Raw genomic sequence first — 57,671 nt, forward strand, 5'->3', positions numbered from 1 at the left:
CATTGCCATATTCTCCAATTAGTAATCCTTAGTTTTAAGCTGTTTTTTTCAACATTAAGCATAGTTTTTTGGCTTGTTGTGCTTAATATTGCATCCATTTTCACGAACACCTTTCATATATAACGTATTTCGATCAATGGATGCTAGTTTTATCTTTGAATGAACAGTCTATTTGCTTTTTGATATCCACGTGGTAAGAGTTGCCCCTTCGACGCACGCTTGCCGATGTACTTCTGTAAATCTTCACCTTTTATTTTTAATTGCTTCTGCCCCGCAAGCAATTGAATTGTATCATCTAAATTAAAAGTAAGTAGACTTTGAATCTGATCATCAGCTTCAAGTTGTATCAACTTATTTCCTTTACCTTTGTTTAAAATTGGCAATTCTGACAAATCAATAAGAAGTACACGCCCAGCTGAGCTGAGTATAGCTAAATGCGTATGATTTTCAATCACTATCAACGGCATTGCGTGAGCATTTTCAGCAACATTTAGGAAGGATTTACCTGCTTTAGCATTGGTATCTAATTGTTTTGCTTGTGTTTTAAAACCATAACCATTTGAACTTATAGCAATAATTTCTTTTTCATCTTCCTCAACTAAAATTTGAATAAAACCAACACCATTAGCAGGTGCAAGTTTTGAACTCAAAGGTTCACCAAAACCACGTGCCGAAGGTAAGCTATTAATTGCTAAGGCATAGCTGCGCCCCGTTTCATCTAAAATATAGGCTTTTTGATTAGATTTACCTTGCGCTGAACTTAAGTACTGATCCCCTGCACGGAAATTCAACTTTTCTACATCGATGTCGTGCCCTTTAGCTGAACGAATCCAACCTGCTTCTGACAAAATAACGGTTACAGGTTCTGCTGGCATTAAATCTTGTTCACTAATGGCATGGGCATCTGAGCGTTGTACCACTGGAGAACGGCGATCATCACCAAACTTTTTCGCATCGTCTTTGAGTTCAGAAATGATTAGAGATTTTAAAGATTCTGGATTTGCCAATTGCTCACGAATCACCGCTGCTTTCGCTTCAAGTTCTTCTTGCTCACGACGCATTTCCATTTCTTCAAGTTTTGCCAAATGACGTAACTTGAGTTCTAAAATCGCTTCTGCTTGGATTTCATCAATATTAAAACGTGACATCAACTCAGGTTTAGGCTGATCTTCTTCACGAATAATTTGAATCACTTCATCAATATTAAGGAAAGCAATGATCAAACCGCTAAGGATGTGCAAACGCTTTTCAATTTTGTTGAGATGATATTGCAGACGGCGTGTGACCGTTTGTTTACGAATTTCAATCCATTCCAATAAAATTTTACGAATAGATTTGACTTGCGGACGAGCATCTGCACCGATCATGTTCATATTGACACGATAACTTGACTCTAAATCTGTCGTCGCAAATAGATGACTCATCACCGCTTCAGCATCAATTCGATTAGAGCGTAATACAATCACTAAACGGGTTGGATTTCTATGATCTGACTCATCACGTAAATCACTAACAAAAGGCAATTTCTTCGCCTGCATTTGATCTGCAATCTGGGTAATAACTTTTGAACCTGAGACCTGATAAGGTAACTCGGTGATTACAATTTCATTTTTTTCTACCGTATAAATGGCACGCATACGGTAACTGCCACGCCCTGTGGTTTGTATTTTCAACAATTCTTCAGGTGGGGTAATAATTTCTGCTTTGGTTGGTAAATCAGGTGCAGGAATGTATTCTGCAACTTTTTCATCGGTTAAGTTTGGATTACGAATTAAGGCAATCGTGCCTTTAACCACTTCACGCAGATTATGCGGTGGAATATCCGTTGCCATTCCCACCGCAATACCTGTCGTACCATTCAACAAAATATTCGGCACACGTGCAGGCAAAGTGACAGGTTCTTTCATCGAACCATCAAAGTTATCTTGCCAGTCACACGTGCCTTGACCCAATTCAGACAGCAATAAATCACTATAAGATGACAGTTTTGCTTCGGTATAACGCATTGCTGCGAATGACTTAGGATCATCAGGTGAACCCCAGTTGCCCTGACCTTCAATAAATGGGTAGCGATAACTGAAGGGTTGCGCCATCAACACCATCGCTTCATAACAAGCAGAGTCACCATGTGGATGGTATTTACCTAATACATCGCCGACGGTACGTGCCGATTTTTTCGGCTTACCACTTGGTTTTAAGCCCAATTCACTCATCGCATAGACAATACGACGCTGTACGGGTTTTAGACCATCACTGATATGTGGCAATGCACGATCCATAATCACGTACATGGCATAGTTAAGGTAAGCTTGTTCGGTAAATTCTGCTACGGAACGGTTTTCTGTCGCATGATGCGCAAGGCTTGTCATAACAACCTTTAATCCTAAATAAATGCGTTCTAAAAATTTATAACTCTATGTTCTTATGCTAAGTCGCATACTGAGACGACACAAGGGGCAGTCTTGTAACTCTGCGACAATTTGCGTCTTCTTATAATTCCAGCGTTGTAAAATTATCCATTTTTAAGCAAATGAGCAACTGATTATTTTTATTTCATTCAGTTATCTACTGACTACAATGATCTCTTTAGTCAACCTGACAAATAATATTAAAATCACAATAGCGACAAAAAAAGAATTTAAGCTCATATGACATGACTCAAATAATGTTAGGAGTAATCATGTTCACGATTTTCATTTTATTAAAAACAACAACCGAATGGCTAAAACTAGAAAGGAAACAACGCAATCAAATTGCAGATGACGCATTTTCAAAAATATTTAAAGACGAAAGCGTTTCACTGAAAATGTTTGATGCAGAAGCCTTTTCTGCGAAATGTACTGATGTTGCCATGTTTCAAACAGAAAATTTGAAAAACTATTATTTTGTGATCGAAAGATTACGAGATTCTGTGTTAATTACACATCCTTATTTTGAAATAATTGATATTATTCCCACGATTGAAGATGGTTTTAAACTTTTTGAAGCACAACAATAAGTTAAATTGGCATAATAAAAAGGGGCAACAAAACAGTGCCCCTAAAACTATATACTCACAGTAACTACAATCCCATCTCTTCCAAAGTCTTGCCTTTGGTTTCTTCACCCAAAACCAAAATCACCGCAGCCACACCTAAAAGCACGGCGGTAAACATCATAAAGACAGCGCTAAAACCATTCGTTGCTACCATCATATGCGTAACGACTAAAGGTGCAACGATCCCACCCATACGTCCAATCGCAGATGCCCAACCCGAACCGAAAGCACGAATATTGGTTGGGTACTGTTCAGGTGTATAAGTATAGAGAACGCCCCATGCACCTAAGTTAAAGAATGACATTAGACAGCCCCATAACATGATCATACTGACTGAAGTGGCTTGCCCAAAGAAATAAGCCGACACTGCACACATGCCGATAAAGCCTGCTAACGTTGCTTTACGTCCTAACTTTTCCACCAACCAAGCAGCAGCCACATAACCCGGCAGTTGTGCCAAAATCATGCCCAACACATATTCAAATGATTGAACGATGCTATAGCCTTGTTTAACCAATAAACTTGGTAGCCATGTAAAAATGCCATAGTAGGAAAATACAATACCAAACCAAATCAGCCACAACATTAGAGTGCGTTTAGCAAAAGGGTTTGACCAAAGTTGTGAAAATGAAATGTTTTGTTTTTCTGCAACAGGTTTTACTTCAATGGTTTCAATCACTTCAACGCCACATTGACGTTCAAGCTTTTGTACTAAAGCATGTGCTTCTTCGATTCGTCCACGATTGATCAAATACGGCACAGATTCAGGCACTTTGTTCAAAATCATAAACACATAAATTGCAGGCAAACCACCAATCAAAAAAGCAATGTGCCAACCATAATCAGGAATCACAAAATAGGAAATCAGTGCAGCAACGAGCCAACCCAAGCCCCAAAAACTTTCGAGTAAAACAATGAAACGACCACGCACCTGTGCAGGAATGTATTCACTGACCAAAGTCACAGCCACAGGCAACTGCCCACCCAAACCAAGCCCAACAATAAAGCGAAACACCAATAACCATGTCAGGTTTGGCGCAACCGCACATAATGCCGTAGCAATGCTATAGGTCACTAAAGTAATCGCAAATACGGTACGACGCCCAATCCGATCCGCTAAGCCACCTGAAAATACAGCCCCAATCGCCATACCGACAAAACCAATCGACACCACCCAGCCTTTTTCAGACGGTGTCATTTGCCACTCTTCTGCCATTTTGGTCAGGATAAAAGAAATCAATCCCGTATCCATAGCATCGAACATCCAACCAAGCCCGATGACCCACAGCAAGGTATAGTGAAATTTTCCAATCGGTAGGCGTTGTACGCGTGAAACTAAATCCATAAGAGTGCTCTACATGAATGATCTGTGTCGGTGAACGTTGGAGGTACTGCTTTCACAACAGGATTTATAATTGTATTCATTGGAAATCTTTTATTCATTGACCATTTTAGAACAATATTTATTTTGAAAAAAGGAATTCCTTGTCCCTTTAGGGTGATGAGTATGCTCCGCAAGAGGATGAGGGGAATCATTCAAAAGAACCTCTCCCTAGCCCTCTCCTTTAAAAAGAGAGGGAACTTCCAAAACAAATCAAACATTGTCTGGAAATCTCAACCCAAAAACATCTGATTCAAAAACTTATTTAAAAATGAAAGCTTTTAAACAGTTTCATCTTTGGAAGAGGCAGATTGTTCATCATCATCTTTATAGATAAATTTCGGCATTTCCAAACCAAAATAAATCGCAATACAGCGTAGTGAAAAACCAAAAACCAAAGTCGAAATCACAGTCACTTCCAATGACAAACCGACATCCATACAAAACCAATAGAAGATCACCGCAACAAAAGAAATCGAGGCATAGAGTTCACGGCGGAACACTAACGGTACGTCATTACACAGAATATCACGCAAAATACCGCCCGAAACTCCTGTCAACACGCCTGCAACCGCAGACACCACAAAGCCATGTCCCATATCTAAAGCGATTTGACAGCCAATAATGGTAAAGCCAATCAATCCCAATGCATCTAATAACAGGAAAATAGAATGTAAATGTTTCATCCATTTGGCGATCAGAATCGTGACAAAGGCTGCACAACAGGTGAGCACCAAATATTCAGGATGCTTGACCCATGTCAATGGATAATGCCCTAACAGTACATCTCGCACTGAACCCCCACCCAAAGCGGTTACGCAGGCGATCAGCACCACACCAAACCAGTCCATACTACGTCGACCTGCCGACAGTGCACCTGTCATAGCTTCAGCCGTGATTGCAATAATATAGATGACTAACAGCAACATTGCCCTTCTTCCACTGAGGGTTATCGATGCGCGCTATTCTAAGGTAAATTGCATGAAAAGTTATAAAAATTCAGCGCAACATTGCTTAAATTTTTTAGCTGAACCACAAATACAGGGTTGTTTCATGGTGATCTGCTGATCTGTGGTTGGATCAAGGAAATACCAAGCACCATCATGTTTTACAAAATGTGAAACTTCATGGTGAATTTGCTCTTTGTGAGCTTGATCATTGGCATCTGCATAATGTGCTTTAAACTCAACTTGGGCATGGTTTTTACCCAATTTTTCTTTAGCTTGCACCACGTCCAGTTTTAACCACAGATTGGCTTTGCTCCAGTCTGCAATAGCGTTGATATCTAAAGATTGTTGTTGCCCCAATGCAGTGGTTTTGACGATGTAATCAGTCTCTTGCATTGCAAATGCACTATAGCGTGAACGCATGAGTTGTTCGGCACTTTCGGCTTTTTTCTGTCCTAGATGTAAAGGCTGACAGCATTCGCTATATAGAGGTGAACCGCAGGGGCATGGGAGGTTGGTCATAGAAAATCCAAAATAATTTTCGATGATTTTATCAAAACCTAATACCTTTTTAGATGATTTATCCAAATCTTCATATAAATTATTACGCCCTACTTGGCGGGAATAACAGCCACCATTAGAAATGTATTTATGTGATGTATGTTGTTATTATTTTTAGGTACTTAAGCATCCATCAAATATTTGACCAATAATGACGACTTAAGCACCTGATGATTGTCATTTCCAAGCCAATGCTTTTAAGACATTTTAAAAATCACATCAATTTTTCTGAAATAAATACACCTGAAAACTCGCAGTCAGACTGATCTTTTCAAGCTGCTCAAGCGCTTGGCGTTTTTCAGGCTTGGCTTTATAGGCATATGGGGTCATTGCAATTAAATTTTTTAATTGTGTCTGATCCAACTCAAATGTAGATTCTACAATCGGTTGCTCAACCAAAGTGAAATGTGCTTGTAACTGTTCCACAAATTTATGCGGATCATGGGCATTCACTTCATCAAACAACGCTTCACGCATCGCATATAAATGATTTGGTGCAGGTGTGACCACCATTAAATAGCCTTCAGGTTTTAATACACGCAAAATTTCTTCTTGTGGAATTGGGCTAAACAAACTGGTACATAGGTCGATTGAATGATCTAATACAGGTAAAGTTGCGCCAGTACCGACGACCCAATCCACTTCTTTATTGAGTTTAGCTGCGACTTGAACTGCATTTTTGGCAATATCCACACCCACACATTGCATGACTTCCTGTTGCATCGCATCGGTGTAATAGCCTTCACCACAACCGATATCGAGTAAGTTTTCAATACGTAAAGCACGGATCTTATTGACGACACTTTGTTGTAGCGGTGCATAAAAACCACCACTTAAAAATGCACGGCGGGCTTGAACAGACTCAGGTGTATCGCCCGGATTTTTGCTGTGTTTATGCTGAACCACATGCAAATTGACATAGCCTTGTTTAGCAACATCATAGCTATGATTATTTATACAGCGCCATGTGCGTTCAGTTAAGCTGAGTGCTTCACGGCATACGGGGCACATCAACACATTCCTGATTTGTTTCAAAACCTTCTCCAAACTCATTTTAAAGCCATAAAAAAAGTCGGCAGATGCCGACTCTCTTCAACAACTTTTGCTTAACGCAATTTTAAAGTCATTAGACCTAAAACTACCAGCATAATTGTAATAATCCAGAAACGGATCACGACTTGGGTTTCACGCCAGCCTTTTTTCTCATAATGGTGATGCAAAGGTGCCATTAAAAACACACGTTTATTACGCATACGCAATGAACCGATTTGTAGGAATACCGAAATTGCTTCTACGACAAATACACCGCCCATGATCGCAAATACGATTTCTTGGCGAACCATGACCGCAATTGTACCGAGCATCGCACCGAGTGATAATGCGCCAACATCGCCCATAAACACCTGTGCAGGATGTGCGTTATACCAAAGGAAAGCCAAACCTGCACCAATCATTGCCGCACAGATAATCACAAGTTCTGAGGTATATTTTACATAAGGAATATGTAAATAATTGGCAAAACGAATATCACCTGCCAAGTAAGCAAATACGCCCAGACCTGCTGCAACCAGTACGATCGGCATGATTGCTAACCCATCTAAACCATCGGTTAGGTTGACTGCATTTGATCCACCATTAATCACTAAATAAGTGAAAATAATGAAGCCAATACCTAGTGGAATTGATGATAAAGGAATGCTGAGGTTTTTAAAGAATGGAATCAGTAAATCCAACATATTCGCTGCATGTACAGGATTTTCCTGTTGCGTTGAAATGATATATAAAGCAATACCTGCACCTAATGAACCTACCGATGTCCAGAAAAACTTTTTCTTTGCAGGTAGACCAGCATTGTCTTTATAACGCACTTTGATCCAGTCATCTGCCCAACCCACAGCACCAAAAATCACCATCACGCCCAAGACAATCCAGACATAAGGATTGGATAAATCTGCCCAAAGTAAAGTACTAATCCCAATGGACAATAGGATTAAAATCCCACCCATGGTTGGTGTACCCATTTTCTTCGCATGATTTTCTGGTGCAAAAGAACTGACTGCTTGACCATATTTTAAAGCTTGTAGTTTACGGATCATCACAGGACCTAAAGCCCAACCAATTGCAAGTGCAGTTAAGACACTGAGCAAGGCACGTAATGACAAATACCGAACCACTTGAAAGGCATTCTCATAGCCTGCCAAATGTTGAAACAACCAAAACAGCATTAAACTTTCTCCATCAAGTCAGTCATCAACGTTTCCATGTGGGTAAAACGAGAACCTTTAAACAGGAAACTCATGGACTGCGGTTGATGTGTCTCAATTAAACTCATTAAAAGGGGTAATGCTTGCGCTTGCGTTAAAAACGCCTGCAATTTTTTACCATATTGCGTGCTACGTGCACCCTCTTGGATTGCAGGTGAAAACTCACCCACTGCAACCACAAAGTTAATTCCTTTAACCGAAACAAGGTCACGACCCAACATATAATGTTGTTGTGCAGCCGTAGCCCCTAATTCTCCAATATCTCCAATCACCATGACTTTGATGCCATCTTGCTGTGCCAAGACCTCAGCCGCAGCACGCATTGAAGTCGGGTTAGCATTATAAGTGTCATCAATAAACAAGTAATTGTCTTTCTGAATGAAATTTAGTCGACCTTTTGCACCTTGTGCTTGCTCAAGTCCGATAACAATATCATCCAAAGCCACACCAATTGCCAAAGCAAAAGCAGTCGCAGCCTCGGCATTGTGTACATTATGCTCACCTGCAAACGGTAGGTTCACTGTTCGTGTGCCTTGAGGTGTATTGAGTGTAAATGTGGCTGCTTGAGCATGTAATTGCACATCAGTTGCAAAAACATCACCGCCCTGACCAAAGCTAAGCACCTGTTCAGTTTTTACAGCTTGGCGAATGATATCGGTAAAATCATCCTGAGCAGGAACAATTGAAGTGCCTGCTAAATCTATATGCGCATAAATTTCAGACTTGGCACGGCAAATACCATCACGACCGCCAAACTCGCCCAAATGGGCAGTACCAATATTTAAAATACCTGCAACATGTGGTTGCACAAGCTTCGAGGTGTAATCAATTTCACCTTGATGGCTTGCACCGAGTTCCATCACAGCATACTGATGCTCAGCACGAAGCTCTAAAAGCATCATTGGCACACCCAGATCATTATTCAAATTACCACGGGTAATTAAGGTCGGTGCCAGACGTGAAAAAATACTGCCCAACATTTCTTTGGTGGTGGTTTTACCACTACTGCCCGTTAATGCAATCACTTTCAACTGTGTGTGCTGAGCACGACGGAATGCCCCTAAATGCCCCAAAGCCAAGCGTGTATCTGCAACCACAAGTTGACAAATATTGGCTTCGACAGGTTGGCTGACAATGGCAACCTGACAACCATTTTGTGCTACTTGTGCCACAAAGTTGTGTGCATCAAAACGCTCACCTTTAAGCGCAAGAAATGCATCACCTGATTCGGCATCACGCGAATCTGTCAAAATACGTTTTATTTCACCTTGGGGTGCTTTGTCTAAATACCAATAACCTTGAGTCGCTTCAGCAAGCTCAGCTGCTGACCATGGCTCTAAAGGCACAGTACTGGTGGTCGAGGTGTGCATCTCTATTCCTACTGAGCTGGAGAATTTGTTTTATGACGATGCATATCTACTGCAGACTGCACTTCAATGACATCATCAAACCAATGACGTACGCCATCAATTTCCTGATAATCTTCATGCCCTTTTCCTGCAATCACAACAATGTCGCCTGATTGGGCATGTTTTACCGCATATTTAATCGCTTCACGACGATCACGGATTTCATGAACATCATGCTGACTAAAGTCAACATCACGTTTCATATCTGCAAAAATTTGTTCAGGATCTTCAGTACGCGGATTATCTGATGTGATGATGATCGGATTGGCTTGTTCCAAAGCGGCTTTAGTCATCAATGGACGCTTGCCACGATCACGATCACCGCCACAACCAAACACCGCCCATAACTGATTTTCAACATGACGTTTCAGTGTCTTTAACACCTGTGTCAGTGCATCAGGCGTATGTGCATAATCCACCACAAACAAACGATCTGCATCACGAATCACCTGCATACGTCCAGGCGCACCTTTGAGCTTGGGTACATCTGCAATCAACTGTTTCAGATCAAAACCTGCCTGCTCTGCCACAATTAGACTGGCAACTAGATTTTCAATATTAAAATGTCCAAGCAAAGGACTATTCACCGTAAATTCACCTTTGCTTGTCTTTAAATGAAAAGATGCCCCTTCCAGACTGTACTTAATACCAAAAACCTGATAATCGGCAGCTTTAGAAGTAGAATAAGTCAATACTTTAGGATGTGATAAATTACTGCTTGCTGCATTGAGCATCACATCTGCATGCGCATCATCCATATTGATGACAGCCACTTTTAAAGTAGCAAACTTAAACAATAATGACTTGGCTTCAGCATAAGCCTCAAGCGTTCCATGATAATCAAGATGATCTCGACTCAAATTGCTATATGCAGCGATTTCAATCTCACAGCCATTTAAACGCCCTTGCTCCAAACCATGTGAACTGGCTTCCAAAGACACAAATTCTGCACCATTTTTTGCAAATTGATGCAACGAATTTTGCATTTGCAATGCATCGAGTGTGGTGTGTGAAGATGCCTCAAGATTCGGTAAAATGCCGTTGCCTGTCGTTCCCATCACAGCACACTTTTTGCCTTGCAACATCAACAATTCTGCAACCAAACGAGAAATTGTGGTTTTACCATTGGTTCCAGTCACAGCTAAAATATGCGCTGTCTGTACAGGCTGTGTTGCTTGTAAATACTGTTTTTGCCACTGCCCCATACACTGACGCACATCAGGACAAATCCATGCATTTTCAATCCCAAGATCAGTCTCACTGATCACTGCCAAAGCACCATTTTGTAAAGCAGACTGTGCAAATTGGAGCGTTTTTTCAGGCTGAGAATAACTGGTTAAAGCAATGAAAATTTGCCCTTGCTGAATCTCACGGCTGTCTAGACTAAATCCATGAAAAGGCTCAGACATCCAAGCTTTTGGGTTTTCAACATCATTAATGTCTTGGAAATGAATCATCATTCACCTATTTGGATGGATTTACAGAATCTAAAGGTTTATCAAGAGGCACGTTCAATAAACGCAAAGACTCTTGCATAATTTTTGCAAAAACAGGGGCTGCAACGAGACCACCATAATATTGCCCACGTGGGTTTTCTACGACGACAATAATTGCTAAACGTGGGTCGCTAATTGGTGCAACCCCAGCAAATAAAGCACGGTATTCCGTATTTGAATAACCACGATGATCAGGACGTAATTTATGTGCTGTTCCTGTTTTACCGCCAACACGATAACCTGGAATATTGGCTTGTTTTGCTGTACCACCAGGCATGGTGACTTGCTCTAACATTAACAACACATCATCAGCAATTTTTGGCTCAAGCACTTGTTTGCCTTGAGGTTGATCATCCAACTTATATAAACTTAATGGATATTCAACACCATGATTTGCCAACATGGCATAACCTTGTGCCAACTGTAAAATTGTTGCATTTAGACCATAGCCATAAGCCATAGTTCCAATTTGTGAAGAGTTTAATTTACTTGGCGGTAATACTAAACCACCACTTTCACCAGGGAATTTTACTGCTGAGCGCTGACCAAAACCGACCTTTCTAAAGAAACTTGGTAATGCTTCTTTCGGTAAAGATAATGCAATTTTTGCTGACCCAACGTTAGATGACTTAATAATCACCCCTGTTACTGTCAGTGAACCATAGTTATGCGTATCACGAATGGTATGTGAACCTAAACGCATTGAACCTGGACTGGTATTAACAATAGAATTTGGTGTGTATTTGCCACTTTCCAAACCTGCCGCAACTGTAAATGGCTTCATGGTTGAACCTGGTTCAAACATATCAATTGCACCACGGTTACGCATAGCATCTTTGTTTTTTAATCCATTTTTATCATTTGGATTATAAGATGGCCAACTGCCCATCGCTAAGATTTCACCTGTTTTTACATCGACTGCGATTGCAGAAGCTGAACGTGCATTATTGGCTACACCAACGGCTGTCAATTCACGATACATAATATATTGTAAACGCGAGTCAATACTCAGCGTGATATTTTCACCTGGGTTAACTTCTTTGACTACTTCAGGAATCGTAATACGATTACCATGTTTATCACGGGAAATCTTTTGTTCACCATCTTCACCTGCCAGACGCGTATTAAGCTGCATTTCTAGCCCCTCAATACCCGTGCCTTCACTATTGGTCAGTCCAATAATCTGCGCATTCGGTTGAGGTTGTGGATAATAACGCTTATAGGTTTTTTCCGAATAAACGCCAGCAAATTTACGCTCAGTAATTAAGTCAGCTTGAGGTGGTGGAACTTCTTTTTTTAATACCAAATAACGAGAACGCGGACGCTCTGCCAATTTTTTCTTTAAATCAGCACGATCAATGCCGACTGCATCAGCAAGTTCATCTAAATTTAAATTTTCATCAGGTAATTGACGTTTTAATTTACGACTTTCAGGTGTTTTTTTCAGTTCTTCTGTGACTTTTTCAAACTGCGCTTTAGTCTCAAAATACTCACGTGGATCAATCACCACTTTCATAATTGGCGTACTAATTGCTAAAGGCACACCATGACGATCACTGATCACGCCACGCATCGCCTTCAACTTTTCTGTTCTTAAAATATTGGCATTCGCTTTATTTTGTAAAAAGTCTTTATTAATGACTTGCACATAAAAAGCTCGACCAACCAACATAATAAAACACAGTAAGACCACAGCCCACATCAAATAATAACGCCACATGTCTACAGCAACAGAAGGCTTAGCTGAAATAGACTGCTGTTTTTTTCTCGGCTGACGTGTTTGCTTGCTTTGCTTATCTACCATAACAGCTTGCCTATTTCTTCTGCTCAGTTTCGGACGGTAATGAAATCACGACGGTTTGCGCAGCAGGAGGAGAATACATTCTAAGTTGAGTCACTGCACGTGTACCAATTTGTGCTGTTGCACCAAAGGTTTGTTGTTCAATCAACAAACGTCCCCACTCTGCATTAATCGTTTCCCTTTCACGCATATAACCATTCAATTCACGAAAATCATGACGATAAGCAAATACTTGCAGTACAACCATAAATGCACTCACTAATACAGCAATCACTAAAATTGTGTATAGAATCGTTTTTTTAACTGCAAGTCGATGGCTTTGCTCTTCTACAATTTCTTCTTTCATTCTGCGCCTTTATGTTCTAAGCGTTCTGCAACTCGAAGCCAAGCACTACGTGAACGAGGATTTTCTTTCACCTCTGCATCACTTGCACGAATTCGGTCAACCTTTTTCAATCTACGTGTATCTTGCACTTTTTGTGGTAAGCCCCAGCCATTATCTTCTGCTAATGTTGATTCCTTTTGAATAAATTGCTTAATAATTCGATCTTCTAAAGAATGAAAACTAATCACGGCTAAACGTGCATGATCTTTTAACAAATCTACCGCTTGGGGTAAGAATAAATGTACATCTTCTAATTCTTTATTGATTTCAATACGAATCGCCTGAAAAGTACGTGTTGCAGCATGTTTATTTTTTTCCCACTTTGGATGAGCAACTTTTACAATTTCAGCCAATTGTCCTGTTGTTTCAATATAACCTGCATTTTTAATTGCTCTTGCAATACGACGACTATAACGTTCTTCGCCATACTGAAAAATAATATTGGCTAAATGCTCTTCCTCAACTTCAACCAACCATTCAGCAGCAGTTTGTCCTTGAGAGTTATCCATACGCATATCTAGGGGTCCATCTTTCATAAAACTAAAGCCACGATCTGCTTGATCTAACTGTGGCGATGACACCCCTAAATCTGCCATAACACCATCCACTTGATAAATATCAAGTTGATTCAGTTCTTGTTGTAAATCTGCAAAGCTGGCATGAATAATTTTAAAACGTGGATCTTCTTTTTCAAGTTGATATGCAACTTCTAAAGCTTGTGGGTCTTTATCAAAGGCATAAACACGTGCATTTTCATCTAATTTTGAGAGCAATAAACGGGTGTGTCCACCTCGTCCAAATGTCCCATCTACATAGATCCCCGTATTACGATTTGCGAGTAAAGCATCAACTGTTTCATGGAGTAATACAGAAATATGGGACATAACTATGCTTTCAATTCAATCAAAAAAGTAACTGCACATTATTACCTTGTTTTGTAAAAGCTCCAAACGACTTTTTGTAGGGAAATATTACTTTTTATAGAGAAAACCGTTTTAAAGTGATTTTTTAGCTAGGCTTCACTGTATTTCAGCTCAATGATGCAATTTAACACGCTGATCACCCTTCTATGCCTATCTGTTTTTCACTATTTTTCCGACTCAATTTATCAAATAAAAAACCTCCACGTATGGAGGTTTAAAACGCCTAAAAATTAACGTTTTGCATTATAAATCTGATCAAACACACCACCATTTACAAAATGTGTCTGTTGTGCTTTTGCCCATCCACCAAAAACTTCATCAATGGTAAATGTTTTTAATGCAGGAAATTGTTTTGCGTATTTTGCTAAAACTTTTTCATTACGTGGACGATAAAAATGTTTTGCCGCCATTTCCTGACCAATTGGAGAATATAAATAGTTGATATAACCTGTTGCTAACCATTTATTTCCATTTTTTGCGACTGTTTTATCCACAATTGCAACTGATGGCTCAGTTAAAATTGACATAGATGGATACACAATATCAAACTTATCACCCAAGGTTTTTTTACTGATCATGGCTTCATTTTCCCAAGTCAGTAATACATCACCTATGCCACGTTCAGCAAAAGTTGTCATAGATGCACGTGCCGCAGGATCCATCACCTTTACGTTATGGTACATTTTAGAAACAAAATCACGAGCAGTCGTATCATTACCACCTGGTTGTTTTAAAGCATATCCCCATGCAGATAAATAAATCCAACGTGGTAAGCCACCTGTTTTTGGATTTGGAGTAATGATTTGCACACCTGATTTTGTTAAGTCAGTCCAATCTTTAATATTTTTAGGATTGCCTTTACGTACCATAAAAACGATCGTTGAAGTATAAGGTGCTGAGTTATAAGGAAACTCTTTTTCCCAACCCGCATTAATCTGACCTGATTTTACAATTTCATTAATATCATTTGCTAAGGCTAAAGTGACAACATCACCATTTAGACCATCGACAACTGCACGTGCTTGCTTACCTGAACCACCATGAGACTGTTTAAAATCAACAGTTTTACCTGTTCTTTTAAGCCAATATGCACCAAAAGACTTATTAAATTCATCGTAAAATTCACGTGTTGCATCATAAGATACATTTAAAAATTGACGATCGGCTGCTTGGGTTGCATTTGAAGTAACAGCAACACCTGTTGCAAGTAATGCAACTTGCAGCCATGTCTTAATTTGAGCTTTCATGACGTTTCAGCATTAAAATCTTGAATTATGATAAATATATGAAATCAAGAGATAAACCGCAATTTAATAATTTAAAAAGCAAATTCACTTTATAGATTACTAAAGTGTTAATTGTTTGTTTTATTTATAAAAATCCAATCAAAATTATTATATATCCACATTATAGGTTTTTCAGCTTTACTTATACAAAAACAGAATATAGAAATATTCTGTTTTGCCAGTCTCGCCTTAAAATTTTTATTTACTTTTCAGATGAAATTTGATCGTAAATCGCACCATTCACAAAATGAGTTTGCTGCGCTTTCGCCCATCCTCCAAATACATCATTGATTGTAAATAATTTAATTTTTGGAAATTTCGCTACATATTTTGCAGCAACTTGAGCATTACGAGGACGGAAATGATATTTCGCCGCCAATTCTTGCCCTTGTGGTGAATACAAATAGTTTAAATAACCTTTGGCTAAATTACGATTGCCATCTTTATCAACATTTTTATCAACAATTGCCACAGAAGGTTCTGCCAAAATTGAAATAGATGGATAAATAATTTGATATTTATCCTTATCTGGTCCTGAAGTCGCCAAAATTGCTTCATTCTCCCAAGATAATAAAACATCACCTATGCCACGTTCAGCAAATGTTGTTAGAGAGCCACGTGCACCCGAATCTAAAACTTTGACATTTTTATATAAGTTTTTCACTAATTCTCGTGCTTTTACATCATTACCACCTGGTTGCTTCAGCGCATAACCCCAAGCTGATAAATAAATCCAACGTGGTGCTCCACCTGTTTTAGGATTTGGTGTAATAATTTCCACACCAGGTTTGGTTAAATCATTCCAGTCTTTAATATTTTTAGGATTACCTTTACGCACTAAAAAAACCACTGTGGATGTATAAGGTGCAGAATTATTTGGAAACTCCTTTTGCCAATCTTTTTCAATTAATCCTGCTTTCACTATTTCATCAATATCATTTGCTAAAGCCAAAGTTACTACATCAGCTTGTAAGCCATCAATCACAGAACGTGCTTGTTTACCAGAGCCACCATGTGATTGTTTAAATTCAATATCCTGCCCTGTTTTAGACTTCCAAAACTGCCCAAAACTTTTATTATATTCTTGATAAAATTCACGTGTAGGATCATAAGAAACATTTAAGAAATCTTTTGCAGCATATGCACTGACACTATTTAGCCCGACAAAACTCAACAAACTTACAAGTATAATTTTTTTCATTTCAATTCACATTTTAAATTTAATTTTTAGCACTTTATTATTTATTTTTTCACCTTACAATCATAAACTTATATCAATAAATAAGATTTATATCTATTATTTAGATATCATTTATACAGACTTATTTATACAAAATAGAACTTTGAAAAGTTGCAGCTAAAATGTATATTCCTTCACAATAAATACACATTTGTTTGCTAATAATAGTGCGCTCTTACAATTGAACAGCAAATTTTGATTCAAACTGCCCAATAATGTCATTTTTGTAATAATATGTGACGCTATTGTACATATTGTGACTATTTATGGTTAAAATAGCAGCGTAAGAGAAAAATCTTAATGAAGAATAATGTCCTTGGTGGGGGGATATGACAATGAAACAACATAGCTTAAAATTATTTGCTTTAGGTCTTACTTTAGGCTTAAGCGTACAAGTCACTCAAGCAGCTGCGATTTCAACAAATCCAACACCTGTTAATTCATCTTCAGTGATTAGTGAAAAACAATCTCCAATTGAAAAAGCATTAAGTCAGCAAAAACGTGACAATAAATTAATCTCGACCCAAGACGAGCTTAAAGTTTTTGCATCATTAAAAGGAACAGCTTCGCAAAACTTTTTAGCAGAGCAACATCAACGCTTTTCACGTTTTGTACAAGCAATTTTTCAGCCACATAACTCTTAATTTAAATATATTTTAGTGTTCTAAGTTATTCTCCCCCAAAGAATGAATATGCCCGATTGTTTATTGGTGAATTAACCCTTAAGCGATTGGGCTTTTTCGTTATAATAGCCCTAATTTACATTCTGAATAATAGTTGATTATGACCATCCGTACTCGTATTGCACCTTCTCCAACAGGCTTCCCTCATGTAGGAACAGCATATATCGCCTTGTTTAACCTTTGTTTTGCAAAGCAACATGGCGGTGAATTTATTCTACGTATTGAAGATACTGACCAACTACGTTCAACACCTGAATCAGAAAAAATGATTTTAGATTCTTTACGTTGGTTAGGTCTTAACTGGTCAGAAGGTCCAGATATTGGTGGACCACATGCACCTTATCGCCAATCTGAACGCATGGGAATCTACAAGCAATATGCACTTGATTTAGTTGAAAAAGGTCATGCTTTTTACTGTTTTGCAACGACTGAAGAACTAGACCAAATGCGTGCAGAACAACAAGCACGTGGTGAAATGCCTCGTTACGATGGTCGTGGCTTATTATTATCAGAAGAAGAAGTTCAGCGTCGTTTAGCGGCAGGTGAAGCACACGTTATTCGTATGAAAATTCCAACTGAAGGAATTTGCAAATTTAATGACTTACTACGTGGTGAAGTGGAAATTCCATGGGCACAAGTGGATATGCAAATTCTACTTAAAACAGATGGCTTACCCACTTACCATCTTGCAAACGTAGTTGATGACCACTTAATGGAAATCACACATGTTATTCGTGGTGAAGAATGGATTCCATCCGCACCAAAACATCAATTACTTTACCAATATTTTGGTTGGGAAATGCCAGTACTGTGCCATATGCCTTTACTGCGTAATCCAGATAAATCTAAACTTTCTAAACGTAAAAATCCAACTTCTATCAACTACTATAAAAATATTGGTGTATTACCAGAAGCCTTGCTGAATTATTTAGGACGTATGGGCTGGTCAATGCCAGATGAGCGCGAAAAATTTACTTTAGCTGAAATGATTGAGCATTTTGATATTCAACGTGTGTCGCTTGGTGGTCCAATTTTTGATGTTGAAAAACTCAATTGGCTGAATGGTCAATGGATCAAAGGCTTAAGTCCTGCTGAGCTTTTAAATACCTTATTGGCATGGAAATCTGACCGTCAAACTTTAGAAGATATTGCTGCTGCAATTCAGCCTCGTATTAATTTACTTTCTGAAGCAGTCAATTGGGCAGGTTTCTATTTCAACCAATTTCCAACGATTAGCAAAGAACAGTTTGCAAGTAAAAAACTCTCTGAAGAACAAGTTCGTCAAAGCTTACAATTTGCAATTTGGCGTTTAGAAAGTATGTTCACATGGAATAATGACACGGTGAGCCAAACCTTAATGGACTTGGCAAACCAAATGGAAATTAAACTACGTGACTTTATGCCAACATTCTTTATTGCCATTGCAGGTTCAACTTCATCAACCCCAGTAATGCAATCTATGGTAACTATAGGTCCTGATCTTACCTTTGCTCGTTTACGCCATGCTTTAGAAATTGTTGGTGGCCCGAGCAAAAAAGAAGCAAAAGTGTGGGAAAAACTCAATGAAAGCTTAAAATTGCCGAAAAATGATGCAGTTGATGAAGCATAAGTTATTTTTTAGTTGACGCATGAGCATTATATCCCTAATATAGCGCCCATACAGAGAGACGGTTGAAAAACTTATCCTGTTGCCTCACAAGTTCCTATCGTCTAGAGGCCTAGGACATCGCCCTTTCACGGCGGTAACCGGGGTTCGAATCCCCGTAGGAACGCCAAATTCAAAAAAGCCACTGACATATTCAGTGGCTTTTTTATTGCCAAAAATTTTTGATTTTGATGACAATCCGCTAAAATCAAAATAATAAAATATTTGTGGAGTTGTAATGCAGTATCGTTGCCCAAAATGTCAAAGCCCTAAAATTTTACCTGTTGCTGATGCACAAACCCCAGCAGTACGCCCTGTTGTACCTAAAAGCCTTGTTGTCTTAATTCCAGCAATTTTTGTTTTATTACTCTTGGTCATTATCAGTATTGCATTATGGTTATTTGGCAATGGCGCAGGTCAAACCCTACAAATTGCAACTGTAGTCGTTTTTTTACTTTGTGTTGTTGCAGGGATTTTTTTCTGGCGCGATCTACCCGATTTTAAAATCTCCATGCAATCATTTATGAGTGCCAACAAACACTGGAAATGTCGTGAATGCCAGCACGATTGGCATATTTAATCTATAAAAATAAAGACTCACATCAACTTAATGTGGATGTGAGTGTCCAGAATCTTTTTGATCATGCGCTATATCAGGCTGATGTGAATGCACAGCACAAGCATCATCTTCGATTTGCAAAGTCATTTCAGTAATACCATGCTCATGACTAAGTAATTCTAAAGCTTCCTGATAAAGTAAGTTACGATCTGCTTTTGGTGCAAAAAGGTGAACCGTTAAATGGATATTTTTTGATGTAATCGCCCAGACTTTCAGTTGGTGAATATTCTCAACCCCTTTTAAAGCCAATAAATCTTGTCGTAATTTTTCAATATCAATTTCTTCAGGTACACCTTCTAACAGGATATTGATACTTTGCTTTAACAACACCCATGCTCGAGGTAAAACCCAAAAACCAATCAATACTGCAATCATGGTATCTAGCCATACCCATCCAGTGAAATAAATCAAGATCGCTGCGATAATCACACCCACCGAACCCAAAGCATCACTCAGAACTTCCAAATAAGCACCTTTGACATTTAAGCTGTCTTTGGCACTCGACATGAGTATTTTCATAGAAATTAAATTGATGATTAATCCTACAACGGCAACGACGAGCATGCCTAAGCTTTGAATTTCAGGAGGATTGCTAAAACGTTGAAAAGCCTCATAAAGGATATAAATTGCAACCATAAACAACATAGATGCATTAAATAAAGCAGCTAAAATTTCAAAACGCTGGTAACCAAAAGTTCGCTTATCATCCGCAGGTAACTTACCCACTTTAATCGCCACCAAAGCAATCGCCAGTGCTGCTGCATCAGTAAACATATGTGCTGCATCAGACAATAACGCTAAACTTTGCGTTATAAATCCAGCAATCACTTCAATAATTAAAAAAGTGGTGGTGAGTATGAGTGCAAAAGTCAGTTTTTTTGCATTTTCTTCGGTAACGACTGCATGACTATGATCATGCCCATGATGCTCAGCCATTGATCTTCCTCAACTAAAATTCATATAGATAGATCTTTTTTAAACCACTTTGATTGTAGCGCTTCAATATTTAAAATAAACCATTTCCAATGATTAAATTTCAACCTTTTTCATTCATGTTCTTATTCACGTTTTTATAGATAAATGAAATATAAGTCACTGTTTTTTTAAATAAAAATTTAACCTCAAGTTAAATTTAAATAAAAAAATATTACAAAATAATAAGATATAATATTTAAAATCATATTTTTTATGATTTATTTTACAATTTTTTCTACTTAAATAAACTGATTAAATACCATTTTTAAGTCTTACTGCTTTATATAATGCACTTTAATTGATTGAATATTCAATTAATTTACATACCTTTTATCCTTTTATATAAAAACTCATACATTTATATATTGACAAATTACAATTTATTATTTGAAAAACATAAAAAAATAGATACATTAGACATATACAAACTAAATTTCTAGTTTGATATTTCATAGCTTTGTTAATGGATTAGCAAGGAGGTTTATATGTTAGTACATATTTTAAAACGCTTTTTGGGAAATAATTCATCACATTCAATTGCTCCAACCAATATGAAAGATGAGGTCTCAATTAAGTACCCATTACACGCTGCTTTAGCAGATGAACAAAATACTCGTAACATCATGTGGGGATACCTACGTGCGGCTTTACGTGGTGATCAAGAAGCTCAATATCAAATGGGATTGAACTATTTGAATGGTCAGTTCGGTTTAGATCGCAGTTATATTCATGCCGAAAAATGGCTTGAACAAGCAGCACACCAAGGTCACCCTTTTGCGAAGGAAGAACTTAAAAAAGCATATAATCAATTAGCATTTTCATAATCGTTATAAAACGAATTTAATTATTCTGATATAGGTCAATATCAAGAATAATTTAAGCAAAAAGTTTTAAAATAAAAATATTAATCTTACTTTGGCAAAGCTTAATATAAGATTTGCCAAAAAAACATCTGAGAAAGCGAAAATATTATTTTTTTGCTTTCTCATATTTAATAACTTATTGTCTGGCGAGTACAATAAAATGGATTTTAATAAATTACATAATCATATAAAAAAATCTATTCTTTCTTATTTAGCAACACGTATTGCTCTACAAGCGCAGCATTTTTCTGGAGCCTTTTTAAGTTATCAACGTGCGAAATATTTTGAACATTTGTCTTTAAATAGCTTCTCAGCCATTTCTAATTTAAAACTTGAGGAAAATCAAGATAGCTATCAACGCAATGCCGTTTGGTATTTTTTAAATGCAGCCTTACAAGGCTATAGTACCGCACAATTTAAACTTGGTATGTTGTACTTAAATGGTCAGCTCGGTCTAGACTCAAACGAAATACAAGCTTTAAGATGGTTAAATTTAGCAGCAGATCAAGGTCATCTTGAAGCACAGCATGAAATTTCAAAAATAATACGACCTTCTTAAAATCATTATTTTGTGATGCTTACCATGATGATGCTAATAGATCATTCAAACTGATCATTTCATATCATAAAAAACCAGCCCGAAGGCTGGTTTTTTAAATTTCAAAAGAAGGGATTAAACACCAATTTTGCGATACTTTTGACGCTTAGCAACAAGGTCATCACCATCACGTTTGCGACGATATTCTTCAAACTCGGCATAGTTACCTGTGAAGAATTCAGGTGTTTCACCTTCAAATGACAAGATGTGTGTTGCGATACGGTCAAGGAACCAACGGTCATGCGAGATCACCATCACAGTACCTGGGAATATAAGAATCGCATCCTCAAGTGCACGTAAGGTTTCGATGTCCAAGTCGTTTGACGGTTCATCGAGTAGGATCACGTTTGCGCCCATTTGCAGGATTTTTGCAAGTTGTAAACGGTTACGCTCACCACCTGACAACTGACCTACACGTTTTTGCTGATCTTGACCTTTAAAGTTAAAGCGACCGATATATGCACGTGATGCAATTTCGTATTCACCGATACGTAAGATATCTAAACCGCCTGAAACTTCTTCCCAAACAGTTTTGTTGTTATCCAATGTGTCACGAATCTGACCAACATAAGCGACTTTAACAGATTCACCCAATACCACAGAACCTGTATCTGGTTGTTGCTCGCCCGTCATCATACGGAATAGTGTGGTTTTACCTGCACCATTCTCACCCACAATGCCGACAATTGCAGCAGGTGGTACAACGAATGATAAATCTTTATAAAGCGTACGATCACCAAATGATTTGCTGATGCCTTCAACTTCTACAACCTTATTCCCCAGACGTGGACCAGGTGGAATATAGATTTCAGAAGTTTCGTTACGCTGTTGGAATTCACGTGAGTTAAGCTCTTCAAAGCGTTCCATACGTGCTTTGTTTTTCTTTTGCTGACCTTTGGCATTTGAACGAACCCATTCAAGTTCTTTTTTCAATGCTTTAGCAAAAGATTCTTCTTGCTTATTCTCTTGTTCTAAGCGGGCATTTTTCTGCTCTAACCAAGAAGAATAGTTACCTTGATACGGAATACCCATACCACGGTCAAGCTCAAGAATCCACTCAGCTACGTTGTCTAAGAAATAACGGTCATGCGTAATCGCAACGATTGTACCCGCAAAATCTTTAAGGAAACGTTCTAACCAAGCAACAGATGAAGCATCTAAATGGTTCGTCGGTTCGTCCAGAAGCAACATGTCTGGCTTAGAAAGCAATAAACGACATAATGCAACACGGCGACGCTCACCACCAGACAACTTAGATACATCTGCATCCCAGGCAGGCAGGTTTAATGCAGCAGCCGCTTGATCCATCTGGTTTGCAATATTGTGTGCATCCCACGCATGGATAATGGCTTCCAACTTTTCTTGCTCTTTTGCAAGTGCATCAAAGTCAGCATCTTCAGCCGCATATTCAGCAAATACTTCGTCAAGACGTGCCAAAGCATCCAATGGTTCACGTAAACCATCTTCAACGTTACCACGCACGTCTTTTGTTTCATCTAAAGGTGGCTCTTGCTCAAGGTAGCCGATTTTGATGCCCGGTTGAGCACGTGCTTCACCTGAGAAATCTTTATCTACGCCAGCCATAATACGGAGTAAGGTTGATTTACCTGCACCGTTTAAACCAAGCACACCAATTTTTGCGCCTGGAAAGAATGATAAAGAGATGTCTTTTAAGATTTCGCGCTTAGGCGGAACCATTTTCGACACACGGTTCATCGTGTAAATATATTGGGCCACGCAGGACTCCTCAATAGAAAACCAAATGGTGGAGTTTGCATTCTGCTTTAAAATTCAAAGCATTTGCCAACTCCCTGCTCAATGAGCAAAAAATCAATCGCTGCATTATACGATGAAAGTCCTGAAAACATAAGGCATGTCATTCATATGGCATAGAATGTTACAACAATTCTTGTGCTTAAATTTAAAACAGAACTTGACCGACTAAACACTTTACATGATTTAATGACGGATAATTATCTATATGATTTTTTGTGATAAATATTCGCAATATTTGCGCTTTATTTCATATTCATAAATGCTAAACTGATTTTTATATTTAACTCACGAAGATGATATAACCATGACATATAAGGACGAAACCCTCGCCATTCACGCAGGCTATTCACCAGAAGCCACCACCAAAGCTGTGGCTGTGCCTATTTACCAAACCACTTCTTATGCTTTTGATGATACTCAACACGGCGCAGATCTGTTTGACTTAAAAGTTCAGGGCAATATTTATACCCGTATTATGAACCCGACCACTGCTGTTTTAGAGCAACGTCTTGCTGCACTTGAAGGGGGTATTGGGGCTTTGGCTTTGGCTTCGGGTATGTCCGCTATTACCTATTCAATTCAGACCATTGCGGAAGCAGGTGACAATATTGCATCAGTTTCAACTCTTTATGGAGGAACTTATAACCTGTTTGCACATACCCTGCCAAAGCAAGGCATTGAAGTTCGTTTCTTCGATTATCAAAATCCTGAAGCTTTACGTGGCTTAATTGATGAAAAAACCAAATTGGTTTTTGTTGAATCGATTGGTAATCCATTGGGCAATATCATTGACCTTGAAGCGATTTCAAAAATTGCCCATGAATACGGTGTACCTGTGATCGTAGACAATACCGTTGCTACACCTGCCCTGCTCAAACCATTTGAACATGGTGCGGACATTGTGGTGCATTCATTGACTAAATATATTGGTGGTCATGGTAACTCGATTGGTGGCGCGATTGTCGACAGTGGTAAATTCCCATGGGGCAAATATCCTGAACGTTTTAAAGTACTGAATACGCCTGATCCAAGTTATCATGGTGTCAACTATGTGGAAGCTTTAGGCGAAGCGGCGTATATTGCACGTGCACGTGTTGTACCACTACGTAATACAGGCGCTGCAATCAGTCCACTCAGTGTATTTTTAATTCTGCAAGGTTTGGAAACACTGAACTTGCGTATCGAGCGTCATACTTATAATGCTCAGAAAGTCGCTGAATATTTAAAATCTCATCCTAAAGTGAAATGGGTCAACTATGCAGGTCTGACCGATCATCCACAGCATGCTTTAGCTCAAAAATATGTCAAAGGTAAACCATCAGGTATTTTATCCTTTGGTGTGCAGGATGGGCGTGAAGGTGGAACTCGCTTTATTGATGCTCTGCAACTTTTCACACGTTTAGTGAATATCGGTGATGCAAAAAGCTTAGCATGCCACCCTGCGACAACAACCCATCGTCAGTTGAATGAAGAAGAACTCAAAGCTGCGGGCGTCAGCATTGATATGGTGCGCTTGTCTGTCGGTATTGAACATATTGATGATTTAATTGCAGATTTGGCACAAGCACTCGACAAAGTATAATTTTCACACACTTAAAAGACCTGAACTCAGGTCTTTTTTGCTTTTTAGCTATACTCCATGTATGTTGATCATTCTATTATAAAAATTTAAAAAATAGAGCTTTTACTCTAAAAATTACTTTGTATTCATATATTTATTTATAGTGTTTCTTGTTTTTTCGGTTAAACTTGCCGCTCAATTTATTGATCACCCACCCATAATTTCATTGCATATTTAATTTACAGGGAAATAAATATGAATAAGAAACTACAACAGCTTTTCCAACAAAAAGTACAGGATAAAGTCGTTTTAATTACAGGCGCATCGAGTGGTATTGGATTGACTGTTTCAAAACAGCTTGCAGCAGCAGGAGCACATGTACTTTTAGTTGCGCGCACAGAAGAAACACTGAAAGAAGTCCAAGCCGATATTCAAGCCAATGGCGGAAAAGCTGATATTTTTCCATGTGATTTAAATGATATGGATGCAATTGATGCGGTATCTAAACAAATTATCGCCTCTGTAGATCATATTGATATTTTAATTAATAATGCTGGACGTTCAATTCGTCGTGCAGTACACGAATCTGTTGATCGTTTTCATGATTTTGAACGCACCATGCAGTTAAATTATTTTGGTGCTGTACGCTTAGTTTTGAATATTTTACCGCAAATGATGCATCGTAAAGATGGACAGATCATCAATATCAGTTCCATTGGTGTCTTAGCAAATGCGACTCGTTTTTCTGCTTATGTCGCTTCCAAAGCTGCTTTAGATGCTTTTAGCCGCTGTTTATCTGCTGAAGTACATTCACACAAAATTGCCATTACTTCTGTTTATATGCCTTTGGTGCGCACACCCATGATTGCACCAACCAAAATCTATAAATATGTGCCTACGCTTTCTCCTGAACAAGCAGCAGACTTAGTGGCATATGCGATTGTAAAACGTCCGAAAAAAGTTGCCACCCATCTTGGACGTTTAGCCTCTATTACTTATTCAATTGCACCAGATATTAATAATAAACTGATGTCGATTGGTTTTAACTTATTCCCAAGTTCAAGTGCTTCGGTAGGTAAACAAGAGAAATTGAATTTGGTTCAAAAAGCATATGCGCGTTTATTTCCGGGCGAGCACTGGTAATATTCTTTTTCTTAAATCTAAAAAAAACCGCCTACAGGCGGTTTTTTTTGAAGCACATTAAGATCAAAGAAATTCGACTTTTCCTGTATTTACATCATAAATTCCACCAATAATACCCACTTCACCTTGCTCAACCATTGTTCTTAATACATCACTATTTTGTAAAATATAAGCAATATTATTTTTAACATTCGTCAAAGTAACGGCATGTACAAAATTAGAAGTTAACTGATACGTTGTCATTTCTTTATGTACAGTTTCAGCAGCTTGCATAATTGGTTTTAAAAAATACTGTACATTTGGTGTCTCTTTAACTTGTTTAATATCCATATTTTGTTGATACATTTGACATGCGGCAGTCACTGCGCCACAGTCAGTATGCCCCAACACAAGAATCAGCTTTGACCCTTTACTTTTACAAGCAAATTCCAACGATCCCAAAACCTTTTGCCCTGCAATATTACCAGCGATACGTAAACTAAATAAATCACCAATCCCCACATCAAAAATTCGTTCTGTTGGCGCACGTGAATCCATACAGCCTAAAACAGCCGCAAATGGATGCTGACCAGACTGCGAAGTAACTTGAATCTGACGTGCAATATTGTGATGCAAACGCTCATGATTCACAAAACGCTGATTACCCTCTTTGAGCAACTGCAATACTTGCGATGGGGTCAACTGACGCTGTACCTCAGAGGTCGAAACATTGATATCCAGTTCTTCTTCTACAATTTCTGGATAATGCGATTTGAAACCAATCAATTTAAAATTAATTTGATGTTTTTGTGCTCTCTCATCTTTAAAATCTTTAATGACTTGATAAACATCAGGATCTATATAGTAAGTATTTGATGCATCAACAATAACCGTTTCACCATCCTGAATTTTATCTAAAGCAGAAACCAGTGCGGAACGATTTAAAAAACTAATATTCGGTGCAAGTTCAATACGGGTCAATTTACCATGTAAATGCGTTTCATGAATAATACGAACACCGCGCTTTAAATTATTTTTTAAAATAATCACAGCACTTAACACCAAACCAATAATAATACCAACCAACAAATCTGTTGCAACAATTGCAACCACAGTGACAATAAATGGAAGAAATTGCTTCCATCCTTGTGAATATAAGCGCTTAAATAAATGAGGGCTTGCCAACTTAAAACCCGTTAAAATTAAGATCGCCGCTAAGGAAGCAAGTGGCACTAAATTAATCAGAGGGGTTAAAATTAACAGCGCTACAATCAACAAAACTCCATGAAAAATTGCAGAATTTTTGGTCTTTGAACCACTGGTCGCATTGACTGAACTACGCACAATCACTGAGGTGATCGGCATACCACCAATCAAGCCTGATAAAGTATTACCAACACCTTGCGCCAATAATTCTCTATTTTGTGGTGAGGTACGTTTTTGCTGATCCATTTTATCGGCAGCTTCAAGATTCAGTAATGTTTCTAAAGAAGCAACCACAGCTAAAGTAATTGCTCCTGTATAAATCACACTATTATTCCAATAAGAAAAATCAGGAAAACTAAAAATTGTTTCAGTACCACTGATAATATTGGGTAAATGGATTAAATGTTCAGAACGTACAGCTAAACTTGAGCCAAATAAAGTAAATAAATAGTTCAATCCACCTGCCACCATCACTGCAAGCAATGCTGAAGGTAATGGCAGTTTTTTGAGTGGTGATTTGTCCCACAATAAAATAATTGCGATACTGATTAAGCCGATTAAACATGCGCCTGCATCAAATTTATTCAAAATGCTTTCAGTATTTGCAAGCCAACTCATTTTTAATAAGCTAATCTCCAATCCAACCAAAATAGGAAATTGATTTAAAATAAGAATAATTCCAATCGCTGCTAACAATCCCAAAATAACATTTGTTGGAATAAAATTTGAAAATGTACCAACACGCAACACCCCAAAAACCATTTGTAGTATGCCAGCCAGTACAAGGCAAAATAGAAATGCTTGATAATTTCCATTTAAATGATCAAGTTGCGTCAATACAATAGCAGCCAAACCTGCGGCAGGTCCTGATACACTAATATGTGAGCCACTTAAAAAACCAACAACAATCCCCCCGATCACCCCTGCAATAATGCCTGAAATCAATGGTGCTCCAGAAGCACTGGCAATTCCTAAACATAAAGGTAAAGCAACTAAAAAAACAACTAATCCTGAAAGTAAATCACTCGGATAAAACTTCTTATTAACGCTAGATTCGTGACTCATTTTGTTCTCTATTGTTTAAGTCAAAATATATAAAATGTGTTTGTTCCATTGCAAAATTGATGACATAACAATGGCTATTTATTTTTAATTAATATGTTTAATCAAAATAAAACATAATTGAAAAATGCCCCCTCTTTTCATTTATTTTGTTTATTAATTTAACATTTTTTACTAAAAATTTGAACCACTTATCATTGAAATTTTAAAGAATTAGTTTAGCTAAAATATAAAAAAGCCTCAAAAGAGGCTTTTTTATTTAACATTTTTTACACTACAGTTCTGTTACTTATTTAGAACCTTTAATGCCTGCTTGTAACAATAACGCACCTAAACCACCAATTTTATTTTCCTGTGGTTTTGCTGCCTGAGGCTTTTTGTCATGACGTGGTGCTTTGTCTTTATTGTCATGGCGTGCATGTTGCGGACGATCACCTTGAGGACGTTTGCCCTGAGGTTTACGCTCGCCACGTTGTTCGCCATTAGCATTGTTAAACTCACGCTTTTGACGTGGTGCTTTCGCTGGCGCTTCTGAACCTTCAGGACGCATCGACATATTGACACGATTACGTTCAGCATCCACAGTCAATACACGAACTTGTACAATTTGACCAGGTTTTACCACTTTGTGTGGGTCAGAAACGAATTCATTGGCAAGTTCAGAAATATGAATTAAACCATCCTGATGCACACCCACATCAACAAATGCACCGAAGTTCGTCACATTGGTGATCACACCTTCAAGCTGCATACCTTCGGTCAATTGGCTGACTTGGGTAATGTCTTCACGGAATTTTGCTGTACGGAATTCTGGACGTGGGTCACGACCTGGTTTTTCCAGTTCGCTTAATACGTCTTGAATCGTTGGCAAACCTACTGTTTCATCAACAAATTCTTCAGCATTGACCTGACGGATAATTTCAGTATTACCAATGATGTCTTTCACTGTTGTTGCTTTTGCTTCAACAATCTTGTTCACTAAACCATAAGACTCTGGGTGAACAGAAGATGCATCTAATGGCTCAGAACCATCCTGAATACGTAAGAAACCTGCCGCTTGCTCAAAGGTACGCTCACCTAAACGAGGCACATTTTTCAATGCCTGACGGTTATCAAAACGACCATTTTCTTTACGGAATTCCACAATTTGCTGTGCAATAGCTTTGTTCAAACCTGCGATATAACCCAAAATTGCAGGAGATGCAGTATTGACATCAACACCAACCGCATTCACACAGTCTTCAACCACAGCATCGAGCGTTTTTGCCAAATTGGTTTGGTTCACATCATGTTGATACTGACCTACACCAATCGATTTAGGATCAATCTTCACAAGTTCCGCTAAAGGATCTTGTAAACGACGTGCAATAGACACTGCACCACGAATCGAAACATCAAGTTCAGGAAGCTCAGCAGATGCCAATTCTGACGCTGAATAAACTGACGCACCTGCTTCAGAAACAGTCACACGAGTCATTTTCAGATCAGCATTTGCAGCCATCATTTCAGCAATCACAGCTTCTGTTTCACGGCTTGCAGTACCATTACCAATGGCGATTAAATCGACATTGTATTCACGGCAAAGACGAGCAAGTTCAGTAATTGAACCTTCTTTATCTTCTTTCGGCGCAAATGGATAAATCGTGCTATGTGCCAACACATCGCCTGAGTTAGAAACAACAGCCAGTTTCACACCAGTACGAATACCAGGGTCTACACCCAATGTTGTACGTGAACCCGCAGGTGCAGAAAGTAACAAATGACGTAAGTTTTCTGCAAAAACGTCCATCGCTTCTGATTCGGCAGCAAGACGTTTTTCAGTTAACAATGAATGCTCAATCGTTGGACGAGCTTTACCTAACCAAAATAATTTCGCAGTTTGTTTTAGGAAATCCTGACGAGATTGTGGCTGTACAGTCTCTAAATCATATTCAGTTTCAATACGTGTCAATGGTGCATTGTCTTCACCATCCACTTTTAAACCTAAAACATTTTCTTGACGACCACGAAGCATCGCCAATAAACGATGTGAAGGGACTTTATTTAAGTTTTCAGAAAAATCGAAGTAGTCACGGAATTTTTTACCAACTTCTTTTTTCTCATCTGAAGCCACTAAGCTTTTTAGCACCGCAGTTTTTGCAAATGTTGCTTTTAGCTCTGTAGTCAACGCAATATTTTGCGCCCAATCATCGATAATAATGTGCTGAATGGCATCAAGTTGGCTTTCAACATCAGCATAATCTTCATGGCTAAAATCTGCCAATGCTTCAGTTGGATCAACATTTTCTGCAATAATTTTTTCAGCAATAGCACCAAGCCCTGCTTCTTTTGCTTTAAATGATTTACTGGTACGTTTTGGACGGTACGGTGCGTAAATTTCTTCTAATGCATTTTTTGTTTCTGCTGCATTCACACGTGCAAGTAGATCATCAGATAATTTGTTTTGTTCTTTTAACGACTCAATGACTTTTTCACGGCGTTCAAATAAATCACGTAAATAAACGAGTCGTGTGTCAAGTTGACGTAGTTGAATGTCATCTAAACCCTGCGTTACTTCTTTACGGTAACGTGCAATAAATGGAACACTAGAACCTTCATCAATCAGTTTAATGGCAGCTTCTACTTGGTTTGTTCGTACGGCAAGCTCACTTGCCAACTGCTGAACTAAGTCAGTCATCGTGTTTAATTCCACAAGGATAAGGACTAAAAGTTAGTGATTATAAAGACCAAGACCATAAAATCCACAATTGTTTTGCAAATTAGTAGTGAAAAAATTGATAAAAGGTCATATTTCTGGTTTTTTCATCATGTAATCACATAATTCTGGCATTATTTTATCATCTATATTTTTATTTAATGTGACTGACAGCTTCGATTATCTCATTCTTTTTCTTTATTCTTGTCCAGAAAAGCAATTTTAAGCAGTTAAATCATGGCAAAAGAGGCGATGATCTTGCATTTAAATGAGAAAAAATCTCATCTATGATCGTTTATTTTAGTGATATATTTCAATCATTCTTGTTTTATGAATATTTCCAATATCACAACACGGTTTCAGATGACAAGAAAGTTTCAATTACATCTATTGAAAGAAATACTTATACTAAAATGATTGAAAATTTTGTTTGCAATAGATCACGTTTTTTATTTATAAACATAGAATCATTCTAAATATTGCTTGGTGTTGTTTTTTGGTTTAAAAACAGGCTTAGAATTGTAATTTTGAGCAAATTGATACATAGTCTTAACAAGAACTTAGGCATTATACTGAGATTACGATATTTATAATTTACAACATTAAGGGAGTGCATCATGAGTTTAGTTGTACCTGCTGAAAATACAGATGTCGTACAAAATGAAACTGACCGTGTCGAACGCATTTTAGTTGTCGATGATGATGTGCGTTTACGTACCCTTTTGCAGCGTTTCTTGGAAGATAAAGGCTTTGTGGTGAAAACAGCCCACGATGCCACTCAAATGGATCGTTTATTACAACGTGAATTATTTTCATTGATTGTTTTAGACTTCATGCTTCCTGTAGAAGATGGTTTAAGCATTTGTCGTCGTTTACGTTCATCTAACATTGACACACCGATCATTATGCTAACCGCACGTGGTAGTGACTCAGACCGTATTGCTGGCTTAGAAGCGGGCGCTGATGACTATTTACCAAAACCATTTAACCCAAATGAGTTGTTGGCACGTATTCGTGCAGTTTTACGTCGCCAAGTGCGTGAAGTACCAGGCGCACCAAGTCAAAATGTTGAAGTGGTTTCATTTGGTCCATGGTCATTAGATTTATCTACACGTACCTTGACGCGCGAAGGTCAGGTTGTGACTTTAACGACAGGTGAATTTGCTGTACTCAAGGCTTTAGTACAGCATCCACGTGAGCCTTTGACTCGCGATAAACTGATGAATCTGGCGCGTGGTCGTGAATGGGGTGCAATGGAACGTTCTATTGATGTTCAAGTGTCGCGTTTACGTCGCTTGATTGAAGAAAATCCTGCACGCGCACGTTATATTCAGACAGTTTGGGGTGTGGGCTACGTCTTTGTTCCAGATGGTGCTGAATAAGTCACTCTGATTCATCCCTATGAATCTATGTAAAAAAGTGCTGATCCTATTCTCTAGTTTGAATATCATCAGCATTTTTTTGCTTTTAGGTTGATCAATTTCTACCAATAACAATCATTATAGTTTTGCATTTGAGCAACTTTTATCATTAGATCATGACTTGCATTTAGCTTAAGCACTTTGATTTTATTTAATAAGTTAATTTTAACCAAGCTCATTTCTATTATTTTAAGTTTAGCTCTAGATCATCTCAATCTTACGATTGGCTATCAATAATGGCTGAAACAAGCACAACCCAACATATTTGATCTTGACCTACACGCCACGTACATTACACTGAAATCAATCAAAATATTGCACAGCATTGGAATGCCACTGTGAAATTAGATCCAATCGACCCACAAGCTTTTTCAGAATTTTCGGCTTATCAAGAAAAGAAGCGTACTCCTTGGGAACGTTTCCTCGATAAAATCAAACCGCGTTCGGCAGCCATGCGCACAACAGTTTTGGTTTTATTTGTCGTATTTTTCAGTTTATTTATGTCTTTGTGGTTTTTTTGGAAAACTTTATATTTACCTGAAATTCAACAACATGCACGTTTTTTAGCAGTTGAATTAGAAATGGTGAATAATCCACGTTTGCAGATTTATCATGATGAAGTTCAACTTGATATTGATGAATGGCTAAAACAGCGGGTAGGTGTTGAATACATCACAGACCCTAAAGAATATCCAAATGTAAAAGATAAAGTGATTGCTGACTTTTTTACTAATCGTATCGAGCATCAATTAGCACAAGAACTCGATATGAAAGATGTAACTGTGTATTTCCAATTTAAACCTAGCCCACGTATTTGGGTACAAACACCTGAAATGAATGGCAATTGGGTCCGTGAGCCATTAAAAACCTATGCAAATTACAGCCCTGAGCTCATTTTAGGTTGGCTTTTGGGTATTCCACTCATTGCAGCAGCCATTATTTTGACCTTGGTTAGACAATTAAATCGACCATTACGCCGTTTGCAAAATGCAGCAAATAGCTACAGTAAAACAGGAAAAGCGCCTTATCTGGAAACCAACCATGGACCTCAAGAAATTCGTGAGGTAAACCAAGCATTTAACCATATGATTTACACCTTAGAGCAAACTGAACGTGATCGTCAAATCATGCTCGCAGGGATTTCTCATGACTTACGCACCCCACTGACCCGTATCCGCCTCAGTGCTGAAATGATGCCTGACGAAGACTTTTTAAAAGAAGGCTTAATTTATGATGTTGAGGATATGGATGCAATTTTAAATCAGTTTATTTCTTATATGCGTGATGGTTCAGATGAAGAATTACAAGAAACGGATATAAATAGCCTTTTGCAAGAGCTCAGCATTCAGTTTAAACCTTTAGATATCCGTTTTACTCCACATGAAATTCCAACGATTACAGCCCGCTCATTATCGTTAAAACGTCTGATTGGTAACTTGATTAACAACTCAAAACGCTATGGAGCTGAACCAATTGAACTGGCTGCCTATGTAGAAGGTGAGCAAATTAAAATCAGTGTTTCAGATCATGGTGAAGGGATTCCTGAAGATCAAATTGCAGATCTGATGCAACCTTTTGTACGTGGAAATGCAGCAAGAACTGTACAAGGCAGTGGTTTAGGCTTGGCTATTGTAAAAAGAATTGTCGATATTCATCAGGGTCAACTCGATATTCACAATCGTTCAGAAGGCGGTTTACAGGCAATTATTTCCTTACCCATTTCCCCAGTAGAGCCAGAAGAAAATCCAAATCACAATCCAATTCAAAAGATTAAACAAACATTGAGTGATCGTTTTTAACTATTGCTCAATAAAGAAACAGTCAGTATTGTTTGCTTAACAAACAGGCACTATTATTTCCTTATAAAATAGCAACTTAAAAACCATCACCAAAATTTATACCCACATTTACTGAAAAAATTAGACCTTAGCATTAGAGGCATGCACAATTTACTTTTAGGGCGGTACAATCCGTCTAGTTTTGAACAAGAATTGAGCGTAAACCATGTCTTTAGATCGTATTCGTTTAGCATCTCTCCATGACAAAATCATGAGTGCAGAACAAGCTGCCACTTTTATCCAAGATGGTATGACAGTAGGTATGAGTGGTTTTACTCGTGCAGGTGAAGCGAAAGCTGTTCCTTTAGCGCTAGTTAAACAAGCCCAAACTAACCCGTTGAAAATCACATTAATCACGGGTGCAAGTCTGGGGAATGATCTAGATAAGCAACTAACAGAAGCTGGTGTGCTTGCACGTCGTTTGCCTTTCCAAGTTGATAACACTTTACGTAAAGCGATCAACAAAGGTGAAGTAATGTTCATCGATCAACACTTGTCTGAAACTGTTGAACAAATGCGTAATCTTCAATTGAAAAAACCTGATGTTGCAATCATTGAAGCTGTTGCAATCACTGAAGATGGTGGCATCATTCCAACAACTTCTGTAGGTAACTCTGCAAGTTTTGCAATTTTTGCTGAAAAAGTGATTGTTGAAATCAACACTAATTTAAGCCCTGCGTTTGAAGGCTTACACGATATTTATATCCCAACGTATCGCCCAACACGCCAACCAATTCCATTGACTCAAGTCGATGAGCGTATTGGTACACCTGCAATCAATATCGATCCAGCGAAAATCGTGGGTATCGTGATTAACAGCGAATACCATGATTCTCCATCAACTGTGACATTACCAGATGATGAAACTCAAGGTATTGCAAATCACTTGATCGCTTTCCTTGAAAAAGAAGTGGCTGAAGATCGTTTACCACCAAACTTAGGTCCATTACAAGCAGGGATTGGTTCTATTGCCAATGCTGTATTAACAGGTCTTAAAGATTCTAATTTTGAAGATTTAGTGATGTATTCTGAAGTACTGCAAGACTGTACTTTTGAATTGATCGATGCAGGTAAAATGAAATTTGCTTCAGGTTCTTCGATTACACTTTCTGCTAAATATGGCGAAAAAGTATTTAATAACCTTGAACAATACAAAGACAAACTTGTATTACGTCCACAGGAAATTTCAAACCATCCTGAATTGGTACGTCGTTTAGGTATCATCGGGATCAACACTGCATTAGAGTTCGATATTTACGGTAACGTAAACTCAACTCACGTTTGTGGTACCAAAATGATGAACGGTATCGGTGGTTCAGGTGACTTCGCACGTAATGCTCACCTTGCAATCTTCGTAACCAAATCAATTGCAAAAGGTGGCGACATTTCTTCTGTTGTTCCATTTGCATCACACATTGACCATGCAGAACACGACGTTGACATCCTTGTAACAGAACAAGGTCTTGCAGACTTACGTGGTCTTGCACCACGTGAACGTGCTCGTGCCATCATCGACAACTGTGCACATCCAATGTACCGCGATGCATTGAATGATTACTTTGATCGTGCTTGTGAAAAAGGCGGTCAAACACCTCACATTCTTCGTGAAGCGCTTTCTTGGCACTCAAACTTTGAAGAAACAGGTCATATGTTGACTGCACAAGCTCAAGAGAAAAAATCTGCTTAAGATTTTCAATTTTGAGTTGAAATGAGAAACGCCCTGATGGGCGTTTTTTATTGCACAAGTGGGAGACAATTTATATGCCCCTCTCTCTAACTCTCTCCCAAAGGGAGAGAGGACTTTTTCAATATTGATCAATCAATTATGCAACTTCACCGACTTGTACTTTCTTGTCAATAAACGCCACACTCGCCTGATCCTGACGAATCATATCCACCGCTTTTTCCGCAATCATAATAGCAGGCGCATTGGTATTGCCATTGACCACCGTTGGCATAATCGAAGCATCAACCACACGTAGGTTTTGAACTCCATAAACCCGTAAACGTGCATCAACCACCGCCATATCATCTACCCCCATCTTACAACTCCCGACAGGATGATAAACCGTATCTGAACGCTCTCTGAGAATATGGCGAATCTCCTCATCTGTTTGCACATCCGCAGTGAATAAATCTTTTTTAATAATGTCTTTGAATGCCTGTGAATGCATCAATTTTTGAGTCAGTTTAAATCCTTTAACCATTTCTTCCAAGTCAGACTCATCATCATAAAAATTAGGGTCAATCAATAATGGATCATCAATACTCGCACCACTGATTTTAATCGTGCCACGGCTTTTTGGATTGAGCAAACACACATGGCAAGAAATTCCATGTCCCATATGCATGGTACGTGCATGATTATCAACAAGTGCTACGACAAAATGTAACTGTAAATTCGGTAAAGTTTGTTCAGGCGAACTTTAAAAAAAACCACCACACTCAGCAAAATTAGTAGTAATCAACCCCTTACGTTCCTTACGATAACGCTGAATCTGCCTCCATAAATCCATCGAACCTTTCAATGAAAGACCAAATGTGCCCGGGATTGCATCAACTTTATAACCAAAAATAAAATCAGGATGATCGTGGAAATTTTTACCTACACCTGCCAAATGCTTTTTCACTTCAATGCCGTGTTGAGCCAATTCTTGCTGATCACCCACCCCTGACAACATCAGAATTTGAGGCGATTGCATCGCACCTGCGCTCAGTAACACTTCACGGCGTGCATAAATCTGTTTCACTTGACCCGCTTGTTTGTACTCCACACCAACAGCGACACCATTTTCAATCAAAATCCGTTGAGTCTGTGCATGAATTTCAACTGTTAAATTTTTACGTTCACGGTGCGGAAATAAATATGCACGTGCTGAACTACAACGTTCACCATTGATATGTGTGACCTGATAAACGCCTAAGCCCTCTTGTTCTGCGCCATTAAAATCATCTAAAATTTTATAGCCTTGCTCTTTTGCCGCAGCCAAATAGCGCGCTTGTAAAGGATTTTCACTTTGTAAATCGGTGACAGATAATGGACCATCATTGCCATGATGGCATTGCGAATACGCTGATTATTCTCAGATTTTATAAAATAGGGCAAAACTTCCTGATACGACCATCCATCATTGCCCAAGGCTGCCCAATGATCATAATCCTGTGCATTGCCACGGATATACACCATGGCATTAATCGCAGATGACCCTCCTAAGCACTTACCACGAGGCTGATAGCCCTTGCGTCCATTCAGTCCTTTTTGAGGTACCGTTTCAAATGCCCAATTATTGATTTTAGTCGGTATGCTGATCACCGCTGCACAGGGCACCTCAACTTTCCAACCGTCGCCACCACCGCCAACTTCAAGTAAACAGACCGAGACATTTGGGTCTTCCGATAAACGCCCAGCCAATACACAGCCTGAACTGCCCCCACCAATGATGATGTAATCAAATTCCATTTTATTCACGTGATATCCTTGTTGTTTTAAATTTACGCTTTTTTTCATTATGCATATATTTACTGTTTAAAGAATCATTTCAGCTCAATAATGCAACAATTATGATAATGTGCAAAAATAGTTTTTCGACTCAATTGTATAAAAATCACACTTATCATTGCCTGATTTTTCGATTAATCTGTAGCAAATAACATTTAAAAACAAGAGATCAGCACACCTTATGTTTATGATTCGTCAGTTTCAGGAAAATGATCTGGAAAATGTCATCGCCCTTTGGGAGCTCTGCGATTTAACCCGTCCGTGGAATAATCCTGAAATTGATATTTTCCGCAAAACAGCGCAGCAAGATGGCTTATTTTTATTGGCTGTCAAAGATGAGCAACTGATTGCAACCGTTATGGGCGGCTATGATGGGCATCGTGGTTGGGTGAATTATTTGGCAGTCCATCCACATGCACAGCGCAATGGTGTTGCAACCGCACTGATTCAACAATTGGAAAAACGTTTAATTGCATTGGGTTGCCCAAAACTTCAGCTTTTGATTCGTAAAGAAAATATTGATGTACAAAGCTTCTATGAACAATTGGGCTATGAGGAAATTGAGGTGGTCTGTTTAGGCAAACGTTTGATTCAGGATTAAAAAATTGTAAATATCAAACTCAAGGCTACAACAAGAACATCAAATATTAATGTTGTCCTACTTTTTCAAAAAGCGCTTTTTCTTGACAGCTTTAAGCTTGCCAATGCGTAAAAAAATTGGAAACTCAACCTCAAATACACCTTCATATTGCTGAAGATGTTCTGCTAACTCTAAAAGAGGCTCATCTTGATTTTTTTGATGATAATGTTTAACAGCAGACCAAGTTGATAAATATTTCAAAAGCTGTGCAGATGACCACTGATATTGCATTTTAAATGCAGGTACAACGATTTCCTCAAAGGGAAATGGAATGGTCTGATATAACTCATCAATATAACGACGCTCCGCATCCCAATAAGAATGCAGCTTTTCTGTATAAAGCTTATGAATGAGTGCATTTACAGCCTCATGCTCAACATGAATTAAACCATACCCAATCACGGCAAATATGCCTTCTGGCTTTAAAGTACGCTGCACTTCTTGATAAAAATTTTTAAAATTAAACCAATGAATTGCTTGTGCCACACAAATCAGATCAAAACTTTGTTTAATAAAGTTTGTTTTTTCGGCAGACTGTACTTGGTAGCTGACATTTTCAAAATAAGGTGCATTTTGTAACTGCGTTGGACTAATATCCGTTGCCACAACATGATCAAAATAAGGGGCAAGTAATTGTGTAAACTGTCCCGAACCTGCACCACAATCCCATGCAAAGCTTTTTTCAGGGACGTGCTTAAGTACCTCTAATACAACTTCTTGAGGATAACTGGGTCGAGCCTGTTGATAGAGCTGACTATTATTGGAAAATAAATCTTTCATTTTTATATTTTGCGACATAGTTCTCATTTATTCACTAATATACACATCATAAAATTGAATATTGAGCATATTGTCTAACAATTCATTCCCTAAAATAGATGAATATGTAATCATAAAATTGAATATACCTGATTTAAAACCCGTCAGATGACTTCGTAGTACAATTTTATTTTTACACATAGAATAAAAAAAGCCTCAAATAAATATTTGAGGCTTTTTAAAATATGGTGGCGAGACCCAGGATCGAACTGGGGACACACGGATTTTCAATCCGTTGCTCTACCTACTGAGCTATCACGCCGATGTCGTGTATTAAGCCGTATCTGTATGAATTAGTCAATAAAAATCATCAATTTTTTATTCGTTCGAGTATTTTTTGGGCAAAAAAAAATCTCTGATGGGATCAGAGATTGAAAACACAAATATGTTTTGAATATGGTGGCGAGACCCAGGATCGAACTGGGGACACACGGATTTTCAATCCGTTGCTCTACCTACTGAGCTATCACGCCGATGGGGCGTATTAAACAATTTAAAGCATTTCACGTCAAGTCTATAAATGCATAAATTTATTCAATAGTCTATTTTTACAGCAATATTGAGTGTTTTTGAACTAAATTGATTAAAAAAGACCGTTATTCATAAGGCTCATTTAAAAAACTATAGTTTATTTAAGTGAGCAAGACAGCGATGAATAGCACCACAACCTGGTTCAAATTTTTTCGTGCCTTTCTCTTCTTCCATACGACATGCTTCAGCAACTAAACGCTCAGCAACACCTCGTCCACGATTTGCAGGATGAACCACGATATTTTCTAGAGTTTTACTTTCGCCCTGTCCTGTACACCAAATTGCACCAATAATTTTGGTATTAAATTCTGCTGTGTAAAGTAGGGTATAATGAGCTAAGTTTTGCTCAAGTTGCTCAATAGCATCTTTACCATCTCCAAATTCGGGACTGGTATCATAAAGGCGCTCAAGTTGATCACGAACTTCTGCATTTTCTAGTGAAGTTTTAGCATGTACGGTAATAGGCATTGATTAACCCTCCTGAGCAATCTAATATGCTGTCACTTTCGTCACAGCGAAACATCTTTACATCAAACTTTTAATTTTTGACGTTTTTTGAGGAACGTGTCTATGGCACAACGTATCAGTGAAGTGGTAAGAAACACCAACGAAACCAAAATTCGAGTTCGAGTGAATCTTGATGGTACAGGTCAAGGCACGCTGAATACAGGCATTCCATTTTTAGACCATATGATTGATCAAATCAAGCGTCATGGTTTATTTGACATTGATATTCATTGTGATGGCGATTTAGAAATCGATGATCACCACACCGTTGAAGATTGTGGGATCACGCTTGGACAAGCTTTTGCTCAGGCATTGGGCGACAAAAAAGGTTTAAAACGTTACGGTCATTTCTATGCACCGCTGGATGAGTCATTAAGCCGTGTTGTAGTTGATCTGTCAGGTCGCCCAGGTTTATTTATGGATATTCCATTTACTCGTGCCATGATTGGTCGTTTTGACGTCGATTTATTCTCAGAATTTTTCCAAGGTTTTGTCAATCACGCATTGATGACAGTACACATTGACAATTTAAAAGGCAAAAATAGCCACCACCAAATTGAAAGTGTATTTAAAGCATTTGCGCGTGCTTTGCGTATGGCGTGTGAAGTTGATCCACGTGCAGAAAATACTGTTGCTTCAACCAAAGGAACTTTGTAATGACCCGTATTGCCCTTCTTGACTATGGCATGGGAAATCTTCACTCCGCAGCAAAAGCACTTGAACATGTCGGTGCAACTGTAGATGTGACCAATGATCCAAAACTGATTGCTCAAGCAGACAAAATCGTATTTCCGGGTGTTGGTGCAATGCGTGACTGTATTCAAGGCATGCATGAAGCAGGGATCGACGAAGTTGTACGTCAAGCTGCATTTAACAAACCTGTTTTAGCGATTTGCGTCGGCATGCAAGCACTGCTTGAGTCTTCTGAAGAAAATGGTGGCACTGCTGCTTTAGGTATTTTTGAAGGTGCTGTAAAGCATTTTCCTGAAATCGAAAATCTCAAAGTTCCACATATGGGATGGAATCAGGTGCATCAAGCAGATCCATCTCATCCGATGTGGAAAGATATTGAGCAGGATGCACGTTTTTATTTCGTACATAGCTATTATGTTGAACCCAAAGATCAAAGCTTAGTGGCTGCAACTTGTAATTATGGCTTACAGTTCTGTACTGCAATCCATAAAGAAAACCTGTTTGCGACCCAGTTCCATCCTGAAAAAAGTCATACTGCAGGTTTGCAATTGTTGAAAAACTTTGTGGAATGGAAGATTTAAATTTGAGTTAATTTGAACTGAGCCAAGACAATTTGGCTCAGTTTAAGCCAAAATATTATTGAACAAGTAAAATCTTAATTTGATTTATTTTCTTTTTTGTTTACCATTTAATCAGATTTAAAACAAAACATACGTTTAAATTTTAAAAATACATTTTCTATCAATCTCAATTGAGTAAATAAAATGAATAATAATATTCAATCTAGCGACTCAGGTCTGAGCGCTAACGGACGCTTTGGGCGTTTATCCTATCTTGCGTGGAATATGCTGCTTGGCTTCTTCGTCATGTTTTGCTGCGTACTTATCGCGATCATTATGCCAAGTATGATGGCAAATATGACTTCAGGAACAGGTCCGTCTATAGGACTGATTTTATTCTTTATTCTCATCTATGCTGTGATGCTATATTTCATTGTTATATTTACAATTCGCCGCTTACACGACTTAAATAAATCAGGCTGGTTATCTCTGATTTTCCTCATTCCTGTCATTAGCTTGTTTTTCTGGATCTATATTTCTTGTGCTAAAGGCGATGAAAGACGTAATAATTATGGTCAACCAAGAGAAACTCGAGGCTGGGAAAAAGTATTAGGCTGGATTTATATCATTATGATTCCACTGAGCCTTATTTTAACGGTTGCTGTAGCGATTCCTGCTTATCAAAGTTATGTCAAAAATACAGAAGCACTACGTATGCAGTTAGAACAAATGCAACTAGAACCAACCGCTGAATATTCAGAATAATACGGCATCAACATCAATATTTTTCATTTGAATAAAAAATCAAGCCAAGACATTTGGCTTGATGAATATACGAATCTGCCAATTTTCTTTTTATCATCATTCAATATATGAGGTTATACCGATTCTATTTTATCTTTCATAAATGATTAGTTAAACCCTTCAGGGCTTAATGATTCGACTCATTTTTCGTTACAAAACCACCCTCTAAAGGCTCAACACTGATTTTAATCTCGGCTTTTAAGTTTAAAGCAGCATAACGTTGCTTAATTTCATTCAACAATTGTTCCATAGTCGCCTGACTCAAATCTAACTCTGATTCAGCATAGGCTTTGTTCACTAATTCTTCACGGTCTTGTTGCTTGCTTTCATTCCAACGTTCAGTCATTCCAATCAAACGCGCCAACTCAATTAAACTTTGCGCACTAGACGGTGTAGAGCTTTGTAGCCACTTACTCATCGTTCCTTTGGAAGTCTCTAGAACATTAACAATATCACTCGCTTTAATATTTTTATCTTGGATCAACTGCTTTAAACGTTTTGCGCCTTCTATTAAAAGATCATCATCTTTTTCAGCCATAGCTGTTCTCCCAATTACTCAGCTCACAAAGCTACCACCTTTTGTCTAAGTTTGTTATAACAATACGATGATTTTTTAATATGCTGAGTAACAGTGAATCCTCTTACTTCACCACTTCCAAGCAAAGAAGATATTCAAAACTTACCGCGGTTTCAAAATTTAGCGATAAAAAATATTGTCGTGATTGGTTCATTACAACAATGCCAAACAATTGAAAATGAAATTAAAAATGCTGAAATTTTAGGTTTTGACAGTGAATCCAAACCGACATTTAACAAAGGTGAAATTCAGACGGGACCGCATTTGATTCAACTCGCAACTACTGAAAAAGCTTATTTATTTCAGTTTTCAGCAGAAATTCTACTGTTTTTAAAACCTATACTTGAAAATCCTGATCAAATCAAAGTGGGTTTTGGTTTAAAAAATGATGCGCATTTGTTTCGAAAAAAAGGCATTGAATTTAGAAATATTATTGAATTATCCAAATGCTTTTCCAGTTTTGGCATCAAAAATCCTGTCGGGATTAAAAATGCAATGGCGCTTTTATTTCAGGTGAATTTTCCAAAAAGCAAAACCATCAGCACATCCAATTGGGCACGTAAAAGCCTCACCCAACCCCAAATCGAATATGCCGCAGCCGATGCTTATGCGCCTGTACTTATTTTCAAAGAATTGCAGCGTTTGGCAATAATCCATTGAATAGCCGTATTTAGCTGAATAAAAGCGCAAACTATCACTTAGAAAATGATCAAGTTTTTGCTAAGATGAGCCTCATTAAATTTTGATGAGATTAGGCAAGGAGCGAAAGCATGCTGATCATCCCTGCGATTGACCTGAAAGATGGCAAATGTGTCCGTTTAAAACAAGGTCGTATGGAAGACGATACCGTATTTTCTGATGATCCAGTGGCAACTGCACAACATTGGGTAAATGAAGGCGCTCGTCGTTTGCATCTGGTGGATTTAAATGGTGCTTTTGCAGGTACGCCAATCCATAAACCTGTGGTTGAAGCGATTGCCAAAGCTCAGCCTGATCTTCCGATTCAAATTGGCGGTGGGATCCGTTCTTTGGAAACCATTGAGCATTATCTTGATGCTGGCGTGTCTTTTGTCATTATTGGTACAAAAGCAGTGAAAGAGCCTGAATTTGTTGAAGAGGCATGTAAAAAGTTTGCAGGTCGCATCATTGTCGGCATTGATGCCATTAATGGTATGGTTGCAACCGATGGTTGGGCAAATGTGACTGATGTCAAAGCGACAGATTTGGCAAAACGTTTTGCTGATGCAGGTGTTTCAAGCATCGTTTATACTGACATTGCCCGTGATGGCATGATGCAAGGTGTTAACGTGGAGCAAACTGTACATCTTGCTGAGTTCTCAGGCTTGCCTGTGATTGCGTCAGGTGGTGTGACCAATCTGGATGATGTCCGTAATTTACGTGGTAAAGCAGGTATTTTAGGTGCAATTACAGGTCGTGCGATTTATGAAGGGACTTTAAACCTTCGTGAAGCGCAATTACTTTTAGATGATCAAGGTCTATAAGTTCAGTCATTTAAAATGATATAAAAAAGAGAACGTTAGGTTCTCTTTTTTATCATGCAATCTACTGCCCAATCAGAATATTATGCCAAAGTATTTTCAAAATGTTGCATCTGAATTTTTTCTGCTAGAAATGGTTTCATGGCTAAAAACCACTGTTTAAATTCTTCGGTTTTCATAAATACGTCAGTATGTGCTTCTAGACTCGTCCAATAAATTTGTAAAATATACTGCTGTTTATTTTCAATACCACGAATCAATTTAAACTTTTCACACGCTTCTGCATGTCGGAAAATATCTGAAAGCTCATAAAACTTCTTTTCAAATGCATTTTGTTGCCCTTCAATAATATGAAAGACAGCTTGTTCAATCACCATGCTTATTCTCCTTATTTAGCGATGATTATCCAAACATAAAAACATGACGATAGATAGACTATAAATTATGATCTTAATCTTAAAATATTGTCTATTTCCAATATTACGCTATCACAGATCTATTGCAGAATAAAAAAAATAAGCAGACCATAGCGCCAATATTTTGTCATTTTTTTATTTTATGAACTCCTCCTTCATTCAACAAAAGATGCCCCAAATCGCATTGGTGATCATGACCATGATTTGGGGAGGAACTTTTGTTGTTGTACAGCATGCTTTAAATTACAGCTCTCCAATGTTTTTTGTCGGTTGTCGCTTTGCGATAGCCGCTTTTATAGTCGGCTTATTGTCTTGGAAGTATATGAAAGGCATTCAACGTCATGAGGTTTTTGCAGGTGCTTTGATTGGCATCGCCATTTCCACAGGTTATGGCACGCAAACCATCGGAATGCAAACAATCAGCAGTAGTGAATCCGCGTTTTTAACAGCCTTATATGTCCCTTTAGTTCCCATTTTATTATGGCTTATTTTCCGTAAAGTTCCGCATATTATGACCTTACTTGGTGTCATTTTTGCTTTTTTAGGACTGGTCTTATTGACTGGAAATAATCTAAACCAAATTCATTTAAATTCAGGGCAAATCATTACCATCTTGGGGTCTATCGCGATCGCGATTGAAATTATTTTAATTGGTTATTTTGCTGGAAAAGTAAATATACAGCGTGTCACAGTCATCCAGCTGTTTTTTGCTTCATTGGTTTCTTTTATCGCCATGCCATTAGCAAGTGAACATCATATTCCACAATTTTCATGGGGCTTGGTTTCACTTGCTGTCATCTTGGGTTTAACCAGTGCGTTATTACAGTCTTTAATGAATTGGGCACAGCGTTCTGTTCCACCTTCACAGGCTGCGATTATCTATGCAGGTGAGCCAGTCTGGGCTGCGCTGTTTGGGCGTATTGCAGGCGAACGTTTACCTGCTATCGCCTTACTCGGTGGTCTACTTGTTGTCATCGGGGTCATTGTGAGTGAATGGAGACCCAAGTTTTTACAACGTCACTCACAAGTCAGCAAAACTGATTCTGTAAAAGATTAAAATTTTATTCAGGACGTTCTTTCTTGCTCAACATCATACAGGGTGCATAATATTCTACCGTTGGCATCGGGTCGTAAAATGGATGTAACAAGGCTTTCCACTGTTGATATTCAGCAGATTTGCGAAAGCCTTCAGTATGATCTTCAAGTTTGTCCCAAAATACGAGCAAAATATAACAATGTTCATCTTCAATATTTTTGATCAGTTGCAGTGCATTTAAACCTGACATTGGATAAATAAATGCCTTTGCTTGTTTAAATGCAACTTCAAATGCCTGACTTTGATCAGGGCGAATGGTCAAGTGAACATGTTCTATAATCATCTTGTTTCCATGTTTTTATAGAGGCAAAGCTTGATTATCATTTAAAGCAATGATGCCTCGAATTGCTCGATAAACAATCCACACCCATGAAAAAAATAAAACAGCTCCACAGAAGATTGTTGCACTGAGCGCAATGCCTGCAAAGGCATTGACATTATCCCCTGTAAAAAATAGAAAAAGAAATGGGACAAAAGCCAAAACCGTCCAGATCAGATACCACCAAAAAGTACGAATTTGCCATTTAAAATGGCTTTCAAAAATCGTACCACGAACAGAATCTAATTTTACATAATTGATAATTAAAGCAATGACTGCCAAAAGTCCTGCGGAAAAAATCGCAACAATATAAAGAATATATAAAATCAAAGTGAGAGATTTACTGTTGTTCGGGTCTACATAATTATTCATGTGGTCTCCTTTACAAATCTAGTTCTTCACCTCAAATTTTAAAAACGTTTAAAGGTGAAATCAGCCATAAAATCAATAAAATATTTAAAAATATAGTACAGAAATAAATCTTTCTAAAAGGTTGTTTTTGTGTTTTATGTCGTAACCGTTGTTGTGCCAACCAAGCCGCTGCCCAACCACCTAAAAATGCTAAAATATGTAAGGTATTTTCAGGAACACGTTGTTTACCCAGTTGAGCTGCTTCTTTGTCTTGTGCATAAAACCAATAGGTTATGATATTGATAATACTGATAAATAACAGCACCATACCACTCAGCAAACCACTGATGGATAAGCCCGCCAAAGCAATAATATAAACTACACATAAAATTTGCATGGGTTGTAGTTTTTGTGGCTTATTCTGTAAAGATTGCTTTGTCGTGCTATTTTTACGTGTTTGTGATGCCTTTAAATAACTGACTTGTTTCGCTTTAAAACGTCCATCACCATCAACCTGTACGACATATTCTAAAGCGCACCCCAAAATCGGACGTGGACCTTTTTGTGCAAAATCCTTGATATGTAAAAATACACGACCTTTAGAGTCATCATTGGGTTGGATAAAGCCATAGCCTTTATCATCAAACCATTCAACTAAACGTCCTTGATCACGCATTTTGACCTTCCTGATTTTGGGTAAGTGCTATTTGATTGTTTATGCTGTTACAAACTTTAATCTTTCTACCAGCATATTACGCATTTCTAAAGGATTTTTCTGCAAAATATCTTCGCCAGTTCGCCCTTCTGCTTGATTCATTTGCGCGACTTGTAAACGCATCATCCAAAAACGCCCTGCAGCCATTGCCAAGTACAACTCCAAACATGATTTTTCATCTGAAGTTAAAGGACGAATAGATGAATAAGCATTTAAGAATGCCATGGCTTTTGCTTCATTCAAACCCACATCAGGATATTCAGTACAAAAATCATTTAAGGTAATGGCAATATCAAATAATAATTCATCATGATTTAATTCATAAAAATCTAAAATACCTTTGAGTTGTTCGCCCTCAAATAAGGTATTGTCACGAAATAAATCTGAATGAATCAAACCTTTGGGACGGTCAGGATACATCGCAGTCAATGCTTCATATACACCTAAAAGATTGTTGAGCAATGCAGTATCTGCAACATTCAAAGTCGGTTTAATCTGACGGGCAACGTTATACCAATAGGCATGATCACGTGCATTTTGACGCTGTAAAGGAAAGTCTTGCAATGCCACATGCATTTTTGCCTGAGCAATCGCAATCTGCTCGACTTGCGCAAGCGTCGATGGCATGGGATGTTTGCCTGACATACGTGGTGCAATTTGTGCAGGTTTATCTTTTAAAATTTGAATATATTGCCCATTACATTTTAAAGGAACAGGCACAGCTAAGCCTTGCTCCCCCAGACGTTCCAAAATAGGAATGATTTCCCCTGCTGCTTGTGCATCCATATTTTCAAACAAAGTTAAAACATATTGTGCCGCATCTGCACAGACAATAAAATAATTGGTATTTTGAATCCCGCCTTGAATCGGATTCAGCTCGACCACCTCCAATCCATAAGGTGCTGCAAAAGCCTGAACTTCCTTTAAACTCAAAGTGGTATAAACCGACATAGAAAACCTGCGAAAAAACTTACATAAGTTTGATAGAATACCTGCTCTGACTTGCGAGGTGTAGCACCAACATCGCTCAGTTTCATAATCGGCTGTTATTTTTGGAAAAAATTATGCTTGCTAAACGTATTATTCCTTGCCTAGACGTAGATAATGGGCGTGTAGTGAAAGGTGTACAATTTCTTGATATTCGTGATGCGGGTGACCCTGTTGAAGTTGCTCGTCGCTATAACGAACAAGGTGCCGATGAAATTACCTTCCTTGACATCACTGCAACTTCAAATGGACGTGATACGACGTATCGAACAGTAGAGCGCATGGCTGAATCTGTGTTCGTTCCACTCACTGTAGGCGGTGGTGTACGTAAAGTTGAAGATATTCGTTTACTACTCAATGCAGGTGCAGACAAAGTCAGTATCAACTCCGCTGCCATTTATAATCCAGAATTTGTACAGGAAGCGTCTCAGCGTTTTGGCGCACAATGTATTGTGGTTGCAATCGACGCCAAAAAAACAGGCAACAATAAATGGGAAATCTTTACCCATGGCGGTCGAAAAGAAACAGGTATTGATGCCATTGAATGGGCTGTGAAAATGGCAGACTTCGGTGCAGGTGAGTTATTGGTAACTTCAATGGATGCAGACGGCACCAAAGCAGGTTATGACATCGAACTCATGCGCAACATCAATGACCGTGTCACCATTCCAACCATTGCCTCAGGTGGTGTGGGCAATTTACAGCATTTAGCAGATGGTATTTTAAAAGGTGGGGCAGATGCTGTTTTAGCAGCGTCTATTTTCCACTTTGGGCAATACACCATTCCTGAAGCGAAACAATATCTTGCAGAACAAGGCATTGAAATGCGTCTTTGATCTCAATAATTTATAAAATCAAATTTAAGAGTATTCAAATGAATGCTCTTTTTTTTAATTCTAAAAAATAAGATCACATCATAAATGTACTGCGGTATTAAATAGATAAAAAAAAGGAGTCTAGACGACTCCTTATAAACCGAAAAAAAGGAAACTACAACGCTTAGATTCTTTTATCTCATTCGGTAAGTTAAATTTACGATGATTTGCGCTGACAATATTGACAAAAAAAACTTATTTTTATGACAATGTGCGACAAACCTCATCAAAAAATGTTGATTTAAAAAATAACCTATTCATTTTATTGAGTTTTATTTAACTTCACTCAATTCAAGCAATTGCTTTTGTTGTACCCATTGCACAGGAAAAAAATGTTCAACTTGAGCACTCAACCATTTTGCTGCACTTTTTGGTAATGTAATCCCTAAAGGGTTTTGTTCTTTTAAGTCACTTGAGGACACCACGCGAGTTCCTAAAAGATAATCAAACCAAGGCTTAGTGACACACCAGTTTGCATCCTGATTCGAATTCATATGGTGGTCATAGTGCCAAGGAATTTTTTTCTTTGCCCACATGGGCTCTAAATGAGCACGTCGATGAATATAATAATAATTAACAGCACTATAGATAGATGCTGCTGCCATTCCCTTAGAGAAAGGATAAAAAATACAACTCGCTGCACTTGCGACAACAGCCAAAGAAATAATCTCGTTACGTGTACGCCAATGTGAAACGCCTTCTACATAACTATGATCATGAAATTCGACTTTGCGCACCTCTCTATGATGCTCCCAATGTGACTTCATACTACGAGGAACAGGGCTAAAACGAGGTTTTCCTGTGCGGTGTGTGCCATGCAAAATATATTTATGTGCAACCCATTCAAAACCATTGGCAAAAATTAAACCTGCTACAAAACCTTTTATCATCTGCATGCTCCTACGTCCTTTTTATCACTATAAAGCAGCATGAATAAAAGATATTGACCTAAAAAATAACATAATTGACATATTGCGACATTTTTTTACTTTTTTTGTTTGTCGTAATTTATGGTAACTTGTCCGCTCAATCCACTGCGTGTTTAAATGCGCCGATAAATTCACCATTATTATTTGAAAATAAAAAATATGTTACAAACTAAAGACTATTCTGGGACCGTGTATGGAGGTTTAGGACAACTTCTTTATGTATATGCCCAAGCAAAAAATCTAGACATTTCCGAAAAATTAAAAAGCGTTCAAAATCGTGAACGCTTTGAATTTCAAATCTGGCGTGAGCTTTTAGATGAAATCAATCAGCAAGTACACAGTCCTGCACTTGGCTTAGAAATTGCGGAATATGTTCAACCTAAACATTTGGGGATCATTGCCTATATTACCCAATCATGTGACACCTTAGGTGAAGCACTCACACGTTATTATGATTTTCATCGCTTAATCTATGATGGTGGACCACTCAAAGTTGAAGTTCAAAATGAATCTGTTTCAATTCGTTGGGAAGTTTTACCTGTCCAACTGACCACACAAATTACAGATGAAATTGCACTGGCGTTATTGGTTCGTTTTTTACGCCTTTATATACAGCTTGAATATATTCAAATTGAACAAGTGAACTTTATTCAGCCAGCACCTAAAAATACACGTATATATCAGGAATTTTTTAACGCACCCATTCAGTTTTCTCAGCCCAAAGTTGAACTACTTTTACCCTTAAAACTATTTTCAGCGCCTTGCAAAAGCCCTGATTCGACTTTACATCAAATCATGATGCAACAAGCCAAAGAGCTGCTCAATAAACTACCTGACGGCACACAACTTGATGAACGTCTGCAACAAAGTATTCTCAAAGGTTTACAAAAAAATAATTATCAAATAGAAACGATTGCCACACAATTAAAGATGTCGGTTCGACAACTACAACGACATTTACAACAACAAAACACCACGTATCAGGAGCGTGTTCAAGAGATCCGCCAATTACTCGCCACACAATATTTGCAAGATCCGCATTTAAGTTTACATGAAATTGCAATCTTATTGAGTTATTCAGAACAAAGTGCATTTCAACGTGCATTTAAACTTTGGTCAGGTCTTACGCCGCATCAATGGCGAAAAAATCAAGGAGAAAAAACGAAATAACACGGATGCAAAAACAAAAAGTGTGATATAAATCACAAATTAAAACTAAAGAACAAAATTTGACAAAACAATAGGCAAATTAAATGAATAAATATCTAGCAGAGTTTTTAGGGACCTTTTGGCTTGTTTTTGGTGGATGTGGCAGTGCTGTGCTTGCTGCGGCTTATCCAGAATTAGGCATTGGGTTTGCAGGTGTAGCACTTGCATTTGGTTTAACTGTACTGACAGGTGCTTATGCTTTTGGGCATATCTCAGGTGGGCATTTTAACCCTGCTGTCAGTGTTGGTTTATGGATCGGCGGACGGTTTGATGCCAAAGACTTAGTCCCATATATCGTTTCACAAGTGATTGGTGGTACTGTTGCTGCGTTTATTTTATATATTATCGTGCAGGGACAAGCGAACTTCGCAGGTGTAGGTGGCTTTGCAAGTAATGGTTTTGGTGATTTATCCCCAAATAAATATTCTATGCTTTCAGCACTGATCATTGAAATTGTGCTGACAGCTTTCTTTTTAATCGTCATTATGGGTTCTACTGACAAACGAGCACCTGCTGGATTTGCACCGATTGCAATTGGTTTAGCACTCACACTAATTCACTTAATTAGCATTCCTGTTACAAATACATCAATCAACCCTGCACGTAGTACTGCTGTTGCATTCTTTGCACAAACGCCAGCACTTGGTCAATTATGGTTATTTTGGGTTGCACCTATTATTGGCGCTGTAATTGGAGCAATTATTTATAAAGTTGTGGGCGGCGAACAACAAAAGTAATGCCGTTATACTCGCGAACCCAACTCGCAAATACAACCATTAAAAAAAACCTGCATCACGCAGGTTTTTTTAATCTGTAAAATATTTTAAAGAAATGGATTTTCAACCTCACCTTCAACTTGGGTGGTTATTTTTTCTGGTAAATCTGTTTCTTGTTCCAAGGTTTTTACAATTTCATTGAGATAAGCCTGTAAAGCTTTTGCCGCTTTTAGCCCCTCTTGGTCTTTGGTCACTTGTAAATTACCATAAATATTAATTCGGTCTTCATCATTTTCCAAAGTTAAATCATGAATTGAATGAGATTCAGTGCCATTTTCAAAGGGTTTAAACATTTTTTCTTCTCATCTTTATAAGTCATCTCATGAGAAAAGTATAAGGACTTTTCTCATTTAAGCGAGTTAGATTACTTTAAAATTTGTAATAAATATTGCAGTAATACATCTACCAATTGTTTAACTAAAGACTCTTGAACTTGCTCGTCAATCTTGGGCACGTTTCCCTGAGCAGGTGCCGACGATGATGATGAAGACTGGCTATTAGATGTACCATTTGCAGGTTGAAATTGTTTCTGCAATGTCTTGATCTGATCAGCCGATACACTTGGTGCACACTGGCTTTCAGCATCCCAATGTGAATATTCAACTTTGCCTGTTGCTTTCACTTGGCTAGAATTTAAAGGTAATTTATAGGTATTACGCTTTTGTTCTTCAGTCAATTGAGGAAATAAGTTGATACCTAACTGTTCTTCTAGATAACAAACACTGACGATGTTGACTTTCAAGCTATTATCATTAGGTGCGTAATAAGCACCAATTACACCCTGTTTAGGAATATAAATTGCCTTGAAAACGGCGCTTGGAACAATGACACCTTTACCAATGGTTTTTAATTTTTTACCTGAAAATACTGGACCTGTGACCACATAAACATCTTTCTTTTGTTTAGTCACAATCGCTCGAGTTGCTTCCTCCAACTCACGCCAAATCTGTTGATTATTCTTTGGTGCTTGCGGCACCATATTTGCCAAAGAAAAACTATCATGTTGCGAAGCTTTATCTGGCATATCCGCATTCGGTGACATATGCCCACGGTCATAACCTGACCCTTTATAGTCAGACAATAAAGCACGATGACTTAAACTGACACGTGTTTCTTCATGAAAACTATCTTCACGTTTAATTTTTTGACTCAAACGTTCAGGTGATAAATGTTCGGCTGTCCAAAGAGGTGTTTTAGAAACACCTGAATACATCACATTAAATCCATTAAAACATAATGGATAACTATTTTTTTGTAAGCTTTCTTTGACGAGAAATGGTGGTTCATCTCGATAAAATTGTTTTAAGCATTCTGTTGAGTTTGAACCAACAAAGGGAATGTATTGAGCTATTTTCTCTTGACCAAATGCAATTGCGAAACTGCCTGTAGCAACTAAGCCCAAAATTACTTTAACCACTGAATTATTCAACAAATCTTTCCCTAAATTACGAGTCTTACTACGACGTTTTTTGCGTGCCATATTATGATCACTTGAGTATAAATTAGCTTATCAGGCTAATTTTCAGAAAGGAATATGCTGAATTTTCAATTGAATAAATTTTCTATCATTCTTCATCACAAAAAATACAAAAAAATGAATATTTTGTTGCCTTTACCCAAGGCTTTTTTGAGTGAATTTATGTAGTTAGTGATATTGAATTGAAATTCACAGAATGATTATGACATTTTCAATATCTCAAATCTATTCTCAAGCGCCACAAAATGTCGCATAACTTTAAAACAAAGTTAAAAATAATTAAAGTCTTTATCATCGGTTTTGAGCCATTGTATTTAAAGGCTCGACCAAACACAGCATGCCAAAACAAAAAAGCCAAGAAGCGGATCTTCTTGGCTTTTGATTTTAAAAAATAAAAATATAATCAAATCTCGATTTGACTTCCCATTTCCACGACACGGTTTGGAGGAATCTGGTAAAAATCACTTACAGGACTCGTGTTACGTTGCATTGAAATAAATAATTTTTCACGCCAAGGCGCCATACCATCACCGATTGTATGAATGAGTCGATCACGAGAAATAAAGAAGCTAATCTGCATCATGTCATATGGAATACGTAATTGACCATACGCTTGCTCAAGCGCTACAGGAATATTCGGCTGATCTTTAAAACCATAATAGACAAAAATCTGCTGAAAACGATCATCTAAGACTTCAACCCGAATACGCTCTTGATCCGTCACATAAGGGACATCGCGTGTGATCACAGTGACCATAATATTGCGTTCATGAAGCACTTTATTGTGCTTAATATTATGCAACATGGCATGAGGCACAATATTGGTATTTCCTGTTAAAAAAATTGCTTCGCCTGGTACATAAATGGTTTCCTTACTGAGGCTAACGCTTTTAATAAACAAACTCAGAGGTAAAGCTTCTTTTTCAAGCTTCCCATAAACAATTTCTCGACCATCTTTCCATGTCATCAAAATCGTATAAACGATCGCGCCAATCAAAATCGGCACCCATCCACCTGATACAATTTTTAATGATGTTGATGCTACAAAAATAAAGTCAATCAATAAAAATGGAATCGCAAACAGTAAAACCTTCCAAAGCGGCCAACGCCATAAACCATACGCTAACACTGAAATTAAAATCGTACCGCATAGCATAGTCATGGTTACAGCTACACCATATGCACTGGCAAGATTGGCACTATTTTCAAATAATAAAATCAAAATCAGAACGGAAACAAACAATACCCAATTAATAAAAGGTAAATAAATCTGCCCTTGTTCAACATCTGATGTGTGGTGTACGGTTAATCGAGGTAAATAACGCAATTGAATTGCCTGATTGACCATTGAAAAAACACCTGTAATCACTGCTTGTGATGCAATCACTGCTGCGGCTGTTGCCAGTCCAATCATGGGGTATAAAGCCCATTCTGGAATCAACAAATAAAAAGGGTTTTCGATTGCAGAAGGGTCACGCAAAAGCAGCGCACCTTGACCAGCATAATTTAACAATAGCGAAGGTAAAACCACAGCAAACCATGCAACTTTAATAGGTAAACGCCCAAAATGCCCCATATCTGCATAGAGTGCTTCACCCCCTGTCATTGTTAAAATCACTGCCCCCATCGTTAAAAATGCAACATAGGGTTGATGAAAAATAAAATGCAGCGCCCAGTGTGGGCTGATCATGGTTAATACGAAGGGAGTTTGACTGATGCTCCAAATCCCAATCACACCAATTGACACAAACCAAGCTAAAGTAATAGGACCAAAAAATTTCCCCATAGTCCCAGTACCATGGCGTTGTACAAGGAATAATGCGGTCAAAATACCAATCGCAAGGGGCATGAGCCATTTATTAAATACGGGTGTTGCAATACTTAAACCCTCAATTGCAGATAATACTGAAATCGCAGGTGTAATGATGCCGTCACCAAAGAACAGTGATGCGCCAATAAATCCTAAAGCAATGAGATAAATCTTTTTATTGTCAGCGATACGATTTGAACGTAGATTCAGTGCTAACAATGACATGATACCGCCTTCACCATTGTTATCAGCACGCATAATGATGGTGACATATTTAAAGCTGATGGTGAGCATCATGCACCAAAAAATCAGCGATAAAATACCTAATACAGATGCTTCTGAAATCGCCAGATGGGCGGTTAGAAAGCATTGTCTTAAAGCATACAAGGGACTGGTTCCAATATCCCCAAACACGACACCTAATGCAGCTAAGGTGATGGCAGGTAATGCCGCTTTTTTTGCAGTACTTTGCATAAATGAGTCTTCATTTGTAGACACTATTTTTTCGCAATCATATCACTGCAAAAAAACTTTTGCTCTAAATCAATTGTTTCAACTTGGCAGAATTGATTTTTTTAGTTATTATCGCTCGCCTTGGTGAGGTGTCCGAGTGGCTGAAGGAGCACGCCTGGAAAGTGTGTATACGTTTGCGCGTATCGAGGGTTCGAATCCCTCTCTCACCGCCAAATATCAAAGAACTGCACTCCAAAGCAGTATCGAAAGGCTTGAATCTAAAGGGTTCAAGCCTTTTTTAATGTCAAAAATTTAGGTTTTTATTTACGCTATTGAAGCCAATCATCAGAAAAACACCACCAATATCTAAATTTATAAACTCAAGAAAACCTAAGATTCAACATATAGATACAAATTTTTAATTTTAAAAACTGATTTAAATGACAAGAAAATTGCATAAATTAACGATATTAACTTGATTAAAATAAATATTTTGTTATTAATCAAGAAAGAGAGCATTTATACCTCATAGGAGAATCATCGAATATTTCTATTCAATATCATTTAGATGCAATGTTGAGCCACTACGATGAAAGATGCAGTATCAACAGTTGATGAAGCACATAGAACACGTCGATTCTGGTATTCGGGAGTCATAATGAATAACAGCACAAATTATGTAAAACAACTCAAAAATGCTAAACGTGGCGGATATACCCCTACTATTGCGAAGGATATTAATAAACATAAAATTCAAAAGGCGATACGCTTAATTGAACAATGGAGAAAACTTGCAAATGAGCTTAAACCCCAAATGCAAATTGATATGGCTTTAACTTTAGAAGAATGCGCGCAGGATTTAGATCAAATTTTAAGGAGTAAATAAAGATAAAATGATACTCATGATCCATTCCAATCACTTTTATTTAAACCCTAGATCTTAATTCATTGACCTTATATAGCACTTAAAATATCCACTATATAAGGTCTTCTCACCGCAAAATGCGCACTAAATAATCTATTTAGACTTTTAGGATCAATGATTTACTACAAAACTAGAGAAAAATTTAAAAAAATATTTAATTGGTTATTTTTTGGCTTGCATTTCTGTCATTTTTCTGTAAAATTCTCGCCACGTTGCCGGCATAGCTCAGTTGGTAGAGCAACTGACTTGTAATCAGTAGGTCCACAGTTCGAATCCGTGTGCCGGCACCACTTTATACTTAACCTCGCTTTTTAGTGAGGTTTTGTTGTTTTTAGCCTCCGCAATATATTTTACATTTTTATGTGCGCTGATTTGCACATACTGAATCAGACCATCTTTAAATAATTTTT

The 57,671-nt window shown here is 38.0% G+C and carries 52 protein-coding genes, 5 tRNA genes and 2 pseudogenes (2 of these 59 cut by a window edge); 25 read left to right on the forward strand and 34 right to left on the reverse strand.

The annotated features are described in order from the left end of the window. A protein-coding gene (locus tag HX124_RS07745) for an AMP-binding protein (RefSeq protein ID WP_107007157.1) crosses the window boundary here: on the reverse strand, positions 1-3 show its 5' portion. 1,671 nt of this gene lie to the left of the window's left edge; only the first 3 of its 1,674 coding nucleotides appear in the window; its start codon is at positions 1-3; the stop codon falls past the left edge of the window. A gap of 146 nt (positions 4-149) precedes the next feature. Continuing rightward, the gene (gene parC, locus HX124_RS07750) at positions 150-2,369 is read right to left on the reverse strand and encodes a DNA topoisomerase IV subunit A (RefSeq protein ID WP_286383027.1); all 2,220 of its coding nucleotides are present in this window, start codon (positions 2,367-2,369) and stop codon (positions 150-152) included. Positions 2,370-2,680: 311 nt separating this feature from the next. On the opposite strand from parC, the gene HX124_RS07755 reads away from it, so the two are divergent. Then, positions 2,681-2,998 (forward strand): darcynin family protein, encoded by a 318-nt coding sequence (locus HX124_RS07755; RefSeq protein WP_286383026.1) that lies wholly within the window; start codon positions 2,681-2,683, stop codon positions 2,996-2,998. Positions 2,999-3,062: 64 nt separating this feature from the next. On the opposite strand, the gene niaP is transcribed toward HX124_RS07755, so the two are convergent. From niaP to HX124_RS07815, 12 genes are all read right to left on the reverse strand, one after another. Next, positions 3,063-4,382 (reverse strand): niacin transporter NiaP, encoded by a 1,320-nt coding sequence (gene niaP, locus HX124_RS07760; protein ID WP_286383025.1) that lies wholly within the window; start codon positions 4,380-4,382, stop codon positions 3,063-3,065. A gap of 317 nt (positions 4,383-4,699) precedes the next feature. Next, the gene (locus tag HX124_RS07765; protein ID WP_107007161.1) at positions 4,700-5,347 is read right to left on the reverse strand and encodes a trimeric intracellular cation channel family protein; all 648 of its coding nucleotides are present in this window, start codon (positions 5,345-5,347) and stop codon (positions 4,700-4,702) included. Positions 5,348-5,407: 60 nt separating this feature from the next. Next, positions 5,408-5,887 (reverse strand): YchJ family protein, encoded by a 480-nt coding sequence (locus tag HX124_RS07770; protein ID WP_286383024.1) that lies wholly within the window; start codon positions 5,885-5,887, stop codon positions 5,408-5,410. A gap of 258 nt (positions 5,888-6,145) precedes the next feature. Further along, the gene (locus HX124_RS07775) at positions 6,146-6,937 is read right to left on the reverse strand and encodes a putative RNA methyltransferase (protein WP_286383041.1); all 792 of its coding nucleotides are present in this window, start codon (positions 6,935-6,937) and stop codon (positions 6,146-6,148) included. 95 nt (positions 6,938-7,032) lie between these two features. Then, positions 7,033-8,151: a phospho-N-acetylmuramoyl-pentapeptide-transferase gene (mraY, locus tag HX124_RS07780; protein WP_286383023.1), complete on the reverse strand. Its 1,119-nt coding sequence runs from the start codon at positions 8,149-8,151 to the stop codon at positions 7,033-7,035. After that, on the reverse strand, positions 8,151-9,560 hold the full coding sequence (locus HX124_RS07785) for a UDP-N-acetylmuramoyl-tripeptide--D-alanyl-D-alanine ligase (RefSeq protein ID WP_286383022.1): 1,410 nt from the start codon (positions 9,558-9,560) through the stop codon (positions 8,151-8,153). Before HX124_RS07785 ends, mraY begins: the two co-directional genes overlap by 1 nt. An 8-nt stretch (positions 9,561-9,568) precedes the next feature. Continuing rightward, positions 9,569-11,059 carry a UDP-N-acetylmuramoyl-L-alanyl-D-glutamate--2,6-diaminopimelate ligase gene (locus tag HX124_RS07790; RefSeq protein WP_286383021.1) on the reverse strand — a complete coding sequence of 497 codons (1,491 nt, stop codon included), beginning with the start codon at positions 11,057-11,059 and terminating at the stop codon, positions 9,569-9,571. Between the two features lie 4 nt (positions 11,060-11,063). After that, positions 11,064-12,899 carry a penicillin-binding protein PBP3 gene (gene ftsI, locus HX124_RS07795; RefSeq protein WP_107007167.1) on the reverse strand — a complete coding sequence of 612 codons (1,836 nt, stop codon included), beginning with the start codon at positions 12,897-12,899 and terminating at the stop codon, positions 11,064-11,066. Positions 12,900-12,909: 10 nt separating this feature from the next. Continuing rightward, the gene (ftsL, locus tag HX124_RS07800; RefSeq protein WP_286383020.1) at positions 12,910-13,242 is read right to left on the reverse strand and encodes a cell division protein FtsL; all 333 of its coding nucleotides are present in this window, start codon (positions 13,240-13,242) and stop codon (positions 12,910-12,912) included. Then, a complete protein-coding gene (gene rsmH, locus HX124_RS07805; RefSeq protein WP_286383019.1) occupies positions 13,239-14,165 on the reverse strand; it encodes a 16S rRNA (cytosine(1402)-N(4))-methyltransferase RsmH in 927 nt (308 codons plus the stop codon). The genes ftsL and rsmH overlap by 4 nt, the downstream gene beginning before the upstream one ends. Before the next feature lie 269 nt (positions 14,166-14,434). Further along, a complete protein-coding gene (locus HX124_RS07810; protein WP_286383018.1) occupies positions 14,435-15,451 on the reverse strand; it encodes a sulfate ABC transporter substrate-binding protein in 1,017 nt (338 codons plus the stop codon). Between the two features lie 241 nt (positions 15,452-15,692). Continuing rightward, complete coding sequence (locus HX124_RS07815; protein WP_286383017.1) at positions 15,693-16,691, reverse strand: sulfate ABC transporter substrate-binding protein; 999 nt, start codon at positions 16,689-16,691, stop codon at positions 15,693-15,695. Between the two features lie 374 nt (positions 16,692-17,065). Here HX124_RS07815 and HX124_RS07820 point away from each other — a divergent pair, with 374 nt between their 5' ends. The 4 genes from HX124_RS07820 (at position 17,066) to HX124_RS07835 (ending at position 19,638) form a co-directional block, all read left to right on the forward strand. Continuing rightward, entirely contained in the window at positions 17,066-17,374 is a 309-nt protein-coding gene (locus HX124_RS07820; RefSeq protein ID WP_107007274.1) for a hypothetical protein, read from the forward strand. Between the two features lie 139 nt (positions 17,375-17,513). After that, positions 17,514-19,022: a glutamate--tRNA ligase gene (gltX, locus tag HX124_RS07825; RefSeq protein WP_286383016.1), complete on the forward strand. Its 1,509-nt coding sequence runs from the start codon at positions 17,514-17,516 to the stop codon at positions 19,020-19,022. Between the two features lie 90 nt (positions 19,023-19,112). Beyond that, a tRNA-Glu gene (locus HX124_RS07830) sits at positions 19,113-19,188 on the forward strand. 108 nt (positions 19,189-19,296) lie between these two features. Next, positions 19,297-19,638 (forward strand): hypothetical protein, encoded by a 342-nt coding sequence (locus HX124_RS07835; RefSeq protein WP_286383015.1) that lies wholly within the window; start codon positions 19,297-19,299, stop codon positions 19,636-19,638. A 27-nt stretch (positions 19,639-19,665) separates the two neighbouring features. Here the strand turns inward: HX124_RS07835 and HX124_RS07840 are convergent, their stop codons facing one another. Further along, a complete protein-coding gene (locus HX124_RS07840) occupies positions 19,666-20,613 on the reverse strand; it encodes a cation diffusion facilitator family transporter (RefSeq protein ID WP_286383014.1) in 948 nt (315 codons plus the stop codon). A gap of 524 nt (positions 20,614-21,137) precedes the next feature. Here HX124_RS07840 and HX124_RS07845 point away from each other — a divergent pair. After that, a complete protein-coding gene (locus HX124_RS07845) occupies positions 21,138-21,476 on the forward strand; it encodes an SEL1-like repeat protein (protein WP_286383013.1) in 339 nt (112 codons plus the stop codon). Positions 21,477-21,675: 199 nt separating this feature from the next. After that, positions 21,676-22,074 carry a tetratricopeptide repeat protein gene (locus tag HX124_RS07850; RefSeq protein WP_107007176.1) on the forward strand — a complete coding sequence of 133 codons (399 nt, stop codon included), beginning with the start codon at positions 21,676-21,678 and terminating at the stop codon, positions 22,072-22,074. Positions 22,075-22,188: 114 nt separating this feature from the next. Here HX124_RS07850 and ettA read toward each other — a convergent pair whose 3' ends face one another. Beyond that, positions 22,189-23,850 (reverse strand): energy-dependent translational throttle protein EttA, encoded by a 1,662-nt coding sequence (gene ettA / locus HX124_RS07855; RefSeq protein ID WP_286383012.1) that lies wholly within the window; start codon positions 23,848-23,850, stop codon positions 22,189-22,191. A 343-nt stretch (positions 23,851-24,193) separates the two neighbouring features. Here ettA and HX124_RS07860 point away from each other — a divergent pair, with 343 nt between their 5' ends. Together HX124_RS07860 and HX124_RS07865 are read left to right on the forward strand one after the other, a co-directional pair. Next, positions 24,194-25,471 carry an O-acetylhomoserine aminocarboxypropyltransferase/cysteine synthase family protein gene (locus HX124_RS07860; RefSeq protein ID WP_286383011.1) on the forward strand — a complete coding sequence of 426 codons (1,278 nt, stop codon included), beginning with the start codon at positions 24,194-24,196 and terminating at the stop codon, positions 25,469-25,471. A 234-nt stretch (positions 25,472-25,705) separates the two neighbouring features. Further along, positions 25,706-26,593 carry an SDR family NAD(P)-dependent oxidoreductase gene (locus HX124_RS07865; RefSeq protein ID WP_286383010.1) on the forward strand — a complete coding sequence of 296 codons (888 nt, stop codon included), beginning with the start codon at positions 25,706-25,708 and terminating at the stop codon, positions 26,591-26,593. Positions 26,594-26,656: 63 nt separating this feature from the next. Here the strand turns inward: HX124_RS07865 and HX124_RS07870 are convergent, their stop codons facing one another. Together HX124_RS07870 and HX124_RS07875 are read right to left on the reverse strand one after the other, a co-directional pair. Continuing rightward, the gene (locus HX124_RS07870; protein WP_286383009.1) at positions 26,657-28,843 is read right to left on the reverse strand and encodes a solute carrier family 23 protein; all 2,187 of its coding nucleotides are present in this window, start codon (positions 28,841-28,843) and stop codon (positions 26,657-26,659) included. Positions 28,844-29,129: 286 nt separating this feature from the next. Continuing rightward, positions 29,130-31,517 (reverse strand): Tex family protein, encoded by a 2,388-nt coding sequence (locus HX124_RS07875; protein WP_286383008.1) that lies wholly within the window; start codon positions 31,515-31,517, stop codon positions 29,130-29,132. A gap of 635 nt (positions 31,518-32,152) precedes the next feature. Here HX124_RS07875 and ompR point away from each other — a divergent pair. From ompR to scpC, 3 genes are all read left to right on the forward strand, one after another. After that, positions 32,153-32,917 carry an osmolarity response regulator transcription factor OmpR gene (gene ompR, locus HX124_RS07880; RefSeq protein ID WP_107007182.1) on the forward strand — a complete coding sequence of 255 codons (765 nt, stop codon included), beginning with the start codon at positions 32,153-32,155 and terminating at the stop codon, positions 32,915-32,917. Positions 32,918-33,294: 377 nt separating this feature from the next. Further along, complete coding sequence (locus tag HX124_RS07885; RefSeq protein WP_286376099.1) at positions 33,295-34,755, forward strand: ATP-binding protein; 1,461 nt, start codon at positions 33,295-33,297, stop codon at positions 34,753-34,755. Positions 34,756-34,960: 205 nt separating this feature from the next. Further along, the gene (scpC, locus tag HX124_RS07890; RefSeq protein ID WP_107007184.1) at positions 34,961-36,481 is read left to right on the forward strand and encodes a succinyl-CoA:acetate CoA-transferase ScpC; all 1,521 of its coding nucleotides are present in this window, start codon (positions 34,961-34,963) and stop codon (positions 36,479-36,481) included. 136 nt (positions 36,482-36,617) lie between these two features. Here the strand turns inward: scpC and HX124_RS07895 are convergent. Then, a pseudogene (locus HX124_RS07895) lies at positions 36,618-38,254 on the reverse strand (GMC family oxidoreductase). Between the two features lie 220 nt (positions 38,255-38,474). Between HX124_RS07895 and HX124_RS07900 the strand changes: the two are divergent. Continuing rightward, positions 38,475-38,894 (forward strand): GNAT family acetyltransferase, encoded by a 420-nt coding sequence (locus HX124_RS07900; RefSeq protein ID WP_107007185.1) that lies wholly within the window; start codon positions 38,475-38,477, stop codon positions 38,892-38,894. 57 nt (positions 38,895-38,951) lie between these two features. Here HX124_RS07900 and HX124_RS07905 read toward each other — a convergent pair whose 3' ends face one another. The 4 genes from HX124_RS07905 to HX124_RS07920 all read right to left on the reverse strand — a co-directional run bounded on the left by HX124_RS07905 (position 38,952) and on the right by HX124_RS07920 (position 40,751). Continuing rightward, positions 38,952-39,713: a class I SAM-dependent methyltransferase gene (locus tag HX124_RS07905; protein WP_286383040.1), complete on the reverse strand. Its 762-nt coding sequence runs from the start codon at positions 39,711-39,713 to the stop codon at positions 38,952-38,954. Between the two features lie 225 nt (positions 39,714-39,938). Continuing rightward, positions 39,939-40,014: transfer RNA gene (locus HX124_RS07910), tRNA-Phe, on the reverse strand. Positions 40,015-40,149: 135 nt separating this feature from the next. Next, positions 40,150-40,225: transfer RNA gene (locus HX124_RS07915), tRNA-Phe, on the reverse strand. A gap of 148 nt (positions 40,226-40,373) precedes the next feature. Further along, positions 40,374-40,751, reverse strand: a complete 378-nt coding sequence (locus tag HX124_RS07920; RefSeq protein WP_286383007.1) for a GNAT family N-acetyltransferase — start codon at positions 40,749-40,751, stop codon at positions 40,374-40,376. Between the two features lie 102 nt (positions 40,752-40,853). On the opposite strand from HX124_RS07920, the gene hisB reads away from it, so the two are divergent. The 3 genes from hisB (at position 40,854) to HX124_RS07935 (ending at position 42,808) form a co-directional block, all read left to right on the forward strand. Continuing rightward, positions 40,854-41,447, forward strand: coding sequence for an imidazoleglycerol-phosphate dehydratase HisB (gene hisB / locus HX124_RS07925; protein ID WP_107007188.1), 594 nt, complete (start codon positions 40,854-40,856; stop codon positions 41,445-41,447). Next, positions 41,447-42,064: an imidazole glycerol phosphate synthase subunit HisH gene (gene hisH / locus HX124_RS07930; protein ID WP_286383006.1), complete on the forward strand. Its 618-nt coding sequence runs from the start codon at positions 41,447-41,449 to the stop codon at positions 42,062-42,064. The genes hisB and hisH overlap by 1 nt, the downstream gene beginning before the upstream one ends. 183 nt (positions 42,065-42,247) lie before the next feature. After that, positions 42,248-42,808 carry a DUF805 domain-containing protein gene (locus HX124_RS07935; protein ID WP_286383005.1) on the forward strand — a complete coding sequence of 187 codons (561 nt, stop codon included), beginning with the start codon at positions 42,248-42,250 and terminating at the stop codon, positions 42,806-42,808. 166 nt (positions 42,809-42,974) lie between these two features. On the opposite strand, the gene HX124_RS07940 is transcribed toward HX124_RS07935, so the two are convergent. Next, on the reverse strand, positions 42,975-43,385 hold the full coding sequence (locus HX124_RS07940; protein WP_286383004.1) for a transcriptional regulator: 411 nt from the start codon (positions 43,383-43,385) through the stop codon (positions 42,975-42,977). 93 nt (positions 43,386-43,478) lie between these two features. On the opposite strand from HX124_RS07940, the gene HX124_RS07945 reads away from it, so the two are divergent. Together HX124_RS07945 and hisA are read left to right on the forward strand one after the other, a co-directional pair. Beyond that, a complete protein-coding gene (locus tag HX124_RS07945; protein ID WP_286383003.1) occupies positions 43,479-44,084 on the forward strand; it encodes a 3'-5' exonuclease in 606 nt (201 codons plus the stop codon). 110 nt (positions 44,085-44,194) lie between these two features. Continuing rightward, positions 44,195-44,926 (forward strand): 1-(5-phosphoribosyl)-5-[(5-phosphoribosylamino)methylideneamino]imidazole-4-carboxamide isomerase, encoded by a 732-nt coding sequence (hisA, locus tag HX124_RS07950; protein WP_107007193.1) that lies wholly within the window; start codon positions 44,195-44,197, stop codon positions 44,924-44,926. 80 nt (positions 44,927-45,006) lie between these two features. Here hisA and HX124_RS07955 read toward each other — a convergent pair whose 3' ends face one another. Further along, entirely contained in the window at positions 45,007-45,300 is a 294-nt protein-coding gene (locus tag HX124_RS07955) for an antibiotic biosynthesis monooxygenase family protein (protein WP_286383002.1), read from the reverse strand. A gap of 181 nt (positions 45,301-45,481) precedes the next feature. Here HX124_RS07955 and HX124_RS07960 point away from each other — a divergent pair, with 181 nt between their 5' ends. Further along, complete coding sequence (locus HX124_RS07960) at positions 45,482-46,396, forward strand: DMT family transporter (RefSeq protein ID WP_286383001.1); 915 nt, start codon at positions 45,482-45,484, stop codon at positions 46,394-46,396. A 4-nt stretch (positions 46,397-46,400) separates the two neighbouring features. Here the strand turns inward: HX124_RS07960 and HX124_RS07965 are convergent, their stop codons facing one another. Genes HX124_RS07965 through HX124_RS07980 form a run of 4 tightly spaced genes read right to left on the reverse strand, consistent with a single transcriptional unit; the run spans position 46,401 to position 48,771 of the window. Next, positions 46,401-46,718, reverse strand: a complete 318-nt coding sequence (locus tag HX124_RS07965; RefSeq protein WP_286383000.1) for an antibiotic biosynthesis monooxygenase family protein — start codon at positions 46,716-46,718, stop codon at positions 46,401-46,403. 15 nt (positions 46,719-46,733) lie between these two features. Continuing rightward, complete coding sequence (locus HX124_RS07970; RefSeq protein ID WP_286382999.1) at positions 46,734-47,126, reverse strand: DUF4870 family protein; 393 nt, start codon at positions 47,124-47,126, stop codon at positions 46,734-46,736. A gap of 31 nt (positions 47,127-47,157) precedes the next feature. Then, positions 47,158-47,781 (reverse strand): DUF1294 domain-containing protein, encoded by a 624-nt coding sequence (locus tag HX124_RS07975; RefSeq protein WP_286382998.1) that lies wholly within the window; start codon positions 47,779-47,781, stop codon positions 47,158-47,160. Positions 47,782-47,820: 39 nt separating this feature from the next. Further along, positions 47,821-48,771 (reverse strand): homoserine kinase, encoded by a 951-nt coding sequence (locus tag HX124_RS07980; protein WP_286382997.1) that lies wholly within the window; start codon positions 48,769-48,771, stop codon positions 47,821-47,823. Between the two features lie 113 nt (positions 48,772-48,884). Between HX124_RS07980 and hisF the strand changes: the two genes are divergently transcribed. Then, positions 48,885-49,643, forward strand: a complete 759-nt coding sequence (gene hisF / locus HX124_RS07985; protein WP_107007200.1) for an imidazole glycerol phosphate synthase subunit HisF — start codon at positions 48,885-48,887, stop codon at positions 49,641-49,643. Between the two features lie 311 nt (positions 49,644-49,954). On the opposite strand, the gene HX124_RS07990 is transcribed toward hisF, so the two are convergent. After that, positions 49,955-50,572: a hypothetical protein gene (locus HX124_RS07990; protein ID WP_286383039.1), complete on the reverse strand. Its 618-nt coding sequence runs from the start codon at positions 50,570-50,572 to the stop codon at positions 49,955-49,957. Between the two features lie 198 nt (positions 50,573-50,770). Between HX124_RS07990 and HX124_RS07995 the strand changes: the two genes are divergently transcribed. Together HX124_RS07995 and aqpZ are read left to right on the forward strand one after the other, a co-directional pair. Beyond that, on the forward strand, positions 50,771-51,781 hold the full coding sequence (locus tag HX124_RS07995; RefSeq protein WP_107007202.1) for an AraC family transcriptional regulator: 1,011 nt from the start codon (positions 50,771-50,773) through the stop codon (positions 51,779-51,781). A gap of 83 nt (positions 51,782-51,864) precedes the next feature. Then, positions 51,865-52,557, forward strand: coding sequence for an aquaporin Z (gene aqpZ, locus HX124_RS08000; RefSeq protein ID WP_286382996.1), 693 nt, complete (start codon positions 51,865-51,867; stop codon positions 52,555-52,557). Between the two features lie 86 nt (positions 52,558-52,643). Here aqpZ and HX124_RS08005 read toward each other — a convergent pair whose 3' ends face one another. From HX124_RS08005 to HX124_RS08015, 3 genes are all read right to left on the reverse strand, one after another. Next, the gene (locus HX124_RS08005; RefSeq protein WP_107007204.1) at positions 52,644-52,889 is read right to left on the reverse strand and encodes a hypothetical protein; all 246 of its coding nucleotides are present in this window, start codon (positions 52,887-52,889) and stop codon (positions 52,644-52,646) included. A 71-nt stretch (positions 52,890-52,960) separates the two neighbouring features. Then, entirely contained in the window at positions 52,961-54,076 is a 1,116-nt protein-coding gene (locus HX124_RS08010; protein WP_286382995.1) for a DNA/RNA non-specific endonuclease, read from the reverse strand. A gap of 400 nt (positions 54,077-54,476) precedes the next feature. After that, a complete protein-coding gene (locus HX124_RS08015) occupies positions 54,477-56,357 on the reverse strand; it encodes a potassium transporter Kup (protein WP_107007206.1) in 1,881 nt (626 codons plus the stop codon). A gap of 122 nt (positions 56,358-56,479) precedes the next feature. On the opposite strand from HX124_RS08015, the gene HX124_RS08020 reads away from it, so the two are divergent. From HX124_RS08020 to HX124_RS08030, 3 genes are all read left to right on the forward strand, one after another. Next, a tRNA-Ser gene (locus tag HX124_RS08020) sits at positions 56,480-56,569 on the forward strand. A gap of 425 nt (positions 56,570-56,994) precedes the next feature. Continuing rightward, positions 56,995-57,222 (forward strand): hypothetical protein, encoded by a 228-nt coding sequence (locus HX124_RS08025; RefSeq protein ID WP_107007276.1) that lies wholly within the window; start codon positions 56,995-56,997, stop codon positions 57,220-57,222. A gap of 253 nt (positions 57,223-57,475) precedes the next feature. Next, positions 57,476-57,551 (forward strand) — tRNA-Thr (locus HX124_RS08030). 67 nt (positions 57,552-57,618) lie between these two features. Here HX124_RS08030 and HX124_RS08035 read toward each other — a convergent pair. Continuing rightward, a pseudogene (locus HX124_RS08035) lies at positions 57,619-57,671 on the reverse strand (SAM-dependent methyltransferase) (its annotated part continues 763 nt past the right edge of the window); the annotation flags it as partial.

This window comes from Acinetobacter sp. 226-1 (assembly GCF_030329325.1).
Taxonomy (GTDB): Bacteria; Pseudomonadota; Gammaproteobacteria; order Pseudomonadales; family Moraxellaceae; genus Acinetobacter; species Acinetobacter sichuanensis.

Coding starts and splice junctions, on each gene's coding strand:
- HX124_RS07835 (WP_286383015.1), top strand. CDS start 19,297: ATGCAGTATCGTTGCCCAAAATGTCAAAGCCCTAAAATTTTACCTGTT.
- niaP (WP_286383025.1), bottom strand. CDS start 4,382: ATGGATTTAGTTTCACGCGTACAACGCCTACCGATTGGAAAATTTCAC.
- HX124_RS08005 (WP_107007204.1), bottom strand. CDS start 52,889: ATGTTTAAACCCTTTGAAAATGGCACTGAATCTCATTCAATTCATGAT.
- scpC (WP_107007184.1), top strand. CDS start 34,961: ATGTCTTTAGATCGTATTCGTTTAGCATCTCTCCATGACAAAATCATG.
- ftsI (WP_107007167.1), bottom strand. CDS start 12,899: ATGGTAGATAAGCAAAGCAAGCAAACACGTCAGCCGAGAAAAAAACAG.
- HX124_RS07965 (WP_286383000.1), bottom strand. CDS start 46,718: ATGATTATAGAACATGTTCACTTGACCATTCGCCCTGATCAAAGTCAG.
- HX124_RS07765 (WP_107007161.1), bottom strand. CDS start 5,347: ATGTTGCTGTTAGTCATCTATATTATTGCAATCACGGCTGAAGCTATG.
- ompR (WP_107007182.1), top strand. CDS start 32,153: ATGAGTTTAGTTGTACCTGCTGAAAATACAGATGTCGTACAAAATGAA.
- HX124_RS07850 (WP_107007176.1), top strand. CDS start 21,676: ATGGATTTTAATAAATTACATAATCATATAAAAAAATCTATTCTTTCT.
- hisB (WP_107007188.1), top strand. CDS start 40,854: ATGGCACAACGTATCAGTGAAGTGGTAAGAAACACCAACGAAACCAAA.
- parC (WP_286383027.1), bottom strand. CDS start 2,369: ATGACAAGCCTTGCGCATCATGCGACAGAAAACCGTTCCGTAGCAGAA.
- HX124_RS07995 (WP_107007202.1), top strand. CDS start 50,771: ATGTTACAAACTAAAGACTATTCTGGGACCGTGTATGGAGGTTTAGGA.
- HX124_RS07900 (WP_107007185.1), top strand. CDS start 38,475: ATGTTTATGATTCGTCAGTTTCAGGAAAATGATCTGGAAAATGTCATC.
- HX124_RS08015 (WP_107007206.1), bottom strand. CDS start 56,357: ATGCAAAGTACTGCAAAAAAAGCGGCATTACCTGCCATCACCTTAGCT.
- HX124_RS07920 (WP_286383007.1), bottom strand. CDS start 40,751: ATGCCTATTACCGTACATGCTAAAACTTCACTAGAAAATGCAGAAGTT.
- HX124_RS07790 (WP_286383021.1), bottom strand. CDS start 11,059: ATGATGATTCATTTCCAAGACATTAATGATGTTGAAAACCCAAAAGCT.
- HX124_RS07875 (WP_286383008.1), bottom strand. CDS start 31,517: ATGACTGACTTAGTTCAGCAGTTGGCAAGTGAGCTTGCCGTACGAACA.
- HX124_RS07810 (WP_286383018.1), bottom strand. CDS start 15,451: ATGAAAGCTCAAATTAAGACATGGCTGCAAGTTGCATTACTTGCAACA.
- HX124_RS07820 (WP_107007274.1), top strand. CDS start 17,066: ATGAAACAACATAGCTTAAAATTATTTGCTTTAGGTCTTACTTTAGGC.
- HX124_RS07870 (WP_286383009.1), bottom strand. CDS start 28,843: ATGAGTCACGAATCTAGCGTTAATAAGAAGTTTTATCCGAGTGATTTA.
- HX124_RS07955 (WP_286383002.1), bottom strand. CDS start 45,300: ATGGTGATTGAACAAGCTGTCTTTCATATTATTGAAGGGCAACAAAAT.
- HX124_RS08010 (WP_286382995.1), bottom strand. CDS start 54,076: ATGGCACGCAAAAAACGTCGTAGTAAGACTCGTAATTTAGGGAAAGAT.
- HX124_RS07815 (WP_286383017.1), bottom strand. CDS start 16,691: ATGAAAAAAATTATACTTGTAAGTTTGTTGAGTTTTGTCGGGCTAAAT.
- HX124_RS07840 (WP_286383014.1), bottom strand. CDS start 20,613: ATGGCTGAGCATCATGGGCATGATCATAGTCATGCAGTCGTTACCGAA.
- gltX (WP_286383016.1), top strand. CDS start 17,514: ATGACCATCCGTACTCGTATTGCACCTTCTCCAACAGGCTTCCCTCAT.
- HX124_RS07960 (WP_286383001.1), top strand. CDS start 45,482: ATGAACTCCTCCTTCATTCAACAAAAGATGCCCCAAATCGCATTGGTG.
- HX124_RS07980 (WP_286382997.1), bottom strand. CDS start 48,771: ATGTCGGTTTATACCACTTTGAGTTTAAAGGAAGTTCAGGCTTTTGCA.
- aqpZ (WP_286382996.1), top strand. CDS start 51,865: ATGAATAAATATCTAGCAGAGTTTTTAGGGACCTTTTGGCTTGTTTTT.
- ftsL (WP_286383020.1), bottom strand. CDS start 13,242: ATGAAAGAAGAAATTGTAGAAGAGCAAAGCCATCGACTTGCAGTTAAA.
- HX124_RS07845 (WP_286383013.1), top strand. CDS start 21,138: ATGTTAGTACATATTTTAAAACGCTTTTTGGGAAATAATTCATCACAT.
- hisF (WP_107007200.1), top strand. CDS start 48,885: ATGCTTGCTAAACGTATTATTCCTTGCCTAGACGTAGATAATGGGCGT.
- HX124_RS07755 (WP_286383026.1), top strand. CDS start 2,681: ATGTTCACGATTTTCATTTTATTAAAAACAACAACCGAATGGCTAAAA.
- HX124_RS07860 (WP_286383011.1), top strand. CDS start 24,194: ATGACATATAAGGACGAAACCCTCGCCATTCACGCAGGCTATTCACCA.
- HX124_RS07905 (WP_286383040.1), bottom strand. CDS start 39,713: ATGAAAGATTTATTTTCCAATAATAGTCAGCTCTATCAACAGGCTCGA.
- rsmH (WP_286383019.1), bottom strand. CDS start 14,165: ATGTCCCATATTTCTGTATTACTCCATGAAACAGTTGATGCTTTACTC.
- HX124_RS07785 (WP_286383022.1), bottom strand. CDS start 9,560: ATGCACACCTCGACCACCAGTACTGTGCCTTTAGAGCCATGGTCAGCA.
- hisH (WP_286383006.1), top strand. CDS start 41,447: ATGACCCGTATTGCCCTTCTTGACTATGGCATGGGAAATCTTCACTCC.
- HX124_RS07775 (WP_286383041.1), bottom strand. CDS start 6,937: ATGTGCCCCGTATGCCGTGAAGCACTCAGCTTAACTGAACGCACATGG.
- HX124_RS07975 (WP_286382998.1), bottom strand. CDS start 47,781: ATGCGTGATCAAGGACGTTTAGTTGAATGGTTTGATGATAAAGGCTAT.
- HX124_RS07940 (WP_286383004.1), bottom strand. CDS start 43,385: ATGGCTGAAAAAGATGATGATCTTTTAATAGAAGGCGCAAAACGTTTA.
- HX124_RS07865 (WP_286383010.1), top strand. CDS start 25,706: ATGAATAAGAAACTACAACAGCTTTTCCAACAAAAAGTACAGGATAAA.
- hisA (WP_107007193.1), top strand. CDS start 44,195: ATGCTGATCATCCCTGCGATTGACCTGAAAGATGGCAAATGTGTCCGT.
- HX124_RS07770 (WP_286383024.1), bottom strand. CDS start 5,887: ATGACCAACCTCCCATGCCCCTGCGGTTCACCTCTATATAGCGAATGC.
- HX124_RS07990 (WP_286383039.1), bottom strand. CDS start 50,572: ATGATAAAAGGTTTTGTAGCAGGTTTAATTTTTGCCAATGGTTTTGAA.
- HX124_RS07970 (WP_286382999.1), bottom strand. CDS start 47,126: ATGAATAATTATGTAGACCCGAACAACAGTAAATCTCTCACTTTGATT.
- mraY (WP_286383023.1), bottom strand. CDS start 8,151: ATGCTGTTTTGGTTGTTTCAACATTTGGCAGGCTATGAGAATGCCTTT.
- HX124_RS07935 (WP_286383005.1), top strand. CDS start 42,248: ATGAATAATAATATTCAATCTAGCGACTCAGGTCTGAGCGCTAACGGA.
- HX124_RS08025 (WP_107007276.1), top strand. CDS start 56,995: ATGAATAACAGCACAAATTATGTAAAACAACTCAAAAATGCTAAACGT.